The organism is Streptomyces sp. NPDC127038 (genome assembly GCF_042725875.1).
Lineage (GTDB): Bacteria > Actinomycetota > Actinomycetes > Streptomycetales > Streptomycetaceae > Streptomyces.
The window spans coordinates 1-40805 of the sequence record NZ_JBHXDQ010000079.1; the positions used below are offsets into that span (position 1 = coordinate 1).

The 40805-nt window shown below is 72.6% G+C and carries 33 protein-coding genes and 1 pseudogene; 19 read left to right on the forward strand and 15 right to left on the reverse strand.

Annotated elements, in window-relative coordinates; all coding sequences use genetic code 11:
• Nucleotides 1-50: 50 nt before the first annotated feature.
• Genes ACFWI4_RS35980 through ACFWI4_RS35990 form a run of 3 tightly spaced genes read right to left on the reverse strand, consistent with a single transcriptional unit; the run spans nt 51 to nt 3757 of the window.
• Nucleotides 51-893 (reverse strand): hypothetical protein, encoded by an 843-nt coding sequence (locus ACFWI4_RS35980; RefSeq protein WP_385394767.1) that lies wholly within the window; start codon nt 891-893, stop codon nt 51-53.
• Nucleotides 893-2155, reverse strand: a complete 1263-nt coding sequence (locus ACFWI4_RS35985; protein ID WP_387205200.1) for a VWA domain-containing protein — start codon at nt 2153-2155, stop codon at nt 893-895. The genes ACFWI4_RS35980 and ACFWI4_RS35985 overlap by 1 nt, the downstream gene beginning before the upstream one ends.
• Before the next feature lie 54 nt (nt 2156-2209).
• Nucleotides 2210-3757: an IucA/IucC family protein gene (locus ACFWI4_RS35990; protein WP_387205202.1), complete on the reverse strand. Its 1548-nt coding sequence runs from the start codon at nt 3755-3757 to the stop codon at nt 2210-2212.
• A 39-nt stretch (nt 3758-3796) separates the two neighbouring features.
• Here ACFWI4_RS35990 and ACFWI4_RS35995 point away from each other — a divergent pair, with 39 nt between their 5' ends.
• The gene (locus ACFWI4_RS35995; protein WP_387205204.1) at nt 3797-5344 is read left to right on the forward strand and encodes an IucA/IucC family protein; all 1548 of its coding nucleotides are present in this window, start codon (nt 3797-3799) and stop codon (nt 5342-5344) included.
• Nucleotides 5345-5442: 98 nt separating this feature from the next.
• Nucleotides 5443-6357, forward strand: coding sequence for a HipA family kinase (locus ACFWI4_RS36000; protein WP_387205255.1), 915 nt, complete (start codon nt 5443-5445; stop codon nt 6355-6357).
• 43 nt (nt 6358-6400) lie between these two features.
• Here ACFWI4_RS36000 and aceB read toward each other — a convergent pair whose 3' ends face one another.
• Nucleotides 6401-8035, reverse strand: coding sequence for a malate synthase A (aceB, locus tag ACFWI4_RS36005; RefSeq protein ID WP_387205206.1), 1635 nt, complete (start codon nt 8033-8035; stop codon nt 6401-6403).
• A 309-nt stretch (nt 8036-8344) separates the two neighbouring features.
• Nucleotides 8345-8944 carry an NTP transferase domain-containing protein gene (locus ACFWI4_RS36010; protein ID WP_387205208.1) on the reverse strand — a complete coding sequence of 200 codons (600 nt, stop codon included), beginning with the start codon at nt 8942-8944 and terminating at the stop codon, nt 8345-8347.
• A gap of 211 nt (nt 8945-9155) precedes the next feature.
• Between ACFWI4_RS36010 and ACFWI4_RS36015 the strand changes: the two genes are divergently transcribed.
• On the forward strand, nt 9156-9479 hold the full coding sequence (locus tag ACFWI4_RS36015) for a DUF5955 family protein (protein WP_385394797.1): 324 nt from the start codon (nt 9156-9158) through the stop codon (nt 9477-9479).
• On the opposite strand, the gene ACFWI4_RS36020 is transcribed toward ACFWI4_RS36015, so the two are convergent.
• Nucleotides 9476-10108, reverse strand: a complete 633-nt coding sequence (locus ACFWI4_RS36020; protein WP_387205210.1) for a response regulator — start codon at nt 10106-10108, stop codon at nt 9476-9478. The genes ACFWI4_RS36015 and ACFWI4_RS36020 overlap by 4 nt on opposite strands.
• Before the next feature lie 350 nt (nt 10109-10458).
• Nucleotides 10459-11643 (reverse strand): annotated as a pseudogene (locus ACFWI4_RS36025) (sensor histidine kinase); the annotation flags it as partial.
• A gap of 156 nt (nt 11644-11799) precedes the next feature.
• Between ACFWI4_RS36025 and ACFWI4_RS36030 the strand changes: the two are divergent.
• Together ACFWI4_RS36030 and ACFWI4_RS36035 are read left to right on the forward strand one after the other, a co-directional pair.
• Entirely contained in the window at nt 11800-12840 is a 1041-nt protein-coding gene (locus ACFWI4_RS36030) for an ABC transporter permease (RefSeq protein WP_387205212.1), read from the forward strand.
• Between the two features lie 17 nt (nt 12841-12857).
• Nucleotides 12858-13556, forward strand: a complete 699-nt coding sequence (locus ACFWI4_RS36035) for an ABC transporter ATP-binding protein (RefSeq protein ID WP_387205214.1) — start codon at nt 12858-12860, stop codon at nt 13554-13556.
• A 3-nt stretch (nt 13557-13559) separates the two neighbouring features.
• Here ACFWI4_RS36035 and ACFWI4_RS36040 read toward each other — a convergent pair whose 3' ends face one another.
• Complete coding sequence (locus tag ACFWI4_RS36040; protein WP_387205216.1) at nt 13560-14363, reverse strand: IclR family transcriptional regulator; 804 nt, start codon at nt 14361-14363, stop codon at nt 13560-13562.
• Nucleotides 14364-14705: 342 nt separating this feature from the next.
• On the opposite strand from ACFWI4_RS36040, the gene allB reads away from it, so the two are divergent.
• Nucleotides 14706-16046, forward strand: coding sequence for an allantoinase AllB (gene allB / locus ACFWI4_RS36045; protein WP_387205218.1), 1341 nt, complete (start codon nt 14706-14708; stop codon nt 16044-16046).
• Nucleotides 16047-16100: 54 nt separating this feature from the next.
• A complete protein-coding gene (gene alc, locus ACFWI4_RS36050) occupies nt 16101-17225 on the forward strand; it encodes an allantoicase (protein ID WP_387205220.1) in 1125 nt (374 codons plus the stop codon).
• Between the two features lie 298 nt (nt 17226-17523).
• Here the strand turns inward: alc and ACFWI4_RS36055 are convergent, their stop codons facing one another.
• Nucleotides 17524-18273: a 3-oxoacyl-ACP reductase family protein gene (locus ACFWI4_RS36055; RefSeq protein WP_387205222.1), complete on the reverse strand. Its 750-nt coding sequence runs from the start codon at nt 18271-18273 to the stop codon at nt 17524-17526.
• A gap of 185 nt (nt 18274-18458) precedes the next feature.
• Here ACFWI4_RS36055 and ACFWI4_RS36060 point away from each other — a divergent pair, with 185 nt between their 5' ends.
• Entirely contained in the window at nt 18459-20264 is a 1806-nt protein-coding gene (locus ACFWI4_RS36060) for a serine/threonine-protein kinase (RefSeq protein WP_387205224.1), read from the forward strand.
• A 25-nt stretch (nt 20265-20289) separates the two neighbouring features.
• Here ACFWI4_RS36060 and ACFWI4_RS36065 read toward each other — a convergent pair whose 3' ends face one another.
• Together ACFWI4_RS36065 and ACFWI4_RS36070 are read right to left on the reverse strand one after the other, a co-directional pair.
• Nucleotides 20290-21759 carry a sensor histidine kinase gene (locus ACFWI4_RS36065; protein WP_387205226.1) on the reverse strand — a complete coding sequence of 490 codons (1470 nt, stop codon included), beginning with the start codon at nt 21757-21759 and terminating at the stop codon, nt 20290-20292.
• On the reverse strand, nt 21752-22429 hold the full coding sequence (locus ACFWI4_RS36070) for a response regulator transcription factor (RefSeq protein ID WP_385394827.1): 678 nt from the start codon (nt 22427-22429) through the stop codon (nt 21752-21754). The genes ACFWI4_RS36065 and ACFWI4_RS36070 overlap by 8 nt, the downstream gene beginning before the upstream one ends.
• A 150-nt stretch (nt 22430-22579) precedes the next feature.
• Here ACFWI4_RS36070 and ACFWI4_RS36075 point away from each other — a divergent pair, with 150 nt between their 5' ends.
• Complete coding sequence (locus ACFWI4_RS36075; RefSeq protein WP_387205229.1) at nt 22580-23170, forward strand: hypothetical protein; 591 nt, start codon at nt 22580-22582, stop codon at nt 23168-23170.
• Between the two features lie 230 nt (nt 23171-23400).
• On the opposite strand, the gene ACFWI4_RS36080 is transcribed toward ACFWI4_RS36075, so the two are convergent.
• Nucleotides 23401-23832, reverse strand: a complete 432-nt coding sequence (locus ACFWI4_RS36080) for a BlaI/MecI/CopY family transcriptional regulator (protein WP_387205231.1) — start codon at nt 23830-23832, stop codon at nt 23401-23403.
• A 142-nt stretch (nt 23833-23974) separates the two neighbouring features.
• Between ACFWI4_RS36080 and ACFWI4_RS36085 the strand changes: the two genes are divergently transcribed.
• Nucleotides 23975-25360, forward strand: a complete 1386-nt coding sequence (locus ACFWI4_RS36085) for a glycosyltransferase (RefSeq protein ID WP_387205233.1) — start codon at nt 23975-23977, stop codon at nt 25358-25360.
• Nucleotides 25357-26214 carry a polysaccharide deacetylase family protein gene (locus ACFWI4_RS36090; protein ID WP_387205235.1) on the forward strand — a complete coding sequence of 286 codons (858 nt, stop codon included), beginning with the start codon at nt 25357-25359 and terminating at the stop codon, nt 26212-26214. The genes ACFWI4_RS36085 and ACFWI4_RS36090 overlap by 4 nt, the downstream gene beginning before the upstream one ends.
• Here ACFWI4_RS36090 and ACFWI4_RS36095 read toward each other — a convergent pair.
• Entirely contained in the window at nt 26129-27148 is a 1020-nt protein-coding gene (locus ACFWI4_RS36095) for a LuxR C-terminal-related transcriptional regulator (protein ID WP_387205237.1), read from the reverse strand. The genes ACFWI4_RS36090 and ACFWI4_RS36095 overlap by 86 nt on opposite strands.
• 227 nt (nt 27149-27375) lie before the next feature.
• Here ACFWI4_RS36095 and ACFWI4_RS36100 point away from each other — a divergent pair, with 227 nt between their 5' ends.
• Nucleotides 27376-30192 (forward strand): M4 family metallopeptidase, encoded by a 2817-nt coding sequence (locus ACFWI4_RS36100; RefSeq protein ID WP_387205239.1) that lies wholly within the window; start codon nt 27376-27378, stop codon nt 30190-30192.
• 141 nt (nt 30193-30333) lie between these two features.
• Here ACFWI4_RS36100 and ACFWI4_RS36105 read toward each other — a convergent pair whose 3' ends face one another.
• Nucleotides 30334-31149, reverse strand: coding sequence for a class II aldolase/adducin family protein (locus ACFWI4_RS36105; protein WP_387205241.1), 816 nt, complete (start codon nt 31147-31149; stop codon nt 30334-30336).
• Nucleotides 31146-32168 carry a C-terminal binding protein gene (locus tag ACFWI4_RS36110; protein ID WP_387205243.1) on the reverse strand — a complete coding sequence of 341 codons (1023 nt, stop codon included), beginning with the start codon at nt 32166-32168 and terminating at the stop codon, nt 31146-31148. The genes ACFWI4_RS36105 and ACFWI4_RS36110 overlap by 4 nt, the downstream gene beginning before the upstream one ends.
• A gap of 158 nt (nt 32169-32326) precedes the next feature.
• Here ACFWI4_RS36110 and ACFWI4_RS36115 point away from each other — a divergent pair, with 158 nt between their 5' ends.
• The 7 genes from ACFWI4_RS36115 (at nt 32327) to ACFWI4_RS36145 (ending at nt 40679) form a co-directional block, all read left to right on the forward strand.
• Nucleotides 32327-33289: an Lrp/AsnC family transcriptional regulator gene (locus ACFWI4_RS36115; protein WP_385394851.1), complete on the forward strand. Its 963-nt coding sequence runs from the start codon at nt 32327-32329 to the stop codon at nt 33287-33289.
• A gap of 196 nt (nt 33290-33485) precedes the next feature.
• Nucleotides 33486-35141 carry an amidohydrolase gene (locus tag ACFWI4_RS36120; RefSeq protein WP_387205245.1) on the forward strand — a complete coding sequence of 552 codons (1656 nt, stop codon included), beginning with the start codon at nt 33486-33488 and terminating at the stop codon, nt 35139-35141.
• 583 nt (nt 35142-35724) lie between these two features.
• The gene (locus tag ACFWI4_RS36125; RefSeq protein WP_387205247.1) at nt 35725-37107 is read left to right on the forward strand and encodes an MFS transporter; all 1383 of its coding nucleotides are present in this window, start codon (nt 35725-35727) and stop codon (nt 37105-37107) included.
• 125 nt (nt 37108-37232) lie between these two features.
• A protein-coding gene (locus tag ACFWI4_RS36130) for an IS5 family transposase (protein ID WP_387205249.1) occupies nt 37233-38041 on the forward strand; the annotation gives its coding sequence in 2 pieces (ribosomal slippage) (nt 37233-37580 and nt 37583-38041; 807 coding nt in all).
• A gap of 141 nt (nt 38042-38182) precedes the next feature.
• On the forward strand, nt 38183-39019 hold the full coding sequence (locus tag ACFWI4_RS36135) for a calcium-binding protein (protein ID WP_387205251.1): 837 nt from the start codon (nt 38183-38185) through the stop codon (nt 39017-39019).
• 90 nt (nt 39020-39109) lie between these two features.
• Nucleotides 39110-39928 carry an AIM24 family protein gene (locus ACFWI4_RS36140; RefSeq protein ID WP_387205253.1) on the forward strand — a complete coding sequence of 273 codons (819 nt, stop codon included), beginning with the start codon at nt 39110-39112 and terminating at the stop codon, nt 39926-39928.
• Nucleotides 39929-40070: 142 nt separating this feature from the next.
• On the forward strand, nt 40071-40679 hold the full coding sequence (locus ACFWI4_RS36145) for a dihydrofolate reductase family protein (protein ID WP_387205257.1): 609 nt from the start codon (nt 40071-40073) through the stop codon (nt 40677-40679).
• Nucleotides 40680-40805: the final 126 nt, after the last annotated feature.

Below are 40805 nucleotides of genomic sequence, written 5' to 3' on the forward strand. Positions count from 1 at the left end.
CCGCCGCCCCCGGTGGGGAGCGGCGCGGGCCTCGGTGGGTGGGCCGGAGGTCAGGCGCCCGGGGGGATCCGGGACGGGCGTCCGCGGCCCCGCGTCAGCGAGTAGCCCCAGATGCCGGCGAGGGCCGCGAGGACGCCGCCGATCGCCGTCCACACCCAGCGGTCGGACCACCAGCCGGAACCGTCGGGCCGGAGCGAGGACAGCACCGCCGTCTTCGAACCGGAACCGTCGCCGGAGGTGTCGTCGGACGCGGACTTCACGGCGATGCCCGGGACCAGCGGCTTGGCGAGCGAGCCGTCGACCGCGGCCGAACCGCCGATGTCCTTGGAGTCCACCTGGAGTTCGGCGCTCATCGGCAGACCCAGATCGGTCGCCCCGAGCGCGGTGGCGGTCAGCCGGACGTAATAGGTGCCCGGCAGAGGGTCGTTGGCCCACTGCTCCGACCAGGCGCGCACGGTGCGCAGGGTGCAGGACAGCTCCACGGTGGACGCGTCCGCGCCCGCTGTCCGCGTCTGCGCCCCGTACTGACAGGCCTGACGGCGCCGCAGCCCGTCGTAGACGTCGATCTGCCAGGTCTCGGTGCCGGAGCGCTTGGACGCCTCCGGCAGCTTCACCGTGGCCTTCACGGTGGGCCGTTGGCCCGCGTCCGCGGCGAACTGCCAGTACAGGTAGTCACCCGTGGACGCGCCCGCGGTGGCCTGCACGCCCTGCCCGACCTCGGTCGCCGTACGGAACGACGTACCGGCCTCGGTGGGCGCGGAGCCGTCGTCCGAGGGGCTCGCGGACGGCGAGGCGTCGGCGAACGCGGGAGCCGCGGCCGCACCCAGCAGCGCGGGCGCCGCCAGGGCCCCCGCGAGGAGGGCGGCGGTGCTCAGTACACGTCGGATACGCATCAGTTGGTCCTCCAGACCGAGAACCGCCAGCGAGAGATCCAGCCCCACAGCAGGCCCGCGAGGAAGCCGGTCAGCACCAGGGCGCCGAGCAGCCACCAGCCGCGGCCGAGACCGAAGGAGGCGACGTCGCTCGCCTGGTCGGGGCCGCCGACGACGTCGACCGTCAGCTCCAGCGGCAGACCGGGCGTGGTCTTCACGCCGGGCGCGGCCGAGAAGGAGTTGGAGACCTGGAGGCACACGACCTCGGCCGGCGCGCTGTCGTCGTCGCTCGCGGCCTTCGGGTAGCGCAGACCGGTCGAGACGACGTCCGTGCGGCCGTTGCCGGCCGACTCGCCGCGCACGATCTCCCGGCCGTGCAGGGTCACGGCACGCAGCAGCACCCCGTAGTCGGGATTGACCTGGCGGTCGGCCGCGATGCTGACCGAGGCGCGCAGCTCCTTGCCGGGCGCGAGCTCCACCCGGTACCAGCGGTGCTGGGAGAACTCCTCACGGTCGGTGTAGATGCCCGACTTGACGGCGGGCGCCCCGGTGCACGAGTCGGCGCCCTGCACGGCCACCGGCTTCACCACCGGATCGGCGGCGCGGACCACCAACTGGTTGACCCGGTCGCTGAGCTGCTCCTTGTGCTCCACCGAGGTGTACGTGCCACCCGTGGCCTCGGCGATGCAGCTCAGCTGCTTGCTGACCTTGACGTCGGGGACCAGACCGAGGGTGTCGATGGTCAGGTCGATGCCCTTGGCCGCGATCTCGCGGGCCACCTGGCACGGGTCGAGGGGCTGGCAGGTGTCCTCGCCGTCGCTGATCAGCACGATGCGACGGGTGCCCTCACCGCCCTGGAGGTCGTCCGCCGCCTTGAGCAGCGCGGGACCTATCGGGGTCCAGCCGGTCGGGTTGAGCGTGGCGACCGCGGTCTTGGCCTCGGTGCGGTCCAGCGTCCCCACCGGGTACAGCTGGGCCGTGTCCTTGCAGCCCGTCTTGCGGTCGTCGCCCGCGTAGTTGGCGCCGAGGGTACGGATACCCAGCTGCACCTCCTGCGGGGTCGCGTCGAGTACTTCGTTGAACGCCTGCTTCGCCGCGGACATCCGCGACTCGCCGTCGATGTCCCGGGCCCGCATCGAACCGCTGACGTCCAGCAGGAGTTCGACCTTGGGTGCGGTCGCCGTGGTTTCGTCGGCGACCGCCCCGGCCGGGAAGGCGATCCCGGCGGCCAGGGCGGCGAGCAGGGCGCAGACGCCCGCCGCCAGCCGTTGTCTTGTGATCATCGGCGGATCCTATTGATCAAAGGTGCCGCTCGTAAAAACGAGAGGTGTCCCGCGTCAGGACGAGCCGGGTCCGCCGAGGGGCCGGGGGAGCAGAGTCCACAGGTCACCGGGGGTGCCGGGCGAAAGACGCATCAGTGTCAGCGCCTTGGCGGGAATCGGCTCCCCGAGGAGCGCGGGGAGGTCCGCGGTGCGCGGGAGATCCGCCGCGACCCCCAGCAGCGCCCGGCGCAGGGCGTCCGCCGAGCCCGCCGTGGCGCCGAGCGCGCCGCCGACGAGGGAACCGAAGAGCTTGCGGCGCAGGGCGGTCTCGTCGTCGGTCACGTTCCGCCCCGACAACTCCGGTACGGGGATGCCGTGGAGGGCGAGGCGGGCCGGGCTCACCCGGATGTCGGCCAGGTCGCGGTAGACGAGCCGGACGGGCCGGTCCGCGCGGTCCAGGATCACGAGCAGGTTCTGTCCGTGCGCCTCCAGGGCCACCCCGAGCTCCAGCAGTCGCAGCCCCGCGGTGAGCGCGAGCCGGGTGAACCCGGCCAGCCAGGCGGGGTCTTCGGGCAACCGGGTCAGTGGCAGGGCGGCCACCGGGACACACCGCTCGCCCTCGCCCGCGTACTCGTCGGGCGACTCCCGCACCACCGCGGCGAGATCGGGGGTGCCGGCGGTGGCCGCGCCGAGGGTGCGGGTGATGTGCAGCGGCGCGTCCAGACGGGCCGCCATCGCCTCCATGAACGCCGAGACCGTGTCCGCGGCGCGCACCGAGTAGACCGAGATGTCCCGGACCGACGAGGTCAGCCTGGTGCTCAGCGCCGTCTTCACATGCGGCCCCTCCGGCACCGCCAGGGTGCGCAGCGACATCAACGGACGCCCCGCGAACCCCTCCTGGACCGGTGTGTCCAGCACGTGGGCCACCTGCCAGGGGTGCACGGGGAGCAGCACCCGCTCCCCGTCCCGCAGCCACTTCGGCCACTCGCCCGTGACGAGGGCGTCGTCCACCGCCACCAGGTCCAGCCGGACGGAGGTGCGGTGCTCGGGCCCGTACGCGAGCTGCTCGGCCACCGAGAACCCCGGCCGGGAACGGCAGTTGGGGTGGTACGGATGCCCGTCGACGATCCGCTGCTCCCACGCCCAGCTCGCCTCGGACGGTCCGGGAACCCCGTCCGCCGTCCGGTCCGCCCGCGACAGCGCCAAGGAGGCCACGCTGTCGGCGAGTTCGGCCGAGAACGGGTCGCCGTGCGGCACGCCGAGCGCGCGGACGAGCGCCTCCGGCCGGTCGAACACCCGCTCTCCGAGCAGCACTTCGGCGACCCGTCCGGAGGTGTCGTACGGGTCGGGGAGCGGTCCGCGCAGCCGGCGGCCGTCCGTCAGCCACAGCGACAGGCCCTCGCGGTCCGCGTCCCGCCGGGCGATCCACGGCAGCGGCTCGTACGCCAGCGCGCGCCACAGCCGGGTCAGCACGGCGGCCCGGGCACCGGGCAGGGCCTTCGCGTAGGCCGCCGACAGTCCGGGGCGTACGACGCTCAGCTCCTCGGCGAACGCGGCCTCGGTGTCGGGCGTGGAGGGACGGGGCACGGGCGGGCTCCTCGGGTACGGGGACTGCGTCGTCATCGTCCGCCGCGGCGGAGATACTGATCACCAGTGCACCGTATGGATCGAACTAACCGGGTGGATCGCGTGGACTTCAAGCCGACCGTGTTCCCCGAGCTCACCGCGGGCGACATGGACGAGGCCGCCGACGCGTACGCCGCCGCGCCGTTGCTCAATTGTCTCCTTCGCGAGCTGGCCGAACCCACGGAGCGGCCGGGAGTCCACCGGCTGCGCGTGAGCGGCCGGACACTGCGCGTGCGCGGGACCCGGCGGCCCTACGCCCCCGAGACGCACGACGGCGCGGCCTGGCACCGGCTCACCCATCCGGAGCTGGTCGCCCTCGCCGCGGACGAGCTGCGCCTGTTCACCGGCGTCGACAACCCGACGCTGCCCGCGGAGATGACCGACAGCCGGGACGTCGTCGCCGCCCTGCTGCGCGCCCGAGCCCGTACGACGCCCCCCGAGGACCCGTATCTGCGCTCGGAACAGTCCCTGATCATGGGGCACCCGTACCACCCGGCGCCCAAGGCCCGTGGCGGCGGCCCGGCCGCCGGGTGGCTGCCGTACGCCCCCGAGGCCCGCACCCGCTTCCCGCTGGAGCTGCTCGCCGTGCGCGAGGACGCCGTCGTCGAGGAGGGCGACACCGGCGCCCTCGACGCCCTGGGGCGGGCCCCCGCCGGCTACCGCCTGCTGCCCGCCCACCCGTGGCAGCTGGCCCTGACCGGTGCCGTCCCGGCGGTCCGGGACGCCTTCGCGGACGGTCGGCTCCTGCGCCTCGGACGGACCGCGCGCCCGCTGTGGCCGACCGCCGCCGTGCGCACGCTCCACGCGCCGGAGGACGACCTGTTCCTCAAGTTCAGCCTCGACGTCCGCATCACCAACGACATCCGCCGGCTGTGGCGGCACGACCTGCTGAAGGCACGGGCCACCGACGCGGCCACCGCCGCCGCCTTCGCGGCGCAGGACGGGCCCGCCGCCTGGCTCAGCGACCGCGGCTGGCGCACCGCCGCCTTCGCCTTCGAGGAGCTCGCCGTCCTGGTCCGCGACGGACTGCGCGGCCACCTCGTGCCGGGGGCCGTCCCGCTGCTCGCCGCCGCCCTCGTGGAGGGCTTCGACGGCAGCCCGCTCGACCGGCTCACCGACCCCGCCGACTGGTGGGCCGCCTACCTCCGCCAGGTCGTGCCCCCGGTGCTGGAGGCCTTCGCCCGCCACGGAGTCGTCGTCGAGGCCCATCTGCAGAACACGGTCGTGGCCGTCGACGCGGACGGCCTGCCCGTGCAGGCCCTCTTCCGGGACGCCGAGGGCGTGAAACTGCTCCCCGGGGTGAGCCGCGCGGCCGGCTGGGAACGGCTCGTCTACTGCCTGGTCGTCAACCACCTCTCCGAGCTGGCCGCCCTCCTCGCCGAACGGTTCCCGGGCACGGACCCCTGGCCCGCCGTACGCCGGGAGCTCCGGCGCTGCGCCACGGACCTGGACCTCCCCGAGACCGCCGCGCTGCTCTCCTCGCCCACCCTGCCCGGCAAGACCAATCTGCTGCTGCGCTGGACGGACGCGGACGGCGCCGACGCCCGTTACGTACCGCTGCCGAATCCCCTGGCGGGACCGTGACACCGGATCTCCCGGAGCCGCCGGGAGTATTCCCGGGGTCGCGGCGCGTTGGAACCTGTCGTGGAACGTAGGACGGAAGAACCGTGGGGTCCCCGAACATGCTGAGGACGGTCGAGGCGACGCGCTATGTCGCACCCTTGCACTCCGGCGGCTCCGTGCCCGGAGTCGTCGAGGCCGACGACCTCGGGACGTACGTCGTGAAGTTCACGGGGGCCGCGCAGGGACACAAGGCGCTGGTCGCCGAGATCATCGTCGGCGAGCTGGCCCGGGCCCTCGGGCTGCGCTTCCCCGAGCTGGTCCTCGTCCGCTTCGATCCGTCCGTCGGCGGGCACGAACCCCATCAGGAGGTCCAGGACCTGCTGCGGGCCAGTGCCGGGCTCAACCTCGGCATGGACTACCTCCCGGGCGCGAAGGACTTCACCCCCGAGGTCGCGCGGACGTTCCGGGTGGACCCGCTGGAGGCGGGCAAGGTCGTCTGGCTGGACGCCCTCACCGTCAACGTGGACCGTACGGTGCACAGCTCGAACCTCATGGTCTGGCCCACCCTCGGTGTCGCGCCGCCCCGGCTGTGGCTGATCGACCACGGAGCCGCCCTCGTCTTCCACCACCGCTGGGACGCCTCGGCGCCGGACAAGGCCTACGACTTCAGGAGCCACGCGCTCGGCGGCCACGGCCCGGACACCCGCGCGGCCGACGCCGAGCTCGCCCCCGAGGTCACCGAGGAGCTGCTGCGCTCGGTCCTGGCGAAGGTGCCCGACGCCTGGCTCGTGGACGAGCCGGGCTTCACGAGCCCGGACGGGGTCCGCGACGCGTACACCGGCTATCTCCTCGCCCGTGTCCGCGCCTCGGCCGCCTGGCTCCCCACGGACTTCCCGAGCCGTGAACAGCTCGCCGCCGAGGACGCCGACCGCGCGCGGCGCACCCGGCGGGGCCGCCCGGACTGGCTCAAGCACGTCCCGGACCTGCACGGCAGACCGGCCGCGGAACAGGACTGGACGGTGCACCTGGGGTGACGGACCGGCCCGTGGGGCCCGGTCCGTCACGGCGTGCCCGCGGTCAGCCGGTCAGCTGCTCGTAGGCCGGCAGCGTCAGGAAGTCCGCGTAGTCCTCGTCCAGCGCGACCTTCAGGAGCAGGTCGTGCGCCTGCTGCCAGCGGCCGGCCGAGAAGGCCTCCTCGCCGATCTCGGCGCGGATGTCCGCGAGCTCCCGTGCGGCGATCTCCCGGGCCAGCTCCGGGGTGGCCGCCACGGTCCCTCCGTCGTGCTCGAAGACGACACCCGCGTTGATCCACTGCCAGATCTGCGAACGGGAGATCTCGGCGGTCGCCGCGTCCTCCATCAGGTTGAAGATGGCGACCGCGCCCAGACCGCGCAGCCAGGCCTCGATGTACCGGATGCCGACCTGGACGGCGTTGACCAGACCGTCGTACGTGGGCCGCGCGTCCAGCGAGTCGACGGCGATGAGGTCGCCGGCCGCGACCGACACGTCCTCGCGCAGCCTGTCCTTCTGGTTCGGCCGGTCGCCGAGGACCGCGTCGAAGGAGGCCATCGCGATCGGGACGAGGTCGGGGTGGGCCACCCACGAGCCGTCGAAGCCGTCTCCCGCCTCACGGTCCTTGTCCGCCTTGACCTTCTCGAAGGCCACCTTGTTGACCTGCTCGTCGCGCCGGGAGGGGATGAACGCGGCCATGCCCCCGATCGCGTGGGCGCCCCGCTTGTGGCAGGTACGGACGAGGAGTTCGGTGTACGCCCGCATGAACGGGGCCGTCATCGTGACCGCGTTGCGGTCCGGGAGGACGAACTTGGTGCCGCCGTCGCGGAAGTTCTTGACGATGGAGAAGAGGTAGTCCCAGCGGCCCGCGTTCAACCCCGAGGCGTGGTCGCGGAGTTCGTAGAGGATCTCGTCCATCTCGTACGCGGCCGTGATCGTCTCGATCAGGACGGTCGCCCGGACCGAGCCCTGCGGGACCCCGACGTAGTCCTGGGCGAAGACGAACACGTCGTTCCACAGGCGGGCTTCGAGGTGGGACTCGGTCTTGGGCAGATAGAAGTACGGGCCCTTGCCGAGGTCGAGCAGCCGCCGGGCGTTGTGGAAGAAGTAGAGGCCGAAGTCCACGAGGGCGCCCGGCACGGGCGTGCCGTCGGCGGCCACGAGGTGACGCTCGTTCAGATGCCAGCCGCGGGGCCGCATCACGACGGTCGCCAGCTCCGAGTCCGGCCCGAGGGCGTACGACTTGCCGGAGACCGGGTCGGTGAAGTCGATGTTCCGGGTGTAGGCGTCGATCAGGTTGATCTGGCCCTGGATCACGTTCTCCCACGTGGGTGCCGAGGCGTCCTCGAAGTCCGCGAGCCACACCCGGGCGCCGGAGTTGAGCGCGTTGACGGTCATCTTGCGGTCGGTGGGCCCGGTGATCTCGACCCGCCGGTCGTCGAGCGCGGCCGGGGCGGGTGCCACCCTCCAGGAGTCGTCCGCGCGGATCGCGGCGGTCTCCGGGAGGAAGTCGAGGGTGGAGGTGCGGGCGATCTCGGCGCGCCGCTCCGCGCGGCGGGCGAGGAGCTCGTCGCGCCGGGGCGTGAACAGCCGGTGCAGCTCGGCCACGAAGGCGAGGGCCTCCCCGGTGAGGACCTCCTCCTGCCGGGGCAGGGGCTCGGCGTCGACGATGGCCAGCGGGGACGGCGCTGGTGCGGACATGAGCGGTCACTTCCTTCAGCGAGCTTCGTGCGGGCGGGCCGGCCACGGGCGGGCCGCGTACGGGTCCTGCGGGCGCGCCGTGCACCGGTCGAACGAGCGAACCACGGACGGCGTCACCACGCCCGGCACTCCGCGCCGTGGCGTGCCGGGCCGTGGCGCGAGCGGCCGGCGCCGGATGCCTTCGGCGTGCTCCCGCCCGGAGGGGCGCTTCTGATCAGTGGATACTAATTTCCTCATGGTGGAAGTTCAATGGTTTGTTGATGTCGAGATTCTCCAGGTCGACGGAAGCCGTCCGGCGCCGCGGCCCGCTCATTCCAGGTGGACCAGGTCGGCCTCCGTGTCGATGTCGTACGCCCGGGCCACGTCCCCGCACTCGACGAGGGTGACCAGGTCGTCGTGGGCCTTCAGATAGGCGCGCGCCCCCCGGTCGCCGACGGCCGTGGCCGCGATCCCGGCCCAGTGACCGGCCCCGAACAGCACCGGATGGCCGCGCTCACCGTCGTACGCCGCCGCGGCGAGCGTCAGCGGGGACGCGTACACGGCCAGCACCCGGGCCACCGCCTCCGGGCCGATCCCCGGCTGGTCGACCAGCGACACCAGCGCGGCCCCCGCCCCCGAGTCCGCCAGCGAGTCGAGACCGGCCCGCAGCGAGGAGCCCATGCCCTCCTCCCAGCGGGGGTTGTCCACCAGGACGCACCCGGCCAGCGACGCCCGCTCCCGTACGGCATCGGCCCGCGCGCCGAGGACGACATGGACCCGGGCGCAGCCGCCCGCGCGCAGGACCCCCACCGCGTGCTCGACGAGCGGGCGCCCCCGATGGGGCAGGAGTGCCTTGGGACGCCCCCCGAGGCGCCGTCCGCCCCCGGCCGCCAGCACCAGCCCCGCCACCTCGTCCTTGTTCCGCGTCATGTCCCCTGCATACCCGAACCGACCGGAGCACGCCCCGGAACCGCGGCCGTCACCGCGGTGTCCCCGGGCTGAATTTCGGTCCGAGCGGTGGCGCCCGGCGCACCGGGTGGCGTTTACTGACCCGCGTCCCCCGGCGCCCGACCACCGCCACGGGGACCGGGAGCCGACATGAGCGGGACCGACGCACAGCGGCGCGCGAGGGGGGAGAGCCGTGTTGCGGAGCTTGGGGCAGAGACCGGTGACGGGCAGCGACGAGGATCCGAGGGTGGCGGAGTTGCGTACCGCCGTCGCCCGGCTGCGCCGTGAACTCGCCGTCCATCCCGTGGAGTTCCCCGACCGGGGGATCGCCGAGGACGAGCTCGCGTCCCTCGCCGCGATGGCCGCCGGAGGACTGCCGGAGATTCCCCGGCTGCGCCGCTCGCTCCTGCTGGTCGCGGGCGCGATCGGCTCGGTGAGCGCTCTCGCGACCCGCCTCGCGGACGTCCGCAGCGCGGTCGAGCTCTTCGGAGAGCCCCCGCACCGGCCCAGGCTCTAGCGGCCCCTGCGGATGACGCCTCGCTCGGTGGCCGCCGCGACCGCCGAGGTACGGGAGTCCACGCCCAGCTTCGCGTAGATGTGCACCAGATGGGACTTCACGGTCGCCTGGCTCAGGAACAGCTTCTTGCTGATCTGCTGGTTGGAGAGCCCGTCCTTGACCAGTTCGAGGACCTCCAGTTCGCGACGGCTGAGGGCGGCGGCGGGGGCGCGCATGCGGTCCATGAGCCGGTCGGCGACCTTCGGGGCGAGCGCCGAGTGACCGGAGGCCGCCGTGCGCACGGCGGCGGACAGTTCCTCCGGCGGGGCGTCCTTGAGGAGGTAGCCGCTGGCGCCCGCCTCGACCGCGGCGAGGATGTCCGCGTCGGTGTCGTACGTGGTCAGGACGAGGACCCGGGGCGCCCCGCGGTGAGTCGTGATGGCGGCCGTGGCCTGCGCCCCGTGCATCCCGGCGCCGAACTGGAGGTCCATGAGGACGACGTCGACGTCTCCTGCGCCGGCCCGCTCCACCGCGGCCTCCGCAGTCGCGGCCTCCGCGACGATCTCGAAGTCCGGCTCCGCGGACAGCACCGCGCGCAGTCCGGCGCGGACGACGGGGTGGTCGTCCGCGAGCAGCAGCCTGATGCTCACGCCCGGCTCCCCGCGGCACGGGCGGATCCGGCGCGCGATCCGGGCTGGTGCTCGGTGCCGGTGCCGGTGCCGGTGCCTGGCCCGGACCGGTGCTCGGTGCCTGTCCCGGGCCTGCGCTCGATGCCGGTCCCGGCCCGTGACCCGGACCCTGGCTCGTGCCCGCTGCCGGACCTGGGCGTGGTGCTGTCGGTGGGGGTCGTGGTCGTGGTCATGTTGGGGGCCGGGGCCGGGGCCGGGGCCGGGGCAGGTGTCGGGTCGGGGGCCGTGGCGGGCGTCTTCCCCCGGGCCGACGTCCCGGGTGCCGCCGTGGAAGCGGTCCCAGGCGCAGCCCCGGGCGGCTCCTCCGTGGTGGGCAGCGGCAGCGTCACCGCCACCGCCGTGCCCTGCCCGGGCGCCGACTCGACGGTGAACGTCCCGCCCAGCGACCGCGCGCGCGAGCGCATCGCCGGAAGCCCGAAGCCGCCGTCCGCGCCGTCCCGCTCCACGCCGTCCCCGCCCGGGCGTACGTCCCCGGGGGTGAACCCGGCGCCGTCGTCCACCACGTCCAGCGTGACCGAGGAGTCCATGAAGCTGAGCGTGATCTCCACGCGTTCGGCGTGTGCGTGCCGCAGGGTGTTGCCGAGGGCCGACTGCGCGATCCGCAGCAGGGCCACCTCGTACGGCGTCGGAAGCTCGGCCGGGGTGCCGCTCACCGAGAAGCGGACCTTCGGCGTGTCCACGGCGGCCGACCGGCACAGCCGCTCCAGCGCGCCGGCCAGCGAGCCGTGTTCCAGGTCGGGCGGGGTCAGCGCGCGGACGAAACGGCGGGCCTCCGCGAGGTTGTCCTGCGCGGTCGCCCGGGCCTGCTCCACGTACGGGGCTGCCGCGGAGTCCGAGGGCAGCAGACGCTGGGCGGCCCGCATCAGCAACTGGATGCTGGACAGGCCCTGGGCCAGGGTGTCGTGGATCTCGCGGGCGAGCCGCTCCCGTTCGGCGAGCGTCCCCGCGGCGCGCTCGGCCTCGGCCAGCTCGGCGCGGGTGGCGATCAGCTCCTCGATCAGCTCGCGGCGCCGCTCGCTCTCCCGGTACAGCGCCTCGTACCCGAGGACCGTGGCGACCGCGACCCCCGCGCCCAGCAGCGGACCGATGAACGCGCCGGGACTGAGCGGCGCCCCGTGTGCCACGCAGCTCGCGACGGCGGCCCCGGCGGTCAGGGCGACCGCGGGCAGGCTCCAGCGCACCGGCAGCAGGTGCAGTTGCAGGAAGTAGAGCGGGAACGCCACCCACAGCCCGTCCGGCGAGAGCGCGACCAGCACCAGCCAGCTCGCGCTGAGGGCGGCCACCCACAGCGCGGCCGTACGCCGGGAGCGGTGCACCGCGGGGGAGACCGCGCCCGCCACGAGCACGACGCCCGTCACCAGGACCGACAGGACGACCCCGGCCGGGTGCCCGGTGTCACCGGAGCGGACGGCGGCCAGCAGCAGGAGGCCCGCGAGCAGGACGTACAGACAGAGCCGCAGGACGGCGACGACGGGGGAGTGGCGGCGGACATTCATGGTCGTTCCAGGGTAGGCGGGACGCGGCCGACGCCCGTCAACCGAAAGGTTGAAAGGCGACCGCTCCCTTCGACGGCGGCGGACCGCTCCTTCGGCCCGGGGGAACCGTGCGGCGGGGCGATGCCCGGGACGGGGCCCGGGCGGCAGGGTCGAGGCATGTTCGTCGCATGGAGAGACCTCCGGTTCGCCAAGGGACGGTTCGCCCTGATGGGATCCGTTGTCGTACTGATCACCCTGCTCGTGGGGCTGCTGTCCGGGCTGACCGCCGGGCTCGCCGAGGAGAACACCTCGGCGGTGACCGGGCTGCCCGCCGACCATCTGGCCTTCGCCGCCCCGGCCGCCGGGCAGCCCGTGTCCTTCACCGGCGCGCGGGTGCCCGACCGTGCCCTGGAGACCTGGGCCGGCACCCCCGGCGTCGACTCGGCCGAGCCGATCGGCGTCCGCACCCTGAACGCGGCCGCCGGGAACCGTACGGCCGCGGTGTCCTCGTTCGGCGTGCGGCCGGGCTCGGGCCTCGCCCCGCCCGGGGTCGCACCCGGCCGGGCCGTGCTGTCCGAGAAGGCCGCCGCCGCGCTCGGAGTGACCGCCGGGGACCGGATACGGCTCGGCGGCACCGAGCAGACCGTCGCGGCCGTCACCGGCCGTGCCTCGTACAGCCACACCCCGGTCGTCTGGACCGACCTCTCCGGTACGGCGACCGCCATCGCCCTGCGCACCCACGGCGCCGACCTGCGGGAGGCCGACCGCGCCGCCGGCACGAAGACCTTCACCCGGGGCGACGCCCTCACCGCCATCGGCTCCTACCAGGCCGAGAACGGCTCCCTCCAGCTCATGCGCGGATTCCTCTTCGTCATCTCGGCGCTCGTCACCGGGGCGTTCTTCACCGTCTGGACGATCCAGCGGTCGCCCGACATCGCGGTCCTGAAGGCGCTGGGCGCCTCCACCCCGTATCTGCTGCGCGACGCGCTCGGCCAGGCGGTGGTCATGCTCGCCGCCGGGACGCTGCTCGGCACCGGGCTCGCCGCCGCCGCGGGCGCGCTCGTCCGGGGCGGCGGCGACGTGCCGTTCGCCCTGGACGCCTCGACCGTGCTCGGACCGGCCGCCGTCACCATCGCGCTCGGCGCGCTGGGCGCGGGCCTGTCCGTCCGCCGGATCACCGCCGTCGACCCCCTGACCGCGCTGGCGAGCGCCCGATGAGAACGGAAGAACCTCCGATGAGCCTGGCCCTCGACGACGTCACCCTCACCTACCCCGACGGCGACGGCCGGCTGACCGCCCTGGACGGTGTCGGCCTCCTGGTACCGGCCGGAACGACGACAGCCGTCGTCGGGCCCTCCGGCTCCGGCAAGTCCAGCCTCCTCGCGGTCGCCGCGACCCTGGTCGCCCCGGACCGCGGGCGCGTTCTGGTCGGCGGTACGGAGACGGGGGCGCTGACCCGCGCCGAGCGGGCCGTGCTGCGGCGGCGCGAGATCGGCATCGTGTTCCAGCAGCCGAACCTGCTGCCCTCGCTGACCGCCCTTGAGCAGCTCCAGGTGATGGGGCACCTGGACGGGCGGCGCCAGGTCGCCCGGCGCGCACAGGAGTTGCTGGACGCGGTCGGGCTCGGCGGCCTCGCGCACCGGCGCCCCCATCAGCTGTCCGGTGGTCAGCGGCAGCGGGTGAACATCGCCCGGGCCCTCGTCAACGAGCCGTCCGTGCTCCTGGTCGACGAGCCGACCAGCGCCCTCGATCACGAACGCGGCACCGCGGTGCTCGATCTGCTGCTCCGGCTCACGCGCGAACGCGGTACGGCGACGGTCCTCGTGACGCACGACCGCGCCCACCTCGGCGAGGTGGACGCGGTACGGGAGATGAGGGACGGGCGCCTGGAGGAACCCGTCGCCGCGCCCGTCGCGGGGCGCGGGGCGGAATGAGACTCAGCCGGCGCCCGGGCCCGAACTGGCCAGGGCCTCCGACAGTTCGGCGGCCACCTGCTGGAGGACCGGCACGATCCTGTCGGTGGCGTCCTCGGTGACGCGGCCGGCCGGGCCGGAAATCGAGATCGCGGCGGCGGTCGGGGAGTCGGGCACGGAGACGGCCAGACAGCGGACGCCGATCTCCTGCTCGTTGTCGTCGACCGCGTAGCCGCTCCGGCGGACCTCGGCGAGCGCGGCGAGGAAGCCGTCCGGTGTGGTGATCGTCTTGTCCGTCGCGGCGGGCATGCCCGTACGGGAGAGCAGCGCGCGCACCTCGTCGTCCGGGGTGTTGGCCAGAAGGGCCTTGCCGACACCCGTGGAGTGCGGCAGCACCCGGCGGCCCACCTCGGTGAACATGCGCATCGAGTGCTTGGACGGCACCTGGGCCACGTAGACGATCTCGTCCCCGTCGAGCAGCGCCATGTTCGCGGTCTCGCCGGTCTCCTCCACCAGACGCGCCAGATAGGGGCGGGCCCAGGTGCCGAGCAGCCGGGAGGCGGACTCGCCGAGCCGGATCAGGCGGGGGCCGAGCGCGTACCGGCGGTTGGCCTGCTGCCGTACGTAACCGCAGGCCACGAGGGTGCGCATCAGCCGGTGGATGGTGGGCAGCGGCAGACCGCTGCTCGCGGAGAGCTCGCTCAGCCCGACCTCGCCCCCGGCGTCCGCCATGCGCTCCAGCAGATCGAAGGCGCGCTCGAGGGACTGGACGCCACCACTGGCGGCGGAGGATCGGGCGTCGGTGGTGCTGGCGCTGGACGGCGGCACGGCGGCGGTCCTTTCGGGGCGCGGGATCGAGCGGGGTGACCCGAAGACTCTCGAAGGGGGCGGCGGCGGGGCGGGCAGAAGCGCAGCCTACCCGGCACCGGATCGGCCGCCGGGTAGGGTACAAGCCCACTCTGCTCTACGGAAGTGGAGTTCCGCAATACGGAATCCCTCTGTCCGGGTGCGCCCGGTGGCCCGTCGGGTCCGGGCCGGGCGAGGGTGGTGGAGGGGCCTCTTGACGGCGGGGATCCCGAAGTGAAGACTCCTTCAACAGAACGTTGAATTCCGTGACGCGGAAGCAACCCGGCGGCAACGGAGTCGACACAGGCGGAGAGAGGGGTCCGGGTGTCCGAAGCCGAACTGGTGCTGCGCTCGACGCGTGTCATCACCCCCGAGGGGACACGCGCCGCGTCGGTCGCGGTCGCCGCGGGGAAGATCACGGCCGTGCTGCCGTACGACGCCGGGGTGCCGGCCGGAGCACGGTCGCAGGACCTCGGTGACGACGTCCTGCTGCCCGGCCTGGTCGACACCCACGTGCATGTGAACGACCCCGGCCGCACCGAGTGGGAGGGGTTCTGGACCGCGACCCGCGCCGCGGCCGCCGGCGGCATCACCACGCTGATCGACATGCCGCTCAACTCCCTCCCGCCGACGACGACGGTCGACGGTCTCCGTACGAAGCGGGACGTCGCCCGCTCCAAGGCGCACGTCGACGTCGGCTTCTGGGGCGGAGCGCTGCCCGGCAACGTCAAGGATCTCCAACCTCTGCACGACGCGGGGGTGTTCGGCTTCAAGGCGTTCCTCTCCCCCTCAGGGGTCGAGGAGTTCCCCGAACTGGACCAGGAGCAGCTCGCCCGTTCCCTCGCCGAGATCGCCGGTTTCGGCGGCCTGCTGATCGTGCACGCCGAGGATCCGCACCACCTGGCCGCCGCCCCGCAGAAGGGCGGCCCCCGCTACGCCGACTTCCTCGCCTCGCGCCCCCGTGACGCCGAGGACACCGCCATCGAGGGCCTGATCGCGCTGGCCGGGCGCCTCGGCGCGCGGGTGCACGTCCTGCACCTGTCGTCGAGCGACGCGCTCCCGCTGATCGCGGCGGCCAGGGCGGACGGTGTCCGGCTCACGGTGGAGACCTGCCCGCACTACCTCACCCTGACCGCCGAGCAAGTCCCGGACGGCGCCAGCGAGTTCAAGTGCTGCCCGCCCATCCGTGAGGCCGCCAACCAGGACCTGCTGTGGCGGGCGCTGGCCGACGGGACGATCGACTGCGTGGTCACCGACCACTCGCCGTCCACCGCCGACCTCAAGACGGACGACTTCGCCACCGCGTGGGGCGGCATCTCCGGCCTCCAGCTGAGCCTGTCCGCCGTCTGGACCGAGGCCCGCAGGCGCGGCCACGGCCTGGAGGACGTGGTCCGCTGGATGTCCTCCCGTACGGCGGAACTGGTCGGCCTCGGCGGCCGCAAGGGCGCCATCGCGGCGGGCCACGACGCCGACTTCGCGGTGTTCGCCCCCGACGAGTCCTTCACCGTCGACCCCGCCGCGCTCCAGCACCGCAACCGGGTGACGGCGTACGCGGGCAGGACCCTCGACGGGGTCGTGCGGTCGACCTGGCTGCGCGGTGAACGGGTCTTCGCGGACGGCGAGTTCACCGGTCCCCAGGGTCATCTGCTGACCCGTACGCCCTAGTTCCCCCCCCCGCCCCCCCACCGGCCGGACTCCAGAAAGGAACCCCTGATCACCGTGACGGCGACCCAGAGCTTCACCGGAGACGCGAAACCCTACGGAGGCGGTGACCCGTACGCGGACTACCGCACCGCCGACTTCCCGTTCACCCGGTACGCCGATCTGGCCGACCGGCGGCTCGGCGCGGGTGTCGTCGCCGCCAACGACGAGTTCTTCGCCCAGCGCGAGAACCTCCTGCTGCCCGGGGCGGCGGAGTTCGACCCCGAGCACTTCGGCCACAAGGGCAAGATCATGGACGGCTGGGAGACCCGGCGGCGCCGCGGTGCCTCGGCCGAGCACCCGTGGCCGACCGCCGAGGACCACGACTGGGCCCTCGTACGACTCGGCGCCCCCGGTGTCGTCCGCGGGATCGTCGTCGACACGGCGCACTTCCGCGGCAACTACCCGCAGGCGGTGTCGGTCGAGGGGGTCTCGGTCCCCGGTTCGCCCTCGCCCGAGGAACTCCTCGCGGACGAGGTGAAGTGGACGACCCTGGTCCCGCGCACGCCGGTCGGCGGTCACGCGGCCAACGGGTTCGCCGTCTCCGTGGAGCAGCGGTTCACCCACCTGCGCGTCAACCAGCACCCCGACGGGGGCATCGCGCGGCTGCGGGTGTACGGGGAGGTCGTGCCGGACCCACGCTGGCTGTCCGCCCTCGGCACCTTCGACGTGGTCGCCCTGGAGAACGGCGGCCGGGTCGAGGACGCCTCCGACCTCTTCTACTCACCCGCCACCAACACCATCCAGCCGGGGCGTTCGCGCAAGATGGACGACGGCTGGGAGACGCGCCGGCGCCGCGACGAGGGCCACGACTGGATCCGCTACCGGCTCGTCGCCCCGTCCGAGATCCGGGCCGTCGAGATCGACACCGCGTATCTGAAGGGCAACAGCGCAGGGTGGGCCTCGGTGTCGGTGCGCGGCGGCGGCGAAGGGGAGGCGGGGGAGTGGACGGAGATCCTGCCCCGCACCCGCCTCCAGCCCGACACCAACCACCGCTTCACCCTCACGGCACCCGCCGTCGCCACGCACGCGCGCGTCGACATCTTCCCGGACGGCGGAATCTCCCGCCTGCGCCTCTTCGGCTCCCTCACGGAGGAAGGGGAATCGGCCCTGCGGACCCGGCACCGGGAACTGGGCGGCTGAGCGGTCGGGTTGGGGGCGGTCGGTCCGGGACGGGACACGGCCTGACGCGAGGGTGTTCGCGCGCACACGGCGCGAACACCCTTTGCCCGCCCGCCCCTTGCCCGGCCCTCTGCCGCTCTTGGCGGCCCGACGCGGGCCTGCCCGCGACGCATGGGCTGCTACTGCTGCCGGACCGTCCCGCCGGTGGCGCCCGCGACGCCCCCGACGCCCGCGACGCCCGGGCAGGCCGGTCAGGCCGACACCCGCTCCTGCTCCCGCTCCCGCTCCTGCTCCTGCTCCCGCTCCCGCAGACGCGCCGTTACGCCGCGTGCCCTCCGTCCACCGAGAACTCCGCTCCCGTGACGTACGCCGCCTCGCTCCCCGCCAGGTACGCGACCATCGACGCGACCTCCTCGGCGGTGCCGAAACGGCCCGCCGCGGTCATCGCGCTCTGGCCCGGGGCGTACGGGCCGTCGGCCGGGTTCATGTCCGTGTCGACGGGGCCGGGGTGGACGAGGTTGGCGGTGATCCGGCGATCGCCCAGTTCGCGCGCCAGCGCCTTGGTCAGGCCGATCAGCGCGGACTTGCTCATGGCGTAGAGGGTTCCGCCGGGTCCGGGCACCCGCTGGGTCATGCAGCTCCCGATGGTGATGATCCGCCCGCCGTCCCCGAGGTGCCGCGCGGCGGACCGGGAGGCCAGGAACACGCCCCGGACGTTCACGTCGAGCACCCGGTCCACGTCCTCCAGGGACAGGGACTCCAGCGGCCCGAGGACACCGACCCCCGCGTTGTTGACGAGCACGTCGAGGCGCCCGAGCTCCGCGACCACCCGGTCGGCCACCGCACCGGCCTCGGCCGCGTCGCCGGAGTCCGCGCACAGGGCGAGCCCCCTGCGCCCGAGTGCCTCGACATCCCGTACGACCTCTTCCGCGGCCTCCTTGCCGCTCACATAGGTGACGGCCACGTCCGCGCCCTCGCGGGCCAGCCGCAACGCCGTCGCGGCCCCGATACCCCGGCCACCGCCGGTCACGAGGGCCACCTTGCCGTTCATGTTCCCCTGAGAAGTCATGCCCCCATCCCAGCGCCCCCGCCACCGCACCGCTGGCGGCGAACGGACATCGAGTTCGGTGGACGGGAAACCCTGACGTGGCTGGTGGTTCTTTGCGGGAAGCTTCGAAACCGCGATACGACAATGACCTCCTGGCATATGATCCCAATCGCCATACGTACTTGGGGAGTTACGTGAGCGGGTGGATGAACGGCAACAGCGTGGGCGATTTGATCGCGGGGCGTTACAGGCTTCAGAAACGTCTTGGGGCTGGTGGTCAAGGTGAGGTTTGGGAGGCTGATGACACCTCCCTTGAACGAAAAGTTGCGCTTAAGTCAATTTTTGACATCGAATCATCGGACGATGACGTCAGGAATCGATGGGCGCAACGAGTGAAGCGCGAGGGAAAGGCGCTCGCCAAGATCACACATGAAAATGTGGTGACGGTTCATGACGTCTTTGAGGATTCTGGAAAATTCTGGATCGTCATGGAGTTGGCGAGTCATGACTCTCTGGCCGAAAGGCTGAAGGGGGATGGTCCGTTCTCCGTCCCGAAGGCGGCGAGAGTCGGACTCGATATCGCGCGAGGCCTTAATGCCGCACATGCCGCCGGAGTCATCCATCGCGATGTGAAGCCGCGCAACATTGTTTTCAGGAACAACGGCTGTGCGATGCTAACGGACTTCGGTATCGCCACGTTCGAGGACGCTACACGGATCACCCAGCCGGGACAGGCTCCGGGGACTCTGCCCTACATGGCTCCGGAGCGGCTCAAGCCGTCCCGGAAGGGGGGTGAAGCAGCAGCGGAGAAGTCTGACCTGTGGGCGCTCGGGGTCACCCTTCATGAAATGGTGGAGGGGGAACGCCCGTTCAAGGGAGAAAATGCCCGAGAGGTACTCGACGCGGTGCACAGGTCACCGGACCGAGTCCTGAAGTATGCCAACGGTCAGCTTGCCGACGTGATCGATGTTCTTCTTCGGGAGAATCCGGACAAACGCCCGGACGGCCGCTGGGTGGAGAGGGAGCTGCAGGAGATCGTCGACTCCTCCAGGGCGGCTCGCCGGGTACGGCCTTCGGTGGCCAAGCTCTGGGTGGCCGCATTCGCGCTTCTTCTGTGCTGTCTCGTTGCGCTTGCGTTCGCGCTGCACCCGCCGGGAATTTTCGGTACGGCGGAGGCCAAGGAGCCCGCTGCGTCCCCGGAGGTATCAGGAAACGGGAAAGCTACTTACGCGGCTCGGCATCCCGGGCCGCTGCGGATCGGTGTCAAGGAGGATCAGCCCGGGTTGAGCGAGCGGACGGGCAAAGGAGACTACAAAGGTTTCGAAGACGACATTGCCGAGGCGATGGCCAGGAGTTTGGGCTACAACCCCGATGACCCCAAGCAGGTTCAATTCGTCCCCGTGACGACCGACAACCGGACTGCTCGCCTGGCAGGCGGTGACGTGGACATCGTCCTGGCGACATGGAGCATCCGGAAGGAAAAAATCCCGGGAATCTCCTTCGTCGGACCGTACTACCGTTCGCTTCGCGGCCTGTTGGTGCGGAAAGATCGGCACTTCAAGGACATCAGCGACCTGGAGAACGACCGCAGTGCCGAAGTCTGCACCGCCAGGACTTCGACCTACGTTCCCTGGGTCAAAGAGAAGGAGATGACGCTGGCGAAGAATCTTCCCGCCACATACGAAAAGTGTGTCGACTATCTCCTGAGTCCGAAGACGAAAATTTACGCGGTGGCGACCGATGACGTCATCATCGCGGGACTCGCCGCCAAGCATCCGGAGACACAGAGGCTGGCCGCCATGGACGGATCGGAATCCTATGGCGTCGCCATTCCCTCGGGCAACAAGGATCTTCAGACCGCGGCCTGCAGTGCACTGAAGGATGTCATGGGTGGCGGATCAAGGAACTCGCCGTGGGAAAAAGCCTTTAAGGACAACCTTGCCCCGCTCCTGCATTCCGATGCCCCGAACGAGCCGCCGTTGACGAAGTGCCCGGGACCGCACGGCTCGTGAGGCTGGTGTGCTCGCTCGGGCGGGCCTAGTCGCCCGTCGTGAGGCGGGTGCGGAACGTCGTGCCGGTCGGGGTGTCGAGGACGGTGATCGTGCCGCCGTGGAGGGCGGCGATGTCCTGGGCTATCGGCAGGCCCAGGCCGGTGCCGCCGTCGTCGCGGCTGCGGGCGTCGTCGAGGCGGGCGAACCGTTCGAAGATCTTCTCCTGGTCGGCGGGGGAGATCGGAGGGCCGTCGTTGGTGACGTCCAGGACGGCGTCGCCGGTCTCCGGGTCCTCGGACAGGTGCACCGTGACACTGCGGCGGGCGTGGCGCTGGGCGTTGTCGAGGAGGTTGGTCAGCAGCCGGCCGATCCACAGGGCGTTGCCGGGGACGGTGACGCCGCCCGGGGCGTGCAGGGTGACCGGGTGGGGGTCGGTGGAGCGGACGGCGACGGTGGTGCGGGCGAGGTCGGCGAGGTCGACGGGCTCGGTGGGCCTGCTCCGGCCGGTGGCGTCGAGGCGGGCGAGCAGCAGCAGGTCGGCGGAGAGCGTCTGGAGGCGCTCGGTGTCCTGGAGGGCACCCGCCACCAGGGTGTCGCGCACCTCCGGATCGGGGTGGGTGAGCGCGACCTCCAGCTGGGTGCGCAGTACGGCGAGGGGGCTGCGCAGTTCGTGCGAGGCGTCGGCGATGAACTGGCGCTGCCGGGTGCCCGCGGCCTCCAGCCTCTCCAGCATGGCGTTCATGGTGTCGGCGAGCCGGGCGATCTCGTCGTCGCCGCGCGGGGCCGGGACCCGGCGGTCGAGCCCGCGGTCGCCGATGGCGGCGACCTCGGCGCGGATGGCCTCGACCGGCCGCAGCGCGCGGCCGGTCGTACGCCAGGTCAGGAAGCCTACGATGGAGATCAGCAGGGCGCTGAGGGCGGCCAGGGCCGCGGTGGTGACGTCCTCGGCGGCGTCGGCGGTGCGCAGCGAGGCCCCGACGTGGATGGTGACCGGGCCGCCGGGGGCGGGGGTGGTGACCGTGGTGACGCGCTGGTGGTGTTCCTTGCCGAGGGCGTCGAGGTCGTACGTCCGATGGCCGTTGTGACTGCCGGTGGGGGTGAGCGCGGGGCGGCCGGCGAGGTTCTGGCTCTGCGCGACGACCTTGCCCCGGTCGTCGACGACCTGGATGAAGTCGGTGCCGGGGCCGAGGGTCAGCGGTTCGGGCAGACGCCCGGCGGAGGCGAGCCGGGCGACGTCCTTCGCCTGCGCGAGGCCGCCGGTCTCCACGGTGCGTTCCAGGTTGCCGCGCAGCATCATCACGACGACGGCCGACGCGGCGACCATGACGACGGCGACGCTGGCGCAGGCGGCGAGCGTGGTGCGGGTACGGACCGAGCTCGGTGCCAGCCGGCGGATCAGCGCGGCCGTCCGGGGATGACCGGTCAGACGGCGCAGCGCGGTACGGGCACGACGGCGCGCGGCGTTCGTGACGCGGGGGCGTCCGGGTTTCCGGATCGTGGGATCCTGCTCAGCCACCGTCGGCCGCCAGCCGGTATCCGGCACCCCGCACGGTCTGCACCGCGGCCCGCCCGAACGGGGTGTCGATCTTGCGTCGCAGGGCGCTGACATGGACCTCGACGGTGTTGGGGTCGCTGTCGGTGCCGCTGTCCCACACCTCGTCGAGGATCTCCCGCTTGGAGACGGCCTCCCCGGCCCGCCGGGCCAGATGGTCGAGCACCGCGAACTCGCGCGGGGTGAGCGGGACGGCCACGCCCCCGCGGGTGCAGGTGCGGGCGGCGGAGTCGACGACCAGGTCCCCCAGCACGGTGCGCCGCGGGGCCCGGCTGCCGATGCGGCGGGCCAGCGCCCGCAGCCGGGCGACGAGCACGACGAAGGAGAACGGCTTGGACAGGTAGTCGTCGGCGCCGGTGTCCAGCGCCTCGGCCTCGTCCCACTCGCCGTCCTTGGCGGTGAGCATGAGGATGCCGACGTTGCTGCCGGTGGCCCGCAGCCGCTGGCACACCCGATAGCCGTTGAGGCCGGGCAGCATGATGTCGAGCAGGACGACGTCGTAGGCGTGTTCGGTGGCCTTGGCGAGCCCGGACACGCCGTCGTGGGCGATGTCCACGCTGAAGCCCTCGGCGGTCAGGCCGTGCTGAAGGGCCAGGGCCAGCCGCCGCTCGTCTTCCACCACCAGTACGCGCATGCCCCCAGGGTGGCAGGTCGCCGGGGGTGCGAGGCGCCAAGCTGAAGGCGTCTTCAGGTCTTCAGGAAGTCTTCAGCACACTCCGGCGATGCTGTGCGCGGACGACCGGGCGCAGGGCCCGGACCTTGCCAGGAAATCAGGGTGGGCGCAGTGAGCGAATCCATAGGTGCCGGGGAACCGCAGGAACAGCCGGAAGAGGAGCGTCCCGCCACGGCTGAGGCGAAGCCTCCGGTCCGGCGCCGGCTGCGCGGCCGTGGGGCGCGCTGGGCCGTGGCCGGTGCCGCGGCCGTCGTGGTGATCGGCGGTGGCGCGGCCGCGGCCGCGTTCCACCACCACCACGAGGAGGAGGGCCGCGGCGAGAGCAAGAGGGTGGCCGCCGAGGGACCCGCGTGGGGCGGCGGGTTCCGGGCGGTGCCCGGAGGCCGCGACGGCCGTGACGGCATGGAGCGGCGCGACGGCCGGATCGAGGACGGCAAGGGCGGCGTGCCCGGAAAGGACGGCCGCGTGCCGTCGGCCGGCCAGGCTCCCGCCCCGCTGCCCTCGCTCTCCGCGGCGGACGCCGTGGGCAAGGCGACCGCGGCGGTCAAGGACGGCAAGGTCGAGTCCCTGGCGCCGGTCACGGAGCAGGGCGGCGGCACCGCCTGGCGGATCGTGGTCGTCGGCCCCGACGGGGTGCGGCACGTGGTCACCGTCGACGGCGCCGGCGGCACGGTGACCGGCAACACCGTGCTGAACGGCTGAGCCGGTAACCCCGGGCGGCGCGGCCCCGGCCGCGCCGCACACGGACGACAGGGGGTCTGTCCGTGGGCTCCTACGGGGCTACGGTCGGCCGCCGTGACCGGCGCGCCCCGTTCCGGCCGGCGCCCCGACCGAGGGGTGCGGGACGAGCGGGCGTGCGGGCCCGCGGTGCTACGAGCACGGTCGGCACGGCGGTGACAGCGGCCGGAACCCGCGCACCGGTCGGCGCCGGTTCACTTCCCGTCGTGGCCGTCGTGGCCGTCGTGGCCCGGGTGCTCCTCGTGCGCGGAGAGCAGCTCGTGCAGCAGTCGCTCGTCCTGGTCGGACAGTTCGGACACGAAACGGCTCAGCACGGCCACCCGGTCGGAGCCCTCGTCGAGCAGCGACCGCATGCGCCGCGCCGTGTGCGAGGCCTCGTCGCGGACCGCCGCGTAGGCGTACCCGCGGCCCTCGCGGTGCCGGACGAGCATGCCCTTGTCGTACAGCCTGGACAGGATCGTCAGGACGGTCGTGTAGGCCAGCCCGGCCGGCAGCCGCTGGAGCACCTGACGGGCGGTCAAGGGGTGGTCGGCCGACCAGAGCGCGGCCAGTACGGAGCCCTCGAGCTCGCCGCGGGCACGCCTGCCGGCCGTGCCGGAGGCTCCCTCGCTCCTGGGGTCCTTCACCGTTCGCCCTTCCGCCGTCGTGCCGTCGTGCAAAGGCTACCCCGGTGACCTACTACAAGTTGTAGGAGGTATGCTCCGGTCTCGATCGCGGCCTACTACATCGTGTAGTTGCTTGGTCTCCCACCTACGCAGAGGACAGCCCATGGCCAACGGCGGACGAGCGCACCTGACACCTGCGGACACGGGGCCGGCCCCCGGGCGGGGCCGGGCGGCGCACCCGGAGCGCATCGCGATCGTCTCGGCGAGCGTCGGCGCCGGCCACGACGGCGCCGCCGCCGAACTCCAGCGCCGGCTCACCGCGCAGGGGATCACCGTCGACCGGTACGACCTGCTCGACCTCCTGCCCGCCCGTCTCGGCCGGACCGTCAGGGACGCGTACCACCTGATGCTCGACCGCGCCCCCTGGCTCTACCAGCGGATCTACTCCAGCACCGAGCGCGCCGGAGGCGGCGGCCGCGGCGCCCGGGCCCTGCTGCGGTCCGCCGAGAACCGTGTCCTGCGGGCCCTGCACCCCGAGACCGACGCCGTAGTCTCGACCTACCCGGGCGCTAGCCGCGTCCTGGGCGACCTCCGGCTCGACGGACGTCTCGGCATCCCGGTCCTCACCTATCTCACCGACTTCTCGGTGCACCCCCTGTGGGTGGCGGACGGTGTGGACGTCCATCTCGCCGCCCACGCCGTACCCGCCGGGCAGGCGCGGGCCGCGGGAGCCGGGGACGTCCGCGTCCGCGGACCCGTGGCCGACCCCCGCTTCCGTCCCTGCGACGCGCGGCGCCGGCTCCTCGCCCGGAAGAGGTTCGGGCTCCCCGCCACAGCCCCGCTCGCCCTCCTGGTCGCCGGGTCGTGGGGGGTCGGCCCGGTCCGGCAGGTCGCCCAGGAGCTGCGCGACTGCGGCGCCGTCGTCCCGGTCGTCGTGTGCGGCCGCAACGAGGCGCTGGCCGCACGGCTGCGCGCCGACGGGATCGAGCACGTCCACGGCTGGGTCGACGACATGCCCGCCCTGATGCAGGCGGCCGACGTCCTGGTGCAGAACGCGGGCGGCCTCACCACCCTCGAAGCCTTCTCCGCCGGGCTGCCGGTGGCCAGTTACGGCTGCATACCCGGTCACGGCCTGACCAACGCCGACGCCCTCGACGAAGCCGGAGTGGCCGTCTGGATCCGCGACCGGGCCCAACTCAAGGACATCCTCAACGACTTGGTCAACGGGCCGCTCGGGCAGAGCCAACGCGCCGCGGGACTCGCGCTGTTCGCGGACTCGCCGGACGGCGGCCCGGCGGCGGAGGCCGTGCGGGTGCTCCGCTCCGGGCGGTCGCTCACGGTGCCGCCGCCCACCCGGCGGCGACGCCTCCGCACCCGGCGGCTGGCCACCACGGCCACCGTGGCCTGTGCCGTCTGGGCCTGCGCCGTGGCGACCGGGGTCGCCACCAGCTACCAGGGCACCACGCTCGTGCACACGCTGAGCCGGCACCTCGACCTGGACCTCGTCTCCAGCACCTCCGGTCACGGTCGGGAAGGACACCACTCATGACGCGAGCACTCACGACGCGACCGTCCGGGGCGGCGTCCGTGCTCGCGGCCGTCGCCGCGGCCGTGCCGGCCGCGCTGGCCGCCGTCCACTGCGCACCCGTCGTCTCCACGTTCGGGCCGCTGCGCAACCGCGTGATGCCCCGCCTCGCAGGCAAGGGCCGGGCGGACCACATAGCCCTCACCTTCGACGACGGCCCCGACCCCGTGTCCACGCCCGCGTTCCTGGACCTCCTCGCCGCCCGGCGCGTCCGGGCCACCTTCTTCCTGCTCGGCGGCCAGGCACACCGCTCACCCGGTCTGGTCCGCGAGATCGCGGCGGCGGGCCACGAGATAGGCGTGCACGGCTGGGCGCACCGCCCGCTGCTGCTGCGCGGCCCGCGCGCGACCCACGACGACCTGGCCCGCGCCCGCGACACCGTCGCCGAGATCACCGGCACGACGCCCCTGCTCTTCCGGCCCCCGTACGGTGTCATGTCCGGCTCGGCCCACCTCGCCGCCCGGCGCCTCGGGCTCACCCCGGTCCTGTGGACCTGCTGGGGCGAGGACTGGACGGCCAGGGCCACCCCGGAGTCCGTCCACCGCACCGTCGTCGCCGACCTGTACGGCGGAGGGACCGTGCTGCTCCACGACTCGGACTGCACCTCCGCACCGGGTGCCTGGCGTTCCGCCCTCGGAGCCCTGCCGCGCATACTCGACACCTGCGAGGAGCGGGGTTACGAGGTCGGCCCGCTCCGCGAACACGGATCTCCTTCCCGGCGCCCGGCCGTGCTCACACCGTCAGCCAGCCCCGCAGGGCCGCCTGCACTCCCGCCTGGAACCGGGTCTGTGTGTTCAGGGACCGCATCAGGCGGGTGATGCGGCGGCGGACCGTGTGGACGTGGATGTCCAGGCGCCGGGCGATCGCCTCGTCCTTCAGGCCGGAGGCGAGCATGGTCAGCAACTCCCGGTCCTCGTCCGTGATCTGATCGTCCGACACGGACCCGATGGGCGCGGCCCGTTCCCAGGTCGCCTCGAACAGCGGCACGAGCGCGTTGCTCAGCAGCGAGTCGTTCACGACCAGGGCCGAGGCCGTCGGGTCCGCCGCGTCCGTCGGCGGCAGCAACGTGACCCGCCGGTCGACCGTGATCAGTTTTGTCGGCAGATCGGTGCCCACGCGGATCTGCACGCCCTGCGCCGCCAGGTCGCCCAGCCCCCGGGCGCGGCCGTGGAAGCTCAGGCCCTCGCGGTCCACCACGGTCCGCACCCGCACCCCGCGCCGCACCGGTTCGGCCACGTCCAGCGGCGAGGGCATGCCGTCGGGCTCGCTCGCCGCGTAGGGCGGCCGGTCCAGGAGCGCCACCTCCGTGCGCGCCGAGACCAGCAGGGCGGCCACCCGCGCGGCGATCGCCTCGCCGCCCCTGACCGTCTCGATCCCGAGCGCGGGGGCACCGTGCGCGGAGTCCAGGAGACGGGCGGCCATCCGGTCCACCGTGCCGGTGAGTTCCTCCAACTCGGCGGACCTGCGCAGCAGATCGGCCCGCTGGACATGGATCAGGGTGCGCAGCGCGCTGGCCGGGGCGATCGCGGCGGGCACCGTGCTGCCGCGGGCGGACCGGGTGAACCCGTGCTCGGAGAGCCGGTCCAGGGCGGCCGCGAGCCGAGGTGAGGAGAGCCCGGTGGACCGGGCCAGGGCCTCCCGGGTCGAGTGGTCGGGAACGCTCAGCAGGGCTTCGTAGACCCTGAGTTCCTCGCCGCCCAGTCCGAGTGCCTGCCACTGTGCGTCCACCGTGTCCCGCGTGTCCCGACCCACACCAGGATTCTCACCCGTTCTCCGAGGCCGCACAAGGTGGTGTTCCCGCAGGCCACACAAGTGTGCACGTACACAAGTGCCCACCTGGAACGCATTGTTCACACCCCCGCTCCGGCATTTGCATGTCCGCATCCGATATCCGTTCACGCAGCTGTGACACCGGAGGGGCAACCGTGCGGAGTGCAGGACGCAGGAGATCAGCCACAGCGAGGAAGCGGTACGGCGGGATGTCCGTCGGCCAGGGCACGGCGGCGCTGCTCGCCGCCGCGGGCCTGCTGGTGACGGCCGTACCGGCCGCCCACGCGGACACCGCCGCCCCGGCGGCCGCGTCCGACGCGACCGGCGTGACGCCGGGCACCGGGACCGACACGCCCTCGCTCGTCACCGGGCTGCATGAGGAGGCCGCCGCCACCGGCACCGCGGCCGACGCGGCCCGTGACCACCTCGGGGCCAGGAAGGGCCGCTACCACATAGCCGACACCTCGGCGAAGGACCTGGCCTCGGCCGGGACCACGACCGAGAAGGGCGGCAAGGAGACGGTCCGCCTCCAGCAGAAGTACAAGGGCGTCCCGGTCCTCGGCGGCCAGTACATCGTCCGGATGACCGCGAAGGACGGAAAGCGGACCGTCACGGGCACCTCCGGCAACTACTTCACCGGTCTGAAGCTCTCCTCGGTGACCCCGAAGGTCTCCGGGAAGACCGCGATCGAGCGCGCGATCGGCGCCGTCACCGCTCAGCAGGGCGGAGGTCCGCTGCGCGTCCCGGCCGGGGGGCGGAAGGCGGGCGGGGCGCAACTGACGGGCGAGGACCAGGGGATGACGATCCTGCCGCGGGGCACCGGCGTGCTCACCCGGCACATCACCGTCACCGGGACCGGCGGCTCCGACGGCACCCCGGTGCGGCAGGAGGTGTACGTCGACGCCCGCTCCGGCTTCCCGGTGATGCAGTACAGCGGCATCGAGACCTTCGGCGCGACGGGTACCGCGGACGGCGCCACCGGGGACACGGCGCCGGCCGGGGACGCCGCCGCGACCACGGCCGCCGACCAACTGGTGGTCAAGGGCACGGGTGTTCGCTACAACGGCGAGAAGACCGAGCTGAACCTGTACAAGGACACCAAGGGTGTCTACGAGATGATCGACTACAGCAAGCGGGCCGCGGACACCCCGTACAACGGCGAGATGATCGCCACGTACGACGCCCGCGGCCGTGACGTCTCCACCGCGTCCGGAGTGTGGCCGAGCGGCATCAAGACGTTCCAGTCGGACACCACCGACCTCGGCGCGGACTACACCGACTCCGGTGCGGTCGACGCCCATTGGGCCGCGGGCAAGGTCTACGACTACTACAAGAACCACTTCGGCCGGAACGGTCTCGACGACAAGAACGGCTACATCTACTCGCTGGTGGGCGTGACCTCCAACGGGCAGCCCTACGACAACGCCTTCTGGGACGGCACCAAGATGGTGTACGGCCAGGGCAGCGGCGACTTCCGCACGTTCTCCGCGGACGCCGACGTGGTCGGCCACGAGATGACCCACGGGGTCGTCGAGCACACCGCGAACCTCGTCTACGCGGGCCAGTCCGGCGCGATGAACGAGGCCCTCGCGGACTACTTCGGCAACGCCATCGACCTGGAGGCCAACCACCAGTCGATGGACGACCCGGACTCGGGGCTCCTCGGCGAGGACCTGTGCACCACCAAGAGCCCGCGCGAGTGCGCCCTGCGCGACCTCAACGACGGCCACACCACGTCCAAGGACTTCGTCGGCGTCACCTACCGCGGTGACAACGGGGGAGTGCACCTCAACTCCACCATCTTCTCCGGCGCCCTGTGGGACATGCGCCAGGACCTCGGCGGCGAGCTGGCCGACCGGATCGTCTACCGGGCGCTGTCCGCGTACATGACCCCGCTGGACGGCTTCACCGAGGGCCGCGCCGCGGTGATCGCCGCCGCTCAGGAACTGGGTGTCACCAAGGCCCAGTTGAAGACCGTCAAGACCTCCTTCGACGCCCACGGCATCGTGCCCGGCTGGGAGAAGGCGATCGGTGTCGACGCCGACACGATCCTGTCCAAGGTCAACGTGGCCGGCACCGGCGTGAGCGCGGGCAACGGCAAGTACGCGCTGTCCCGCTCCAACGAGGACGGCAGCGAGCCGTACTCGGTGTGGGTCGGCAACACCAGCGGCAAGGGCACACCGGAGCAGAAGAGCCCCAACAACGGGAACTACAACGTCTACGCGACCACGGACGGAAAGAACGTCGCCTGGGCCGAGTTCGCCTCGACCTCCGTCTACTTCCACGTACGCCCGGTCGGCAGCGGCGTCGACAAGGTCGTCGGCGGCACCGCGGCCAACGTCTCCGGGCTCGTGCTGAACGGCTGCATCCTCGCCTACACGGTGCCCGACCCGTACTACGGCCTCCAGCACGTCTGGTACGTGAACATCAGGACGGGCGAGACCAAGCAGGTCAACGGCAGCTACGCCATCGCCACCGCGCTGCCCTCGGTCCGTGACGGCAGGATCGCCTACGCGAAGATGTGGCCCGAGTCCGACGGCTACAAGCTCGGCGTCGAGGTCCTCGACACCGCCACCGGCAGGACCACGCTGATGCCGGTCGACAAGAGCAAGGCCCTCGGCATCGGCCAGACCGCCCTGAGCGACGACGGCGTCTACTGGATCGAGGACGACGACATCACCGACACGGGCCAGGCCGCGGTCGAGCGTGCCGCGCTCGACGGCTCGGGCCCGACCACCGTCACCCCGGAGTCCGGCGACGGCTCGCTGTACGCCTACTCCCTGACGGCCTCGGACGACGCGGTCACCGTGACCACGCTGCCCCCGGCCACCACGTGGGCCAACGACACGCTGCCCAAGCTGTACCAGGTCGCGCCCGACGGCACGGGCGGCCCGCAGCGCATGTCCTGCGACCGCGGCGACCAGGTGTACGCGGCCGCCGACAGCGGGCAGCGCGTGCTCTGGCTGGACGGCACCACCGGCTACACGAACCTCGTGAAGCGGGACCGCCCGGCCGGCCGGTGCTGATCTGACCGGACAGGGACAGGAGCGGCCGGGCCCCGGGGGAGTCCGGCCGCTCCGCCGTGAACGCGGTGAGCCGCGCGAGGTGAGCCGTACGAGGTGAGCCGTACGGGGTGAGCCGCGCGGCGCGGGTGGTGACGTACGCGCTCAGTCCTTGTGGTCCGGCGCGATCCGGTCCGCGAGCCGCAGCAGCGCGGCCCAGGCGAGGTCGTAGGCGTCGTGGTCCTCGAAGTCGGAGGACGCCTCGCCCTCACCGGTGAGCTGCCGCGCGGTGTACTCCGCGACCTGGTCCGAGGGGAGGATCAGCGGGGTGCCGCCGGCCTGGGCGGTGACCTGGATCTCGCAGGCCTTCTCCAGGTAGTACATGCGCAGGAAGGCCTGCTTGGCGCTGTCGCCGACGGTCAGCAGGCCGTGGTTGCGCAGGATGAGCGCGGGGTGGCCGCCGAGGTCGGCGACGAGCCGCTCCTGCTCGTCCAGGTTGAGGGCGACGCCCTCGTAGTCGTGGTAGCCGACGCGGTCGTGGAACTCCATCGAAATCTGGTTGACCGGCAGCAGGCCGCCTCGCTGGGCGGCGACGGCGCAGCCCGCCCTGGTGTGGGTGTGCAGCACGCAGTGCGCGTCGGGGCGGGCCCGGTGGATCGCGCTGTGGATCACGAAACCGGCAGGGTTCACCGGGTGCGGGCTCGGCTCGACGGGGTTGCCGTCGAGGTCGATCTTGACCAGGTTCGAGGCGGTGATCTCCTCGAAGAGCAGCCCGTAGGGGTTGATCAGGAAGTGGTTGTCGGGTCCCGGCAGCCGCTGCGAGATGTGCGTGAAGATCAGGTCGGTCATCCGGAAGTGCGCCACCAGCCGGTAGACGGCGGCGAGTTCGCGGCGCAGCCGCAGTTCCTCAGCGGCTGCGGCTGCGGCGTCCGGCGTGACGGAACCGGCGGAGCTGACGGGGCTGGTGAGGAGGTCGGTCACGCGGGGGCTCCTTGTGCGCTGGCGGTGCGGGGGGCGGTGGCGGCGGGATCGGGGGCGGTGGCCGGGCCGGGGACGACGACCGGGGTGTGCGGGCGTCCGGTGGTCCACCAGGCGATGACGTTGCGCGCGGGTCCCAGGACGTAGGCGCGCAGCGAGGCGTCGGTGCGGAAGGCGCTGTGCGGGGAGAGCAGCAGACGGGGGTGCGTGCGCAACCGGTCGTCGGCGGCGGGCGGTTCGGTGGGGAAGACGTCGAGGGCGGCACCGGCGAGCCGGCCGCTGTCGAGGGCGGCCAGGAGCGCGTCGGCGTCGATCAGGTCGCCGCGCGAGACGTTCACGAGGAAGCCGCCGGGCCGCATCCGGGCGAGCAGCGGACCGTCGACCATCCCCCGGGTCCGCGCGGTGGACGGGGTGTGCAACGAGAGGACGTCCGCCTCGGCCACCAGCGTGTCCAGATCGGCCCGTTCGACCCCCTCGGGCCAGTCGGCGGCGTGCGGGTCGTACGCGACGACCCGGCCGAAGAGGGGGGCCGCGATCCGCGCGAGGGTGCGGGCGATGCGCCCGAAGCCGACCAGGCCGAGGGTCAACTCGCTGGCGCGGCGCGGGACTTCGGTGAAGTCGTGGTTCCAGCCGCCGCCCCGGACCACGGCGTCGGCCCGCGGGAGGTGCCGCAGCAGCGCGAGTGTCTGGGCGAGGGCGTGCACGGCGACGTCCTCGGTGGCCGCGTCCGGCAGGTTCGCCACCCACAGCCCGCGGCGGGCCGCCTCGGCGGTGTCGATCATGTCGTGTCCCGCCGACATGGTGGCGAGCATCCGCACCTTGGGCAGCCGGTCGAGCAGGGCGGCGTCGACGCGCGCGTACCCGACGATCAGGGCGTCGGCGTCGTGCGCGGCGGCCGCGATGGCTTCCGGGTCACGGCTGCCGGCGAAGCGCGCGTCGAAACCGGCCTCGGAGAGCAGCCTCAGCGCCGGTCCCGGGTCCAGCTCTTCCGTCTCGGTGATCACAGCCACGGGTCGCGACACGCCACGCTCCATAGATGATTCGATTGCCACAACGCGATGCAACTTACGTTTCGGCTGTTCGTCTTGTCCACCCCGGACGGGATGATGGTGTCGGACTCCGCCGGTCCGGACGGTGAAGCCGCTGTCCGGGGTCCGCGCGCGCTGTCCGAGAATGAGCAATGAGCGCGGACCCGGCCGCACCAACCACGACCGGGCCGACCAAGGACCGAGGGGACCTGCCCGTGGATCTCGACGAGACCGACCTGGCGATCGTGCGTGGGCTTCAGGCCGACGGCCGGCTGACCTACGAGACGCTGGCCCAGCGGGTGGGCCTGTCCCGTCCGGCGACCCGGATGCGGGTGCAGCGGCTCCAGGACTCGGGAGCCGTACGGATCGTGGCCATCGCCCATCCGGCCGTGCACCGGCTCACCGCCTCGGCGCATCTGGCCATCGACACCGAGGGGGCCGCCGCCCCGGTCGCGCGCGCCATCGCCGCGCTCCCCCAGGCGCCCTTCGTGACGCTGACCAGCGGACGGCGGTCGATCATGACGGAACTGCGCACGGCCGGGTTCGCGGAGCTGGAGCGCACCATCGAGCACATCCGGGCCATGGAGGGCGTGCGCACGGTGGACCCGCTGGTCGCGACCCGGCACGTGAAGGACCCGTACCTGCTGGCCGGGGAGCCGACGGCCGCCCTCCAGGACGAGCTGGACGGGCGGATCCTCGCGGAACTGGAGGAGGACGGGCGGCTGCCGTTCGCCGAACTGGCCGGGCGGGTCGGCCTGTCGCCGGGTGCCACCCGCTCGCGCACGCTGCGCCTCCTGGACGGCGGCGTGGCGAAGGTGGTCGCCCTGGTGCGCCCCGACGTGCTCGGCATGGGCTATCTGTGCGGGTTCAGCCTGCGGGTGGCCGGAGCGGCGGCCCGGGTCGCGGAGCCGGTGGCCGCCCTGGAGCGGGTGACGTTCCTGTCGACGTGCCTGGGGCGCGCGGAACTGGTCGGCACGATCACCGCGGAGTCGTTCGCCGCCGTGCGCGCCACGCTGGAGGAGATGCGGGCGCTGCCCGCCGTGCGCGAGGTGGAGAGCTGGCTCCATCTGGAGCTGGTCAAGGAGCGGTACGACCTGGGGCCGCGCCCCGCCTGAGGGGCCCGCGCCGCCGGCCGGGGGAGCCGTCGCTCCAGGGGTCTCGCAGTCGATACGTAGGCCGTGACGCGATTCGACTTACCAAATATTCTTCGCCTGGCCCTCTGGTCAACCAGTCGTTCGCTATCTATGGTTCTCGAAGTCGAATCGTCTGTCGGCGCACCCCTGTACCTCCCCGGTCGAAAGCAGGCCAGTCATGCCCCGTCCGTCCGCATCCCCCGAGCGCACCCTGCTCGTCACCGGCGCCGCCGTGGCCGTCCCCGGCACCCCGGTCCGCGCCGAGGCCCTCGCCGTCCGCGGCGACCGCGTCGTGCACGTCGGCACCGCCGAGGAAGCCCGCGCGGCGCTCGGCGGCCACGCCGACACCGAACTCGTCCTGGACGGCGGCCTGGTCCACCCCGGCTTCGTCGACGCCCACTGCCACCCGGTCATGTACGGGCAGGCCCTCGCCTGGGTCGACCTGCGCCCCGAGCGGGTCGGCGACATCGACACCATGGTGGAGGTGCTGCGCGAGGCCGCCCGCGACCTGCCCGCCGGCGTCCCGGTGCGCGGCTTCGGCTACGAGCACCGGCGCCTGGCCGAGGGCCGCCACCCGAACTGCCACGACCTCGACCGCGTCGCCGACGACCGCGAGGTGTACGTCATGAACGCCTCGGGCCACGGCGGCGTCGTCAACTCCCACGCCCTGCGCACCTGCGGCATCACCGCCGCCACCGCCTCCCCCGAGGGAGGCAGCATCGGGCACTTCGAGGACGGGGAGCCCGACGGACAGCTCTGGGACGCGGCCTGCGACCTGCTCACCGGACCCGCCGGAGTGAAGATCGGCAACCACGGCCCGAACTTCCACCTGTCCGAGCCCGACGACATCATGGCCGACCACCTGCTGCGCGCCCAGGAGGCCTTCCTCGCCGCCGGTGTCACCACGATCGGCGACGCCCAGGTCTCGCGCCGCGAGATGGAGACGTATCTGCGCGCCCACGCCGACGGCAGCCTGCGCATGCGCGTCTCCGCGTACCTGACCTCCGCGCTGCTCGACACCGCCCTCGAACTCGGCGCGGTCCGCGGCTTCGGCGACGACCTGTTCCGTATTCAGGGCGTGAAGTTCTACGCCGACGGCACCCTCGGCGGCTGGACCGCGTACTTCCCCGAGGGGTACGCCGCCGACTGCTGCCACCACGGGCAGCTGTACCACTCGGTCGAGGAGTACGCGCAGATCGTCCGCCGCGCCCACGCCGCCGGCCTCCAGACCGCGACGCACGCGCAGTCCCCGTACGCCATCGGCATGGTGCTCGACGCGATCGAGAAGGCGCAGGCCGACCGTCCGCGCGAGGACATGCGCCACCGCATCGAGCACTCCGGTCTGCCGACCGACGAGCAGATCGAACGCATGGGCGAGCTCGGTGTCATCCCCGTCATGCAGCCGCAGCACCATCTGCGCACCGGCGACGGCACCCTGACCGCGATCGGCGACATGGGCCACCGCTACAACCCGGCGGGCCACTGCCCGGGGGCCGGCGTCCCGGTCGTCTTCTCCTCCGACGCGCCCGTCGCCCCGCCCGCCCCGCTGGAGGCCGTGGCCGCCGCGGCGACGCGCCGGACCGTGCTCGGCACGGTCCTCGGCGACGAATCGCTGCGGCTGCCGGTCGAGGCCGGTCTGCACGCGCACACCGGCGCGGCGGCCGCCGCCCTGCACCGGGAGCACGCGGTCGGCGCCCTCGCGCCCGGTATGCTCGCCGACTTCTGCGTCCTGGACGCCGACCCGCTCACCGTGCCGGCCGACGAGCTCACCGGGATCCGGGTACGCGAGACCTGGGTCGGCGGCACCCGCGCCTGGGCCGCTCCGGGCCGCTGACCCACGGCACCACGGCACCCGACCCGCCGCGGACCGGCTCCGCCGGCGCCGGCTCCTGCCACGGTTCGGCTCCGGCCGAGGCCGGCTCGCGCAGCGGTCCGGTTGCCGACAGGGGTCGGCTCCTGTCGAGGCCGGCTCTCGCCGAGGACCGGTTCCTGCCGTGGGTCGGCTCGCGCTGCGGGCCGGTTGCCGGCACTGGTCGGCTCCCGCCAAGGACCGGCCGTTGGTCGGCTCTGGCCGAGTACTGGCTCCTGCCATGGGTCGGCTCGGGCTGCGGGCCGGTTGCCGGCACGGTTCGGCTCCCGCCGAGGGCCGGCTCCTCACGAGGACCGGGTCCCGCCGAAGGCCCGGTCTCGCCAAGGGTCGGCTCCCGCCGAGGGCCCGATCTTCCCGAGGGGCCGGCCCCCGCCGAGGGCCGGCCCCTGCCAAGGGTCAGCCCCCGTCCCGCCTCTCCACCCCAGTTCTCCCGGCGGCCGGACGATCCCGTTCGTGGCCCGGTCGCCGGGTCCGGTACCCATTCCGGAACCTCTCCCACACCGCCGCAGTTCCCGTCCCCGACCGCCCTCTCCCGCCGGAGGTCCCCGTGCCGGACCGCACCACCCCGCGCACTCCGCAGAGCCCGTTCAGAACGGCCCTCGCCGCCCTGTCCGGGACGTCCATCGAGTGGTACGACTTCTACGCCTTCGCCACGGCCGCGGCCATCGTGTTCGACGACGTCTTCTTCCCGGCCGACATGCCGACCTCGCTGAAGACGATCTCGGCCTTCGCCACCTTCGCCGTCGGCTTCCTGCTGCGCCCGCTCGGCGGCATCGTGTTCGGTCACATCGGTGACCGCGTCGGCCGCAAGAAGACCCTCGTCATCACCCTGCTGATGATGGGCTTCGCCTCCTTCGCGATCGGCCTGCTGCCCACCTACAAGCAGGTCGGCGTCCTCTCCCCGGTGCTGTTGATCGTGCTGCGCCTGATCCAGGGGCTGGCGATCGGCGGCGAGTGGGGAGGCGCCGTCCTCATCGCGGTCGAGAACGCGCCCAAGGGCAAGGCCACCTTCTTCGGCTCCTTCGCCCAGCTCGGTTCGTCCGTCGGCGCGCTGCTGTCGACCGGCATGTTCAGCCTGATGAACCTCTTCGGTGACGCCTCCTTCCACTCGTGGGGCTGGCGCGTGCCGTTCCTGGCCTCCGCCGTCCTCGTCGGGATCGGCCTGGTGGTGCGCACCAAGCTGGAGGACTCGCCGGTGATGGACGAGATCCACGCCGAGCAGAAGCGCAACGAGCAGGCCGGGAAGGAAGACGGGAAGCGGAGCGCCGTGAGCAGGCTCCCCGTCGCCGAGGTGCTGCGCAAGGACTGGAGGACGGTCCTGGTCGGCGTCTTCTCGCTGGCCACCGCGACCGGCGGCTACTACGTCGTCACCAGCTACCTGCTGTCGTACGGGACGGACGACCGGCACCTGTCCGAGTCGATGCTGCTCAACGGCCTCTCGCTCGCCGCGTTCCTGGAACTGGTCGTCACGCCGTTCCTGGCCCTGCTCGGCGACCGGATCGGCTCGCACAAGGTGGTCGTCGGCGGGCTCGCGGGCGTCGTGCTCCTGTCGATCCCGCAGTTCATGGTGGTGAACACCGGCAGCGTCGCGCTGATCTACGTGATGATGCTCGCCATGCGGTTCGTGATGTCCGCCCTGTACGGCCCGATGGCCGCGATCCTCGCCGAGGGCTTCGCCCCGCACGTCCGGTACACGGGGATCTCGCTCTCGTACCAGGTCTGCAACCTGGTCTTCGGAGGCTTCGCGCCGGTCACCGCCGTCTGGCTGTCCTCGCTGGCCGGCGGCGCGTACTGGCCGCCCGCCGTCGCCCTGATGGCGGCCTCCGTGATCGGCATCTGGTGCACGCTGCGGCTGCGGACGTACCACCGGCGGCGCACGGCGGCGTCGGCCCCGGCCGTCGCAGCGCAGCACGTGACCGCCGGCGTCTGAGCCGGCCGCCCACCGACAGCGGGCTGAGGGCCGTTCCGGATGTCCGGGGCGGCCCTTTCGCCACCCGTCCATGGCCCCTGGGTTAAGACGACGTTTCCTTTGGCGGGGATAGTCGTTGTGTTGGTATGACGAGTCTTGCTGAGCATCTGGTGTCGGATGAGCTGTGGGTGTTGTTTCGGCGGGTGGTGCCGGAGACGGTGGTGGTGCGTGCGCAGGGCGGGGGCCGCCGGCGGGCCGGGGACCGCGAATGTCTGACCGCGATCGTGTTCGTGGCCACGTCAGGGTGCTCCTGGCGGCAGTTGCCGCCGGTGTTCGGGCCGGCCTGGCCCACGGTCTACCGGCGTTTCGCCCGGTGGAGCCAGCAACGTGTCTGGGCCCGCCTGCACCGCGTCATCCTCGACGAACTCGGTGCCCAGGGAGCGTTGGACTGGTCACGATTCGCCATCGACTCCGTCAGCGTCCGCGCCCTCAAAGGGGGCAGCTGACCGGACCGAATCCGACCGACCGCGGCAAGATGGGATCGAAAATCCACCTCATCGTCGACCGTGCCGGCCTGCCCGTCTCCGTCGCCATCTCGGCCGCCAACACCCACGACAGCCTCGCCCTGCAACCGCTGATCCAGGGGATCCCACCGGTCCGCAGCCCCCGCGGACCACGGCGGCGCCGGCCCGCAAAGCTCCACGGCGACAAGGGCTACGACTATCCCTACCTGCGGCAATGGCTCCGCGAACGAGGCATCACCCCTCGCATCGCCCGGCGCGGCGTCGAGAACTCACAACGGCTGGGCCGACACCGCTGGGTGGTCGAGCGCACCATGTCCTGGCTCGGCGGATGCCGTCGGCTTCACCGACGCTATGAACGCAAGCCGGAACACTTCCTGGCCTTCACCGCCATCGCCACCAGCCTCATCAACCACCGCCGACTCACCAAGTGAAACGACGTCTAAGGGCAGAGAAATCGGAGCCGTCCGCCAAAAGCGAGGGGAATTCCCTTACAACCCCTTTCCGGAGTGCGGTGTCACAACGCGTGAACCGAAAGCAGAGTCCCCTCACCTTTTCCGAAGGGCCGTTTCCGCATGCGTATGTCCGCGACCATCGCCTCCGCCGCCTCGCTCGCCCTCGCCGTCGGAGGAGGCATGTTCGCCGCGTCCTCCGCCCAGGCCGTCACGGCGAGCCATGCCTCTCTCGGCCGCGCCGCCGGCGAATTCCGTTACAAAGCCGCCGCCGGACAGGCGAACCGCCTGAAAGTCACCGCGAAGGACGTCGACGTCGACTCCGAGGACTACTACGAAACCCACATCACCTTCCGTGACACGTACGACATCGCCCTCTCCACGAACGCGTGCCGCTATCCGTCGGCGGCCGACCACAAAGTCGTCGAGTGCACGGCCGAGGCGGGCGTCGGCGGCACCCACGACGCGGACGTCTACGACGTCGACCTCGGCGACGGCAACGACACCGCGACGGTGACCGGCCCGACGCTGGAGACCGTCCGCGGCGGCAAGGGCAACGACGTCCTCAAGGGCGACTCCGGCGCCGTGCTGTACGGGGACGACGGCAACGACCGTCTCGACGGCGGCGGGGGCGTCTACGGCACCGGCGCGTCCGGCGGCGCGGGCGACGACACGCTCACCGGCTGCGACACCACCTGCCACGGCGGCCCCGGCGACGACGTCCTCACGGGCACCGCCTCGGGCCAGGAATTCGGCCTCTACGGGGACGACGGCGACGACGTCGTCCACGGCGGCGCCGGTGCCGACCTCCTCTCCGGCGGCCGGGGCGACGACAGGCTGTACGGCGACTCCGGCAACGACAGGATCTACGGCAACAGCGGCGACGACCTGCTGCACGGCGGCACCGGCACGGACACGCTCTCCGGCGGCCCCGGCGCCGACCGCGTCAACCAGAGCTAGGACCGGACGGACGGGAACGGCCGGACACGACCTGGTGCCGCGACGGGCAACGGCCGGAACCATTCGCTCCGTCTCCCGCGTTCTTCCCGCGTGACTCTTCAGCAAGAAATCGTCGGCAACGCCATGCAGATGGCCGTCGTCAACCTGCGCCCTGGCCAGACCGTCTACTGCGAGGCGGGAAAGTTCCTGTTCAAGACCACCAACGTGACCATGGAGACGCGGCTCTCCGGGCCGTCGGGCAGTGGTGACGGCGGGCAGCGGGGCGGTGGTGGCGGCGGCATGGGCGGCATGCTGCGCCAGGCCGTGGGCACCGCCATGCAGGCGGGCCAGCGCGCCCTCGCGGGCGAGTCGCTGGCCTTCCAGTACTTCACCTCCACGGGAGGCGAGGGCACCGTCGGCTTCGCGGGCGTGCTGCCCGGTGAGATGCGCGCCCTGGAGCTCGACGGCACGCGCGCGTGGTTCGCCGAGAAGGACGCCTTCGTGGCGGCCGAGTCGACCGTCCGGTTCGGCATCGCCTTCCAGGGCGGCCGGACCGGACGCAGCGGCGGCGAGGGATTCGTCCTGGAGAAGTTCACCGGCCACGGCACGGTGATCATCGCCGGCGCGGGCAACTTCATCGACCTGAACCCCGCCGACTTCGGCGGCCGCATCGAGGTCGACACGGGCTGCGTCGTCGCCTTCGAGGAGGGCATTCAGTACGGCGTCCAGCGCATCGGCGGCCTCAACCGGCAGGGGCTGATGAACGCCGTCTTCGGCGGCGAAGGCCTGTCGCTGGCCACGCTGGAGGGCGACGGACGGGTGATCCTCCAGTCGCTCACCATCGAGAGCCTCGCCAACGCCCTGAGAAAGGCCCAGGGCGGCGACAAGCAGGGCCCGACGGGCGGACTGTTCTCGACGAACGAGGGGTGAGCCGCGCGCGGGCCCCGAGGACGGAATGCGCGGGGCCCGAGGACGGAATCCGCGGGCTCGGCGGAGCGGGACCGATGAGTTGCGGGCGCGGGTGGGGTCTGTCCTGATGTCAGCAGACCACCGCAAGGAAGCAGGCACGGCCATGGGCAAGCTCACCCTCACCGCGTTCGTCAGCATCGACGGAGTCCACCAGGCGCCGGGTGGCCCCGAGGAGGACCCCAGCGGTGGTTTCGGCCAGGGCGGCTGGAGCGTTCCCTTCGGCGACGAGGACTTCGGGAACTTCGTCGTCGACAACTTCTCCCGCGTCGGGGCGTTCCTGCTGGGCCGGCACACGTACGAGATCTTCGCGGGCTACTGGCCGAAGATGACCGACCCGGCCGACCCGATCGCCTCCAAGCTGAACGCGCTGCCCAAGTACGTCGTCTCCTCGACCCTCACGGACCCCGCCTGGGAGGGCACCACCGTGATCACCGGCGACCTGGGCAAGGAGGTCACCGCCCTCAAGGAGCGCACCGAGGGCGAGCTCCAGATCCACGGCAGCGCCCTCCTCGCCCAGTCCCTGCTCGCGCTCGGCCTGATCGACACGCTGCACCTGATGACCTTCCCCGTCGTGCTCGGCGGGGGCCGCCGCCTCTTCGCCGAGGGCGCCCTGCCCACCGCGTTCCGGCGCACCGGCGGCACGATCACCGGTTCGGGGATCGCGGTCAACACGTACGAGCGCGAAGGCCGTCCCACGTACGGCAGTTACTAGAAGTACGGACGTGCGGCCCGACGCGGCGCGGACGGGGAGTGATCCCCGCCCGCGCCGCGCCCGCCGGGGCGGCGGCCCCCGGGGGGGGGGGCGCCGGGCACCGCCCCCCCGGCCCGGGGCCGCCCC

Excerpts from the sequence above, each read along its gene's own strand:
- ACFWI4_RS35980 (WP_385394767.1), bottom strand. The coding sequence starts at position 893 with ATGCGTATCCGACGTGTACTGAGCACCGCCGCCCTCCTCGCGGGGGCC.
- ACFWI4_RS35985 (WP_387205200.1), bottom strand. The coding sequence starts at position 2,155 with ATGATCACAAGACAACGGCTGGCGGCGGGCGTCTGCGCCCTGCTCGCC.
- ACFWI4_RS35990 (WP_387205202.1), bottom strand. The coding sequence starts at position 3,757 with ATGACGACGCAGTCCCCGTACCCGAGGAGCCCGCCCGTGCCCCGTCCC.
- ACFWI4_RS35995 (WP_387205204.1), top strand. The coding sequence starts at position 3,797 with ATGGATCGAACTAACCGGGTGGATCGCGTGGACTTCAAGCCGACCGTG.
- ACFWI4_RS36000 (WP_387205255.1), top strand. The coding sequence starts at position 5,443 with ATGCTGAGGACGGTCGAGGCGACGCGCTATGTCGCACCCTTGCACTCC.
- aceB (WP_387205206.1), bottom strand. The coding sequence starts at position 8,035 with ATGTCCGCACCAGCGCCGTCCCCGCTGGCCATCGTCGACGCCGAGCCC.
- ACFWI4_RS36010 (WP_387205208.1), bottom strand. The coding sequence starts at position 8,944 with ATGACGCGGAACAAGGACGAGGTGGCGGGGCTGGTGCTGGCGGCCGGG.
- ACFWI4_RS36030 (WP_387205212.1), top strand. The coding sequence starts at position 11,800 with ATGTTCGTCGCATGGAGAGACCTCCGGTTCGCCAAGGGACGGTTCGCC.
- ACFWI4_RS36035 (WP_387205214.1), top strand. The coding sequence starts at position 12,858 with ATGAGCCTGGCCCTCGACGACGTCACCCTCACCTACCCCGACGGCGAC.
- ACFWI4_RS36055 (WP_387205222.1), bottom strand. The coding sequence starts at position 18,273 with ATGACTTCTCAGGGGAACATGAACGGCAAGGTGGCCCTCGTGACCGGC.
- ACFWI4_RS36060 (WP_387205224.1), top strand. The coding sequence starts at position 18,459 with ATGAACGGCAACAGCGTGGGCGATTTGATCGCGGGGCGTTACAGGCTT.
- ACFWI4_RS36070 (WP_385394827.1), bottom strand. The coding sequence starts at position 22,429 with ATGCGCGTACTGGTGGTGGAAGACGAGCGGCGGCTGGCCCTGGCCCTT.
- ACFWI4_RS36085 (WP_387205233.1), top strand. The coding sequence starts at position 23,975 with ATGGCCAACGGCGGACGAGCGCACCTGACACCTGCGGACACGGGGCCG.
- ACFWI4_RS36090 (WP_387205235.1), top strand. The coding sequence starts at position 25,357 with ATGACGCGAGCACTCACGACGCGACCGTCCGGGGCGGCGTCCGTGCTC.
- ACFWI4_RS36100 (WP_387205239.1), top strand. The coding sequence starts at position 27,376 with ATGTCCGTCGGCCAGGGCACGGCGGCGCTGCTCGCCGCCGCGGGCCTG.
- ACFWI4_RS36115 (WP_385394851.1), top strand. The coding sequence starts at position 32,327 with ATGAGCGCGGACCCGGCCGCACCAACCACGACCGGGCCGACCAAGGAC.
- ACFWI4_RS36120 (WP_387205245.1), top strand. The coding sequence starts at position 33,486 with ATGCCCCGTCCGTCCGCATCCCCCGAGCGCACCCTGCTCGTCACCGGC.
- ACFWI4_RS36135 (WP_387205251.1), top strand. The coding sequence starts at position 38,183 with ATGCGTATGTCCGCGACCATCGCCTCCGCCGCCTCGCTCGCCCTCGCC.
- ACFWI4_RS36145 (WP_387205257.1), top strand. The coding sequence starts at position 40,071 with ATGGGCAAGCTCACCCTCACCGCGTTCGTCAGCATCGACGGAGTCCAC.